This window comes from Streptomyces sp. NBC_00878 (genome assembly GCF_026341515.1).
In the GTDB taxonomy this organism is placed as follows: Bacteria; Actinomycetota; Actinomycetes; order Streptomycetales; family Streptomycetaceae; genus Streptomyces.
Window position 1 is genome coordinate 3,851,835 of record NZ_JAPEOK010000001.1, and the last position, 55,624, is coordinate 3,907,458.

Below are 55,624 nucleotides of genomic sequence, written 5' to 3' on the forward strand. Positions count from 1 at the left end.
GACCGCGCCCTGGACGTCCTGGAGCATGGGCTCACGCCCTGACCACAGCCCTGCGCGCCTAAGAGACGGCGGTTGCCCCGCGCCCCCTTTCCGGGACACGGGGCAACTCAGCTCAAGAACCCGGGCTCAGCGCCTCACATCACCCTTTCCACACGCCAGGCCGTCGCCGTTGCGGTCCAGACGCAGCGGGTCGTCCTTGCCGTTCACCTTCAGGCGGCCGTACTCGTTCTCCTTCAGCCAGGCGCAGCGGGCCGCCGTCGTCTTCTTGACCTCGTCCGGGAAGACCGTCGGTACGCAGACGTTGACCGAGCCGTAGTGGCGGTCGCAGCCCGCGACGGTCGTGCTGACCTTGGCCGAGGCGCGCTTCTTGCCGGGCTTGTTGACCTTGCCTTCGAGGGAGTCCGCGAAGGAGTGCTCGTGCGCCGAGGCCGTGTCGGAGGCTGCCGCCGCCATGGCCGACGGGCCCTGGAGGTGGACCCACTTCGCCACCGACGGCACGCCGTTCGCGTCGACCGCGAAGAGCATGTACCAGCCGGGCGGGGCCAGGTTGGGGTTGCTCGTCACGTTCAGGTCGACGTTGTTGCCGTCGACGGAGAGCGGCAGGTCCACGAAGCGCTGGTTCGGGTCGGACGAGTGCGTCACCGCGGCCGGTCGGATCAACTCCGCCTTGGCGATGGGCCGGTCGACCGTGATGCGCTGCGTGTCGCCGTACGTCCACTCGTTGTCGATCATCGAAGTGATCGTCGGGCGGGCGCCCTTGAGGAGGTACGGCGGGGTGTAGATGGACACGTTGTGGTTCCAGGAGCCGTTGCCCGGGTTGTCGCCGGTCGCCATCACGCGGCCGTCCGGGAGCAGGAACGCGGAGGAGTGGTAGCCGCGGGCCTCGGGGTCGGCGGCCACCGGGTCGAAGGTCTCCGTCGTCGGGTCGAAGATCGACGACTCGTAGACCGGGTTGGCGCGGTTGTGCAGAGCGCCGCCGGTCTCCAGGACCTTCCCGTCGGGCAGCAGCACGGCGGAGACGTACATCTTGCCCTGGCCGCCGGTCTGCGGGATCTTGCCGTTGCCCAGGTCGACCGTGCCCTGCGGGATCGGCGGTCCGGCGACGTACGCCGGGTTGGCGGACTTCAGGTCGATGATGTCGGTGAGCCGGTTCGCGTCGGGGTTCGAGTCGATGTTGCCGCCGCCGAGGGTGAGGACCTTCTGGTCCTGGGCCGGGGGCAGCAGCACGCTCGCCGACTGGTCGCGTTCGTCCTTGTTCCGCAGCCCCGGCACCTCGGTGCTGGTGTTGGCGTCGTAGTCGTAGATCACCGAACCCGTGCCGGGGATGTTGTTGCCGAAGGTGTGGCTGCCCGTGTAGAAGAGGCGGCCGTCCTGCATCAGGACCATCGACGGGTACAGACCCCAGTACGACCAGGTCTGGTTGACCTGCCACAGCGGCAGCCACTTGTTCTCGGCGGCCGACCAGCGCTCGGCCGTCACGGACCCGGTCGAGTCCTCCTTCAGCCCGCCGAACGAGATGACGTCACCGTTGCCGAGGATCGTCGCCGACGGGTACCAGTGGCCGTCGTTCATGTCGTTCGTCTTGCTGTACGTCTCGGTCACCGGGTCGAAGGTGTACGAGTCCTTGTAGCCCTGGTAGCCGATCGTGCCGTCGGCGGACGGAAAGCCCTTGTTGCCGCTCATCACGAGGACCCGGCCGTCCTGCAACTGCACATGCCCGGCGCAGAACATGTCCTTGGGCGTGGGGATCTGCTTGTACGTGCCGTTCACCGGGTCGTAGACCGCACTGGTGAACGTACCCGCGTTGAACATCTCCTCGCTGTTGCCGGAACCCGCGATCAGCAGCACCTTGCCGTTGTTGAGGACGACGGAGTGCATGGAGCGGACCGGGTTCTGCGTGGGCATGACGTCCCACCTGCCGTTGGCGCACTCCTCGGCCGTGCCGGTGCACACGGGGTCCGGGATCGGGTCGGCGACCTGGTCCATCGTGTAGTCGTCGGTGGTCACGGCGCCGGTGCCGTAGACGGAGACGCCCCAGGTGATGCGGTCGGTGCCCGCGGGGACCTCGGGCGTACGGACCGTCGCCTCGGCCCAACTGCCGCTGATGGGCAGGGTCTTGAGGTCGGTCCAGTACTGCCAGCCGGCGGTCGTGTCGTGCCGGAAGAGGGTGAGCGAGGTGTCCGGGGTCGTCGACTTGTACCAGAGCCCGAGGTCGTACTGCTTGCCGACGCTGACGCCCGGCGCGCACTCGGCGGACTCGGTGATCAGCGCCTTGCGGTCGCCCTCGGTACGGCGGGTCAGCTCGACCTTCATGGCCTTGGAGCCCGAGTGGGCGTCGGCCACGGTGGAGAAGGTGAAGTCGTTGTCTCCCCAGCCGGACTTCTCCCAGCAGTACGGCATGTCGTCCGTACCGGCGGTCTCGAAGCCGGGGTTCTTCACGAGGTTGGCGGCCGAGGCGGGCTGGGGAGCGATGAGGAGCAGCCCCGAGGTGAGGGCGCCCACGGCCAGCAGGGCGGTACGGCGGCGAGGGCGGGCGGGTCGTCTGGAGCGGGCAGGTCTTCTGAACTTCGGAGCGGGTCTACTGGTCTTCGGAGCGGGTCTACTGAACATCAGCTGGTTCTCCTTGCTGTGCGGCTCCCTGCGTGACGGCCGGTCTCGACGGCCGTCGTGTGTCCTGCGCGCCCTCCTTTCCGCGGCAGATAGACGAGGGCCTCCGTGCCCGCGAACCGCAGCACGAAGGTGGTCACCAGGGCGAGTGCGGTGGCGCCGAGGACGGACAGCCCGAACTGCCCGACGAGCAGAGCGATGAGCGGGATGCGCAGCACCAGGTCGGCGTTGGCCAGCAGCGCGAACCTGCTCACGCGGTCCCACCAGCGCCGGTGCTGGCGTCGGTCCCGGAAGCAGAGGTGCTCGATGAGCAGGAAGTTCCAGGCGACGCCGAACTGGTTGGCGACGATCTCGGCGGGCAGGTAGTGCATCCCGGCGGCCGTCAGGGCCCACAGCGCGGCGAGGTTCGGCAGGAACCCGGTCGCGCCGATCAGCCCGAACACCACCATCCGCGCGATGGGCGAGGCGGTGCGCAGCCCGGCGAGGTGCCGCAGGAAGCGGACGCCCTCCTTGGCGGTCGACTTGGACTCGCCCGCGAACCGGTCCTGGAAGACGAACGGCACCTCGGTGACCTGGCGCGGACGGGCGCGTACGGCCATTTCGAGCAGGATCTTGTAGCCGAGCGGCTTGAGGACGTCCGCGGTGACCGCGCTGCGGCGGATCGCGAAGAAGCCGCTCATCGGGTCGCTGATGCCGCGCAGCCGCCGCGGGAACAGCGTCTTCGTCAGCCAGGTCGCGCCGCGTGAGACGGCGATGCGGTAGCCGCCCGCGAGGCCGGCTCGGCTGCCGCCCTTGATGTAGCGGGAGGCGACGACGAGTCCGGCGGTGGCGCGCTCGCCCGCGGCCACCAACTCCGGTACCAGGGACGGCGGATGCTGAAGGTCGCCGTCCATGACGACGATCCACTCGGAGGTCGCGGCCCGGATGCCCTCGACGACCGCGCCGCCGAGCCCGCCGACCGGCGTTTCGCGGTGCAGCACGGTCACCGGGTACGGGCAGTCCCGCGCGGCCTCGTGGATCACCTCGGGGGTGTCGTCGGTGGAGTCGTCCACGAACACGACCTCGCAGGGCAGCCGCGAGGGGACCGACTCGGTGATCCGGTGCAGCAACTCCCGTATGTTCGCGGACTCGTTGAAGGTCGGCACGACGATCGTGACGGCCCCGGGTTCGGGGACCGTGGAGGCCTCGCGCAGGGCCGGGTCGTGCAACTCCCCCGGGACGGTGGACTCGTACGTCATCGGTCGCCTCCGGTGGTCGCCGCGTCGGCTGTGTCGGCTGTGTCGGCTGTGCCCGTCGTACTTGCCGTGCCCGTCGTACTTGCCGTGCCCGTCGCACTTGCCGTACTGGCCGGACTTGCCGTGCCGCTGCCCTTGATCTGGCGGATCTCGATCCGGTCCGGGCCCTTGCCGAAGGTGGCGACCGGCGTCGAATGCCGCATCGCCTGCTTGACGTTGGGCAGGTCGGCCGCGTCGCGCCGTACGGTCGGGGAGGCGACGACGTAGTCGAGGTCGCGCCAGCCGCGCGGCATCGTCTTGGTCACCGCGGGGTCGAGGTCGGCCTTGTAGAACCAGATGACGCCGAGGCCGGGTTCGTATCCGGCGTGTACGAGGTCGAGCCAGAGCGCGTCGTCGACGAGCACGCGGGTGTCCTCGGGGCGCTCGACCTCGGTGGCCAGCCACTTGGCGGCGGCCTGGTAGGGGGCGTTGGCGTGGGCGGTGACGGCGGTGTGGTCGCCGTCGTACCAACGCGGTACGACGTATGCCGCCGAGGCCGCGACGAGCAGCGCCGCGACCGCGTACCGGGCCCGGGAGACGTACTCCTTCTCGTCGGCGCTCCGCCATCTGCGCAGCACCCCGTGCGCGACGCTCGCGGCGCCTCCGGCGAGGACCAGTGCGAGGAAGGGCAGGGCCTGGATGACGTACATCGCGGGCAGGTAGCCGTTGGGGCGCAGGGCGACCAGCGCGAGGATGGCGACGGTGAACGCCGGTCCGGCGAGCGCCCGCGCGGTCACCGACCAGCGCCAGGTGACCAGGAGCAGCACCGCGCCCGCGAGGCCGCCCAGCGGCAGGACGCGGTCGTAGTAGAGCCAGGACTGCAGGACTCCGTACGAGCCGGAGCCCTGGTCGAGGATGAATCCCGAACCGGGCCTGGTCAGTTGGTATTCGAGGCCGTCCCACAGCGACACATGTCCGCCGCCGGGGAGGAGCTCGCCCTTGAGGAGGGCGAAGAGCGGGTAGGACAGGCCGATCAGCGCGCAGGCCGTGATGGCTCCGGTGAGCGCGAACTTACGGGTGTCCCGGTGGCTGTGGCGCCACATGGTGACCATCACCGCGGGCAGGACGAAGATCATCGTCTCTTTGGTGAGGACGGCCGCCGCGGCCGCGATGCCCGCGCCGAAATGGTGCCAGAGGTGGCGGCTCGGGGAGGCGGCCAGGCAGAACGCCAGCAGCGTCCACATCACCGCGATGTTGTCGAGGAAGATCTCCCGCTGGAGGACCACGGACAGCGGCGAGAGCCCGAAGAGCAGCATCGCGAGCCCGGCCGCCCAGCGGGGCAGCCACAGGCGGCGGGCCAGCACGTAGACGAGGACCGCGCTGACGGCGCTGACCAGCAGCATCACGATCCGCATCGAGCCGACCGTCATCGACTCGGGGCTGATCAGGGCCGGTATCCAGGTGAGCAACGCTATTTGTATCCAGCCCAGCGGCGGGTGGTCGTACCAGTACGTGTAGTGGGCGAGCCCCTCGCCCTGCTGCACGGCCCAGGCCTGGGCGAGGTAGGTGCCCTCGTCGTCGCTGAGCGTCGGATAGTCGGCGATGTTCCACCCTTGCACGGTCATGACAACCACAAGGAGTACGCCGCACAGGACCAGGTCGGCACGCGAAGTGCGCAGGCGGGACGGGGGCGTTCGAGGAGTCGAACCGGTTTTGGGGACAGGTGTCCGCTGCGCGGGGACCTTGGAAGTGGTCACCGCGGGAAGGGTGGAGGTCACGCAGGAACGTCCTCTCGAGACCCGCGGGTCGCTGCGGCCGCGGCTTCGGTGGCTTCAGTGGCTTCGAGGGAGTCAAGAACTTGGGCGGCTTCGGCGGCTTCGGCGGAGCCGAGAGATTTGGTGAGATGCGCGCCGACGTGGCTGGTCAACTCCCAGTCGTTCTGGCCCCGTTGTTCACGCCACACGGCTCGGACGGCCGCTCCGGCGAGGAGCACCTGGTAGAAGGGGCCGCCGACGATGAGCTTGAGGTAGTGCACGAACCGGACGCGCAGCCCGTACTGCTTGCCGAAGTCGTGCAGCCCGACCAGCTCGAAGACGAAGGTGACGAAGGCGGTGACGGCCGGCAGGAAGGTGATGAAGGCGATGCCGACCGGTACGTCGAGGAAGAGCGCGACGGCCACGTTGAGCGGGATGATCACGCCGGAGATCGCCTGGAGGTACGGGGTCATCAGTGTGTAGCGGGCGAGCAGCCGCTGGCCGAAGCCGGGCAGCTGCTTCCAGTCCCGCTTCCGGTAGACCTGGAGGAAGCCCTGGTTCCACCGGGTGCGCTGCTTGAGCAGCGACATCAGGCTGCCGGGGGTCTCCTCCTTGGTCACCATGTCGGAGTCGTACGCGACGACGACCTTTTTGCCGATGCTGGAGAGCCGCACGCCCAGGTCGCAGTCCTCGGCGAGGCAGTCCGGGTCCCAGCCGTCGGCGGCCCGCAGGACGTCCGTGCGGACGAAGACGGTGTTGCCGCCGAGGGGAATGAAACCTTTCTGCGCGTGCAGGTGAAGCCGGGAGCGGAACCAGAAGAAGTACTCCAGGCAGTTGCGCAGGCTGTACCAGCTGGAGTGGAAGTTGATGAGCTGGACGCCGCCCTGGACGACGTCGGCGCCGGTCGACCGGAAGGCGTGGTCGACGTGCGCGAGCAGCTCCGGGTGGACCTGGTCCTCGGCGTCGAAGACTCCGACGATGTCACCGCGGCAGTGCGGCAACGCCGTGTTCATCGCCCTCGGCTTGTTCTTCTTCTCGTGCGTGTCGACGACGACGCGTACGCGCGGGTCACGCTCCGAGGCCTCGCAGGCCACCTCGGTGGTGTCCGGGTCGTCGTGGCCGACGATCACGATGATCTCGAAGTCGGTGTGGCTGGATTCCAGCAGTCGCTGGATCGTGTGGTCGAGCACCGCCTGCTCGTGTCTCGCCGGCAGCAGCAGCGAGAAGGAGAGGTGCTCGCCTCCGTCTGGTCTGCTGAACCGCGTGGAGGCAAGTACTTCGGGCGTCCGCCACGCGTGCATCTGCCACCACAAAGTGAAGGCAGCCATCCCAAAAAGGGCAAGCGAAACGGCAGCAATGAGCACAGACGTAAGCAACAGATCCCCCCAGATCCCAAAACCCCCTGTCGCGACAGCGAGTCACTCCTGTCGCGTCCCGGTGGAGAGACTAAGGGGGTTCTGTGAAGTCCGGGAACTGTTCTGATAAATAACGTGTTTCGGAATGGTAGGTCGACTTGTGGGGCGCACCCGAACAGATGCCCACAATCCCCCCAGTGAGCAGGGGGTTTCGCCCCTCAGCGCCCCAACGCCGCCCGCAGACGGTCGACTTCGGTCGTCGGAGCATCACAAGTGAAGTTACGGCAGACGTAAGCCGTCGGTTCACCGTTCACGAGCGATCGGTCTGCGAGCAAAGGGAGTTCACCACTGTCCGGGGTGCCCACGGCGACGACCACGCCGGGCGCCGTGGCGAGGAGGGCCGCACGGTGGAGCGCCTTGGTCGCCGGGTCGTCGGCCGGACCCACGACGGCCACCTCGCGCGGCCCGTCGAGCAGGGCCTCCGCCGTGGCCAGACCCCAGCCGATGAAGCGCGGCGCGCGCGGGCCGAGTGCCTTGACGACGCCCAACGCCCGTTCGGCGGCGGCCCGGTGGGGTTCGGCGCCGGTCTGGGCGGCGTAGCTCAGCAGGGCTCCGGCGGCCGCGCTCCAGCCGGAGGGCGTGGCGTTGTCGGTCGGGTCCTGCGGGCGGCGGATGAGCTTCTCGGCGTCAGCGGCCGTGTCGTACAGGGTTCCTGACTCCTCGTCGGTGAACCGCACGAGGACGTGGTCGAGCAGGAATCCGGCGAATTCCAGCCATACGCCCTCGCCGGTGACCGAGGCGAGCGCGAGGAAGCCCTCCGCGACGTCGGCGTAGTCCTCCAGGACACCCGCGTTGGCGCCGGCCCGTCCGTCCTTGCTGGTCCGGGCGAGCCGGGCGTGCTCGTCCAGGTGGATCCGGACGAGGAGGTCGGCGGCGGCGAGCGCCGCCTCCACGAGGTCGGGGCGGTCGAAGTACGCGCCGGTCTCGGCGAGGGCGGCGACGGCGAGACCGTTCCAGGCGGCGACGATCTTGTCGTCCCGGCCGGGGGCGGGCCGCAGGTCGCGCGCCGCCAGGAGCCGCCCGCGAATGGAGGCGATCTGCTCCGCGTCGAACACGCCCTCGTGCTGCGGGAGTTGGAGGACGGAGGCGCCCTCCTCGAAGGTGCCGTCCTCGGTCACGCCAAAGTAGTGGGCAGCGATTGCGGCATCCTGCTCACCGAGGACCTCGCGAAGCTGCCCGGGCGTCCATACGTAGTAGGCGCCCTCGACGTGCCTGCCGTGCCCGTCGTCGCTGTCGGCGTCGAGTGCGGAGGCGAACCCGCCCTCGTTCGTATGGAGTTCGCGGACCATGAAGTCGGCGGTCTCCAGGGCGACACGGCGGGCGAGGTCGGACCCGGTGGCCCGCCACAGGTGCGCGTACACGCGGCACAAAAGTGCATTATCATACAGCATCTTCTCAAAATGGGGCACAATCCATTCGCGATCGACGGAGTATCGCGCGAACCCGCCCCCGAGTTGGTCGTAAATCCCCCCGCGGGCCATCCGCTCGCAGGTGTCGGCGGCCATCTGCAGCGCGCCCTCGGCGCCGGTTCGGGCATGGTGCCGCAGCAGGAATTCGACGACCATGGACGGCGGGAACTTGGGCGCGCGGCCGAAGCCGCCGTGGGTGGAGTCGTACTCCCGGGTGAGGCCCAGCAGTGCCCGCGCGAGCTCCTCCTCGCCGGGCACCTGGGTGTCGCCGAACGCGATCTCCCGGCCCGCCAGGTCCCGCACGATCTTCTCGGCGACCTCCGCGACCTCGTCCCGCCGGTCGGTCCACGCGCTGTGCACGCCCTCGATGACCTGCCGGAAGGACGGCATGCCCTGCCGGGGCGCGGGCGGGAAGTAGGTGCCGAAGTAGAACGGTTCGGCCTCGGGCGTGAGGAAGACCGTCATGGGCCAGCCGCCCTGCCCGGTCGCCGCCTGCACGGCCTCCATGTAGACGGCGTCGACATCGGGGCGCTCCTCGCGGTCGACCTTGATATTGACGAAGTACTCGTTCATATAAGCGGCGACTGCTTCGTCCTCGAAGCTTTCGCGAGCTAGAACATGACACCAATGGCAGCTGGAATAGCCGACGCTCAGGTGTACGGGAACACCTCGCCGTCCTGCCTCCGTGAAGGCCTCTTCCGACCAGGGCCACCAGTCGACGGGGTTGTCGGCGTGCTGGAGGAGGTACGGGGATGTCTCATGGGCCAGTCGGTTCGGCATGTACCCATCCTGCCTGAGAGGTCCGCCGGACTGGGGGATGGACCGACCCTCAACGCCACACGGGCTCCACTCGTGAATAGTCCCAGGTGAGTTGCAACTCACCGGCACGCCAGCGATGGTGCACGCTCTCCGATGGCCGCGCCTGTCCTGAAGCCCCGGAGAACACAAGCCTCTCAAGGACTTCATCGACCAGCGGCCCGCTGATGCTGCACCGCCCGCAGTCACGACAGGTGTAGACGTAAGGGCTCTTCCTGCTTTTCACCTTCTGGCCGCACAACGGGCCGTGGCACACCGTGCCCTCGTGGCGCTTCGCTCCGCACCGGAGGATGCCACTGGCAAGGTAGCGGGGAGCGGCTCTCTTCCCCTTGAGTCTCGGTGCCCCACTGCCTCTGTGCATATACAGGCTGCCTGCGGAAAACGTCGAGCACACCGCCTGCCACCGGTCCGGCGTCACGATGGGTTGCCACTGCCCCAGCACTGGCTGCCCTGTCTCCGGCACCAGCAGCAGTTCCCCCTTGTTGGCTCGATAACCGCAGACTCTGGGCATCGTCATGATCTACGTGACCGTCGCGGGGTTGGGCCTGCCGCCTCGGGTTCCGGTCACACCGAGGTCGCACCATTCGTGTGCGATGGCACGGACCGTTTTCCCACCCACCCGGTCGACGATGGCCTTCTCGACCAGTGTCGCCTCAACGGGATGCAGCGTGATCCGGTCCTCCTGCCACCCGAACGGCCGCGGCCCGCTGTGCGGCACACCTTCGACAGCACGAGCCCAGTGCCAGTCCGACAGACGTCGGCCCCTTACCCGCGTTTCCGCGACCGCCGCTTCCAGTGATCGCACCGCCTGCAGCAGCCCCTCCTGCGAGTAGGGATCTCGGACTCCCTGCGGGTCGACGTAGATCCGTCCCGGCCGACTGGTCAGTGCGGCGAAAAAGTGAGCCAGGTCCTCTGCACGGCGGTACAACCGGTCGTCGGCGACACAGACGACCCCTGCGATCCGCTGTCCGTTGCCCGTGTGCCCACGTGCAAGGTCCACGAGCAAGCGGTCGAATTCGGGTCTTGTCGCTCCCGCCTTGGACGCGCTACGGCCGTTGTCGCTGTATGCGGCAACCACCGTGCAACCGTATTGATGCGCAGCCCGTTCATTGATCCGCAGCTGGTAGCGCACACCGTGACCATCACGCTGCCGAAAGTCCTCCGACGTACGCGCGTAGGACGCAACCGGAATCAATCCGGTCGACTCATCCACCCCAAGGTTGCTCACACTGCCCCCGTTCGACAATCCACCCGACAGTCATAAAAACGATCGAGTGATTCAAAGGTCACCGATCCGCCGCCGTTGATCGCCGCCCCCTCGCGCTCAAGCCCCTCACGAAGGACACTTGATGGCCAAGGAGTTGCTGCTGGAGGGGGACGCGATATGCGGGACAGCCATCGGGCGGAGGCCGAACGGCTGTTGGTCCGGGCCGTGGAGGAGGAGGTCCGGCGCTCGGGCGGGCGGGCCGACGGAGGCGTCCTGCTGTCGCGGGCGCGGGCCGCTCTGGACACCATGGCCCAGACGGCCGCGGAGGAGTACGAGGCGTTCACCTCGGCGCTGGACGAGGCGGAAGCGGGCCGGCTGACCTTCGGGCAGCGGTACGCCCGCGAGGGCGCCGGAACTCCCCTGCTGGTGGCGGCCGTTGCCGCGCTCGCGGCCGTCGTCACGGACCTGGCGCTCGGTACCGGCACGGGCATCGCGGTGGGCGCCGGCGCGGTCGTCGGCGTCGCGGGCGCCGCGGCCACGGTGGCGAAGGTGACGGCCTCCCATCTGCCGGCCGCGGGCCGCCGGGCGGGGGCCCTCGGCCAGCCCGGCGGCCCGCAGCAGCTGCGCCTCGCGTGGCTGACCGCCCTGGAGGTACGCGGCGTCCGCCCGTTCTTCGACCAGCAGCGCGTCCTCACCGCGTCCACCGGCGCGAAGAAGGGGGCGCCCCAGCTGCGGCGTACGGACAAGAGCGCGGCGGCCCGCAGGCGGAGCGTCCTGGAGCAGTCGTTCGGCCAACTTCCCGAGCCGGTCGGGCCGTTCGCGGGCCGTCGGCAGGAGCTGCTGCGGGTCGCGCACTGGGTGCACGCGGCCCGCGCGAGCACGGAGACCAAGCCGACGGTGGTCGTGCTGTACGGCGCGCCCGGATCCGGCCGCAGCACCCTCGCCGTCCGGGCGGCGCACGAGCTGAAGGACCAGTTCCGCGGCGCGTGCGTGGTGGACCTGCGGGCCGACAGCCCGGAGGAGTCGCCGCTGACGACCCGCGACGCGCTGCTGCATCTGCTCAACCGGCTGGGCGCACCCCGCGAGCAGCTGCTGTTCCGTGAGCGTTCCTCGCAGGATCAGCAGGTCAGGCGGCTCTCCGAGCTCTACCACAAGCATCTGACCGGCCTCCCGGTGACGATCGTGCTCAACGACGCGAGCGATGTGGAGCAGGTGCGCACGCTCGTGCCCGAGCGCTCCGACAGCCTCGTCGTGGTCACCGCCCGCAAACCTCTCGACCTGCCCGCCGACCTCCCCGCCTGGGTGCACCAGCTCGCGGTGGAGCCGCTGACCGCGCCCGGCGCCGAGGAGCTCCTGAAAGCTGCGGCGCAGGACAGTTCGGCTCCGTACGACGCCGAATCCACCGAACGGGTAAGGGAGTTGTGCGGCGGCCTCCCGCTGGCGCTGCGCATCGCGGGCTCGTCCCTCGGCCCGCGTACGCCGAGCGGGCTCGCCGCCGACCTGGCGGCGTACGGACCGGTCGAGCCGGTCGAACGGGTGCTGTGGCTGCGCTACACCGACCAGTCGGACACGGGCCGGCGGCTGCTGCGCCGGCTCGCGCTGGCGGGCCGCGCCTCGCTGGGCGCGGCCGCGGCGGCGGCTCTGCTCGCGACGGACGAGCCGGAGGCGACCCGCCACCTGGAGGCCCTGTCCCGCGCGGGCCTCATCGACCACGTCCGCGGCAGCCGCTACCGCCTGCACGACCTCGTACGCGCCTTCGCGCAGGCCCGCCTCCTCGACGAGGAGGAGCCGGCCGAGCGCACGGCCGCGCAGGAGCGTCTCATCGCGAACTACGCCGAGCTCGCCGACTCGGTGATCCGGATGGTCGACGGCAAGACGTCCACCCGCGCCGACCAGTTCGGCCCGCACGGCTTCACCTCGCTGGACGCGGCCCTGCGCTGGCTGGACGACGAGTCGAGCTTCATCACGGCGGCCCTGCGGCACGCGGAGGGCGTCAACCAGGAGGCGGTGCTCAACCTGCTGGGCGCGCTGTGCGACTACTGCCTGCTGCGCGGCGACCTCTACCGCCTGGGCGAGATCAGCGAGTTGACGCAGGCCGTCGACCAGGGGCTGCTGGTGCGCTCGGTCCAGTGGCGTACGGGTATCGCGGCCCGCCAGCTCGGCGAGTTGGACAAGGCGCGGACGCAACTGGCGACGGTGGTGGACCTCTACTTCGAGGCCCACCACGACGCGGGCGCGGCACGGGCGCTCTGCTCCCTCGGGATCACCCTCCACCACCAGGGCAACCTCACGGAGGCGGCGGCCAAGCTCCAGGAGGCCATGGACCTCCAGGCCTCCCCCGAGCTCGCGGCGGACCGCGCCTGGACGATGCACGCGCTGGCGGCCGTGGAACGGGACCGCGCAAGGCTGCGCGAGGCGCTCAGCCTCCTCACCCAGGCCCTGGTCCTGCACCGTGAGGGCGAGTCCGTGCACGGCGAGGCGTGGGCCCACTTCCAGCTCGGCCAGCTGGGTCTGCGCATGGGCGACGTACCGCGCGCGGAGTCCGAGCTCCGCGAGGCCCTCGACCTGTACGGCCGCACGCGCGACGCCCGCGGCGAGGCCTGGGCCCTCACCCAGCTCGCCCGGGCCCGGCTGGTCGACGGCGACCCGTCCTCGGCCGTGGACGGCCTGCGCCAGGCGGTCTCCCGCCACCGCGACAACGAGGACACGCGGGGCGAGGCCTGGACGGTGTACTACCTCGGCCAGGCCCTGGAGGAGACGGGCAACCTCGACCAGGCGGTCCGCGAACTGGAACGCTCGCGCACGATGTTCTCCCGCATCCGCGACGTGTACGGCCTGGCGTGCGCCCGGCACCACTCGGCCCGGGTGACCCGCGACCAGCGTGCCGCCCAGACCGGTTCACTGCGGAACTCGGGCTTCGCCCGCCAGCTCCTGGTGGACGCGCGGGCCGACTTCCAGCGGATCGGCGTCGCCCACGGCGAGGCCTGGACCTGCCTGGAACTGGCGGTGGTGGACGCCGGCAACGCCCGCACCCAGCCGGCCCTCGCCCTCTGCGACGAGGCCGCGTCCCTCTTCGCCTCGTACGGCGACCGCCGCGGCGAGGACTGGGCCCGCTTCCTGCGCTGCACGCTCCTCCCCTACGCCTCCCCGGGCGGCGTGGAGGTCGGCACGGCGGTGGCCCAGGAGGAACTGGCCCAGCTCTCCCGCACCGCCCACCCGACCCGCGACGGAAAACTGGACGACTACATCGAGGCGTACCAACTGCTCCTCGAACGTGGCGCCGACCTGGACGCCGGCTGGCGAGCCTGGCGCCTGGGCATGGTGCCGAACCGGCATGCGCGGGAGGTGATGGGGGTGGCGGTGTCGGCTCGGCGGGGGTGAGGCACGCGGGTCCCGGGGCCTGACGCGGTGACGCCACCGACTGGCAGATCACCGCATCAGGCCTCGTCCCGACCGAGCCTCTCGGGGCCCGGGCTCAGCCCTTCGCGCCTCCGCGGGCGTGCCCCCGGATCAGGCCGACCCGGCCGCCTTCCCGGAAGGCGTTGCCTTCGGGTCGGCCTCCTCCGTGAAGTCGACCCTCCCCAGCTGCCGGTTCATGGACTTCATCAGCCCCCACACGGCCACGGCCATCACCGCGAAAACGATGAAGCCGAGGACGCCGGGGGTGACCTTGTTCTCGTCGACCTCCTTGGCGAGGGGGACGAGGTGTGTCAGTGCCAGGCTTGCGCTCATGTCAGGCATTGTCGCGGATGCCCGCGAAGAGGTCGTCCTCGGGTAGGGAGGTATCGACGAGAGACTTCGCGAGCTCGTACTCCTCCGTCGGCCAGACCTTCCGCTGGAGCTCCATCGGGACCCGGAACCAGCCGCCGTCGGGGTCGATCTGCGTGGCGTGGGCGATGAGGGCCTTGTCGCGGATCTCGTAGAAGTCGGCGCACGGAACGTGCGTGGTCAGCGTGCGCTCGGTGCGCTCGAACTCGTCCCAGCGCTTCAGCCAGTCCCCGTACGGCGACTCCAGGCCGCGCTCCAGCATGGCGTGGTGCAGCGCCTCGGTGCGCGGGCGGTTGAAGCCCTGGTTGTAGTAGAGCTTCCGCGGCTGGAAGGCCGGGCCGAACTCCGACTCCGGGTACTTCTCGGTGTCCGCCGCGCCCTCGAATGCCACCATCGAGATCTTGTGGGTCATGATGTGGTCGGGGTGCGGATAGCCGCCGTTCTCGTCGTAGGTGGTGATCACCTGCGGGCGGAAGGCGCGGATCCTGCGGACCAGCTCGCCGGACGCCTTGTCCACATCCTCCAGGGCGAAGCAGCCCTCGGGCAGCGGCGGCAGCGGGTCGCCCTCGGGCAGCCCCGAGTCCACGAAACCGAGCCACTCCTGCTTGACGCCGAGGATCGCGCGGGCCTCGTCCATCTCCTTCTTGCGTACCTCGTGGATGTTCTCCTCGACGTACTTGTTCCCCTGAAGCTTCGGATTGAGGATGGAGCCGCGCTCCCCGCCCGTGCAGGTCACGACCAGCACGTCCACCCCCTCGGACACGTACTTCGCCATGGTGGCCGCGCCCTTCGACGACTCGTCGTCGGGGTGGGCGTGGACGGCCATCAGTCGCAGCTGGTCAGTCAAGACTCAATCCTCGTAAGTCGGCGCCTGTGTCGAACGGCGCGATCGGCGCTTCTATAGTGACCGAATCGGCGGGCGAATAATTCCGGGCCCCGAACCCGCCCACTCGCCCACTCGCCCCGGAGAGGACGATCATGAGTACGGTGCAGCTGCCCGAGGGCCGGTACGGCCGGTCGGCGGACGAGCGCGCCGACCGCAAGCTCAGGATCATCGGTGCGGTACTGGGGGCGGCTCTGCTCGCTCTCGTCGGCTATTTCGCCTACTACTACGTCGGCGGCAACAAGATCAGCGCCGAGATCATCACCTACGACCTCTCGGACGCCTCGGTGAAGGTACACCTGGAAGTCCGCAAGGACGCGGGCGCGACCGGCTACTGCACGATCCGCTCGCAGGCCGAGGACGGCACCGAGGTGGGCCGCGCGGACTTCCGCTTCGACCAGGACGCCACGCGCATCGACAAGGTCGTCACCCTCCGTACGACGGCCCCCGGCACGACCGCCGAGCTCCTCGGCTGCCACGCGAGCTGAGTCAACGGTCCCGCCGACCCCGGGTCCCGGTCCCGTCGGCCGAGTCCTGGTCCCGCCGCTGACGGATGTCACCCTGGGCAACTGGTCACTGACCTGCGTCTACGTATTTCTGATGGCTTATGTCCTCCCCCTTCGGGCCGTGAATTGTTAGGCTCGTGGTTTCGCCCACCCGAGAAGGAACATTCTTCTGGGTAGGGCGATGCTTTGTATTCCCAGTACCTACGAGGAGCACCTGTGACCCAGACCAGCGAGAACGTCACCTGGCTGACCCAGGAGGCGTACAACCAGCTCAAGGCCGAGCTGGATCACCTGTCTGGTCCTGCGCGCACGGAAATCGCCGCCAAGATCGCGGCTGCGCGCGAGGAGGGCGATCTGCGTGAGAACGGCGGGTACCACGCGGCCAAGGAGGAGCAGGGCAAGCAAGAGCTCCGGGTCCGCCAGCTGACCCAGCTCCTGGAGAACGCCAAGGTGGGCGAGGCCCCGGCGGCCGACGGCGCGGTCGCGCCCGGCATGGTCGTGACCATCGCCTTCGACGGCGACGAGGACGACACGCTCACGTTCCTGCTCGCCTCGCGCGAGTACGCGAGCTCGGACGTCGAGACGTATTCGCCGCAGTCCCCGCTGGGCTCCGGCGTGAACGGCAAGAAGATCGGCCAGGACGCCGAGTACGAGCTGCCGAACGGCAAGCTCGCCACGGTGAAGATCCTGGAGGCCAAGCCGTACGCCGCGTAGTTCCCGCGTCGCGTCGCGCAGCCCCTGCGCCTCGCGACCCGTCCAGCGCGTCGCCCCTGGTGAGCCCCCGGTGCCCGGCGAATTCCAGGCCCCGGGGGCTTCACCATGTCCCGTCCCGGCCGGCCGCCGCGTCTCAGGCCGCCGTCCCACCTGCGGCCGCAGCGCGGCCCGCGCGGTCGGGTCCGGTCTCAGTCGATGACCGTGTAACCCGCCTTCCGCAGCGCCGAGTTCACCTCGGCACAGTGCTCCGGCCCCTTCGTCTCCAGGTGCAGCTCGACCTCCACCTCCGTGAGCCCGAGCCGTGGGTCGGTCCGTACGTGGCTCACGTCGAGGACGTTGGCGTCCACCTCCGACAACACCCCGAGAAGTGTGGCCAGAGCACCGGGGCGGTCGGTCAGCCGCAGCGTGACCGCGAGGTAGCGGCCGCCCGCGGCCATGCCGTGGCGCAGGATGCGCTGTATCAGCAGCGGGTCCACGTTCCCGCCGGACAGCACGGCCACGACCGGCCCCTCGAAGGAGTCCGGCCGGCTCAGCAGCGCGGCGACGGGACTGGCGCCGGCCGGTTCGACGACCAGCTTGGCCCGCTCCAGGCAGAGCAGCAGCGCGCTGGACAGAGCGTTCTCCGAGACCGTACGGACCTCGTCCACCAGGTCGCCGATGATCCCGAACGGCACGTCGCCGGGCCGCCCGACCTTGATGCCGTCGGCCATCGTCGCGGGGTTCTCGATGGACACCGGGTGCCCGGCCGCCAGCGAGGGCGGGTACGCGGCGGCGCCCGCCGCCTGCACCCCCACGATCCGTACGTCCGGCCGCAGCGCCTTCACGGCGACCGCGATACCCGCGGCGAGCCCGCCGCCGCCGATCCCGACGACGATCGTGCGCACCTCCGGGCACTGCTCCAGGATCTCCAGGCCGACCGTGCCCTGCCCGGCGATGATGTCGGGATGGTCGAAGGGGTGGATGAGGACGGCACCCGTCTCGGCCGCGTACTCCTGCGCGGCGGCCAGCGTCTCGTCCACCACCGTGCCGTGCGCGCGCACCTCGGCGCCGTAGTGCCGGGTCGCCGCGACCTTCGGCAGCGGGGCACCCTTGGGCATGAACACCGTGGAACGCACGCCCAGCAGCGAGGAGGCCAGGGCGACGCCCTGCGCGTGGTTGCCCGCGCTCGCCGCGACCACGCCCGCGGCCCGCTCCTCGGGGCTCAGCCCGGCGATCCGCACGTACGCGCCGCGCAGCTTGAACGAACCCGTCCGCTGGAGGTTCTCGCATTTGAGGTGGACCGGCGCGCCCACCAGCCGGGACAGGTGCCTGCTGCCCTCCATGGCGGTCATCCGCGCCACGCCCGTGAGCATCTTCTGGGCGCCGCGTACGTCGTCGAGGGTCACCAGCGGCAAGGAGTCAGCCGTGCGGTAGCTCATGACCACCAGTCTCGCAGTTCACGCGGCGCCACACCGGCTGTGACCAACGTCCGAGACCGGTTTCCTCAGCGCAGGTACGGCCCGCCCCCCGTCCGCGTACTCTGTCCCCCAACCCAGCCCCGTCGCATGAATAGAGCCCCCGGCCATGCCCACAACACCTGAAATGTCGATGGACATGACGACCGTCGGTGACAGCGGTCTTCTCGAATCGCTGCAGCACGAGGTAGCGGTGTTCGCCCGCCGTGCCGAACAGACCCGGCTCGGCGGAGTCGGTCAGGTGCGCAACTCGATGGACCGCGCCGCATACCTGCTGCTCAACCGCCTCGACAAGGAGGGGCCCATGGGCGTCAAGGCACTCGCCGCGAGCATGGGCATCGACTCGTCGACGGTCACCCGGCAGGTCGCCCCGCTCGTCGACACCGGGCTCGTCAAGCGCACCTCCCACCCGGAGGACGGACGGGCCGTGGTGCTCCAGCTGTCGCCGCGCGGGCTCTCCCGCCTGGAGGAAGTACGGTCCTCCAGGCGTCAGTTGATGGCCGAGCTGACCCAGGAGTGGGCCCCCGAGGAGCGCGCGGCCTTCTGCACGCTGCTCACCCGCTTCAACCTCGCCCTCTCCGCCCGCATGGCCGCGTCGCCCTCCGCGGAGGCACCGGAGTCCACCTGACCGCCCGGGCACACCGCATCGGCGACGCCCTCTTGACCGGGGACCCGCGCCTGGCCTCATATGAGACCGGGTCCTGTCGTACGCGGCTGTCCTCCGCGTGCGCCTCCAGGGCCCGGTTTCCCTCAGCCGGGAGGCGCGGTGCGAGAGCGGCAGGCGTCCCAGAACGCCCGCCGGGCCCGGGAGTTCGAGGCTTTCGTCGCGGGCGCGGCAGGGCGGCTGCTGCATGCCGCCACCCTGCTCACGGCAGAGCCTCCCGACGACAACCCGCGCGCGCGGCACCTGCTCACGGCGGCCCTGGCCCATACGTACGCCTCCTGGGACCGGCTGCGTGGCGAGGACCCGTACGACCGGACCCGGCAGCAGCTGGCCGTGCGCTTCGCGCGCGGGGCATGGCATCAGTACGGCAGCCTCGGCTGGGCACACCCCCGGAGCCACCCGAAAACCGGCAGCGTCCTGTGGTGCCTCAGTCCCCAGGAACGGCTGATCCTCGTGCTGCGCCTGTACGAGGGCGTCGCCGAGGAGCAGGCCGCGGCACTTCTTGGGCTGCCCACGGAGCGCGTACGGGCGATCTGCGCGCGTGCCATGGCCACGCTGCTGCATCCGCCGCGGGAGGCCGCTCCGGTGATCGCGAAGGTGGCACCGTCATGAGCTCGATGAGCCGCAGGGAGGCGGACGTCCGCCGGATCCTGGAGGAGCCGCAGCCGTCCGTGCCGCCCGATCTGTACGGGGAGGCGCTGCGCCGGGGCGGGCGGATGCTGCGCCGCAGGAGGGCGGCGAGGCGGCTGGTGTGGCTGCTGCTGTTCGCGGCGGCCGTGGCCTTCGTGGTGTGGGCGTCGCTGACCCAGCCGTGGGTGGAGCCGCCGTCGGAGACGACTCCACCGCTGACCAACTGGTGAGCCCGTCGATGAGCCCGCTGGTGAGCCCACTGGTGAGCCTGTCGGTGACTAGCCCAGGGCCTGCTTGAGGTCCTGGAGGAGGTCGTCGATGTTTTCGATGCCTACAGAGAGGCGTACGAGATCGGCGGGGACCTCCAGGAGGGACCCGGCCACGGACGCGTGTGTCATGCGCCCCGGGTGCTCGATCAGGGACTCGACACCGCCCAGGGACTCGCCCAGCGTGAACACCTTGGCGCGGTTGCAGACCTCGACGGCCGCCTCCTCGCCGCCCTCGACCTGGAAGGAGACCATGCCGCCGAACGCCTTCATCTGCTTGGCGGCGATCTCGTGACCGGGGTGCTCCGCAAGGCCCGGGTACAGAACGCGCGTCACGCGCGCGTGCCGGGTCAGCATCTCCGCGACCTGGGTGGCGTTCTCGCTGTGCCGGTCCATGCGGACGGCGAGCGTCTTGATGCCGCGCAGCACCAGCCAGGCGTCCATGGGCCCGGCGACCGCGCCCATCGCGTTCTGGTGGTAGGCGAGCTCCTCGCCGAGCTCCTGATCGGCGACCACGAGGGCGCCGCCGACGACGTCCGAGTGGCCGCCCATGTACTTGGTCAGCGAGTGCACGACGATGTCCGCGCCGAGCGCGAGCGGCTGCTGGAGGTAGGGGCTGGCGAAGGTGTTGTCGACGACCAGCTTCGCGCCGGCCTCGCGCGCGATCTGCGAGAGCGCGGCGATGTCGGTGATCCCGAGGAGGGGGTTGGAGGGGGTCTCCACCCAGACGGCCTTCGTCTTCGGGGTGATGGCGGCCCGTACGGCCGCGGGGTCGCTGGTGTCGGCGACCGACCACTCCACGCCCCACCGGGAGACGACCTTCGCGAAGAGGCGGAACGTACCGCCGTACGCGTCATTGGGGATGACCACGTGGTCGCCCGGGCTGAGCAGCGTACGCAACAGGCAGTCCTCGGCCGCCAGTCCGGACGCGAACGCGAGCCCGCGGCGGCCGCCCTCCAGGGCGGCGAGGTTCTCCTCCAGGGCGGTCCTGGTGGGGTTGGCGCTGCGGCTGTACTCGTAGCCGCCGCGCAGACCGCCGACGCCGTCCTGCTTGTAGGTCGAAACCTGGTAGATCGGCGGGACGACCGCGCCGGTTAGGGGATCGGCGGTGTTGCCCGCGTGGATCGCCACGGTTTCGAAGTGCTGACTGATGTGCCTGTCGCTCATGGGCACCGAGGGTAGTGCGCTCGCGGAGAAAGTGACGGCGGGCGCGGTGCGGGAGCCTGTGCCGCGGGAGTCGCCGGTGGTTTTCCACAGGACCGGCCGACCAGTTTCCACAGGAGCGCCGACCGGGTTCGCCAATTGTCGGACGAGTCTGGTTCGCTTGAGGCATGGAGATTCTCTGGGTCCTGATGGCGATGCTCATGGTGAGCCTCATCCTCTGGCCGTTCCTTCTGCGCAGGCGTGCCGGTGGTATCCAACAGGTCGCTCCGGGCGACCCGGACGCGGCCGACCCTGCGAACTACGGCTTCCTTCGCCAGGAGGAGCTGGACATCCGCATGCCCGGCCCCGACCAGGACCTGGTGGAGGTCCTGGACCTGGTGCAGCGCACCCAGGACTACCGGGCGGCGTCACAGCTTTTGGCCGGCACCGAGATCGAGGGCGAGCGGCGCTGGCAGCGCGTGCAGGCCTTCGCGGGCGCCGCGTCGCTGGAGCTGCAGCAGCGCCCCGGCGGGGTGAGCGACTCCCCCGGCGGGCAGTGGCTGCGGGTGTGGCGGGCCGAGCAGCCCAAGGACGCGGGCGGCGCCGCCGTGCACGCGGAGTTCCTGGTTCAGCAGGCGTGGCGTACGTCGACGCCGGGGACGGACGAGTTCCGGATCATCATGGAGGAGGCGAGGGCGGCCTGCGGCGAGGCCGCGCTGCTGTCTCCGGGCGACCCGATCCCGTACATCATCGAGCTGTCCGTGGGCCGCGGGCTCGCCTACTCCCAGGCGGAGTTCGAGAAGCTCTGGCTGAAGATCCTGGACCGCGCACCCGCGCACATGGGGGCCCATCTGGCGGCGCTGCACTACTGGTGCGAGAAGTGGCACGGCTCGCGCGAGACGGCGTACTCCTTCGCGGAGGCGGCGGCGGCCCGGGCTCCCCGGGGCTCCCTCCTGGCCGCGATGCCGCTGTTCGCGGTCTTCGAGCACCTCCCCGAGGTCAACCTGGTCAGCGGCTTCTACCAGAGCGAGGTCGTGACCAAGGCGGTCCACGGCGCCCTCTTCGCAGTGCACTCGGCCCGCGCCGACGACCCGATGCTCGCCCACGTCCGCCACCTGCTGGTCTTCTTCCTGGTCCGCGGCGAACGCTGGTCGGAGGCGATGAACCAGCTGGTGCACATAGACGGCCACGTGGGCGCCCTGCCCTGGACACTGACGGCCGACCCGGCCGCGGACTACGCGGTGTACCGGGCCCTGGCGGTGGCTGGCTACGAGGCGAACGGGGGGAGCCCGGCGACGCTGCCGCACTGAGCGACGGCTGCGGGTCGGGAAGGGCCACTGGCCGGCTGGAGGCCGCCCGCAGCGCTGAAGCGGTGCGCGTCAGGCGTCAGTCCGCGTGAGGCGTCGGTCGTGGCCACGCCTGTCCAGCCGGTGGCCGGTGGCCTGTGGCCGGTGGCCGGTGGCCGGTGGGACAAGAGGCGCCCGAGTCGGTCCGGAAGGGGTTACTCGGTTTGCCCCGGTCCCGCCAAGCCGTCGGCACCCCGCATCCGCAGCGGGACACCGCCTGCCCCGCAGGGGTGAGCGCAGGCACGGCCCGGCTGCGGAGCCTCGGCCGGTCAGCCTCCGCCTTGCCTTTCGCCGGGCCGCCTCGCGGTCAGCCCTCCGCGCGGGCGGGCAGCCGCCATCCCGGGCGCGGGAAGTGGCAGGTGTAGCCGTCCGGGTAACGCTGCAGGTAGTCCTGGTGCTCGGGCTCGGCCTCCCAGAAGGGGCCGACCGGCTCCACCTCGGTGACGACCTTGCCCGGCCAGAGTCCGGAAGCGTCCACGTCCGCGATCGTGTCCTCGGCGATTCGCTTCTGCTCGTCGTCCACGTAGTAGATCGCCGAGCGGTAGCTGAGGCCGATGTCGTTGCCCTGGCGGTTCTTGGTGCTCGGGTCGTGGATCTGGAAGAAGAACTCCAGGATCGCGCGGAAATCCGTCCTCGCGGGGTCGAAAAGGATCTCAATGGCCTCCGCGTGCGTGCCATGGTTCCGGTACGTCGCGTTCGGCACGTCACCCCCGGTGTATCCGACCCGGGTCGCCGTCACGCCCGGGAGTCGGCGGATCAGGTCCTCCATGCCCCAGAAGCATCCCCCCGCCAGCACGGCCCTCTGCGTCTGCACAGCCATTGCGGCCCCTCCAATATCTGTATCTGTCAGCTCGGTCACTCGGGGTCATCGGCTCGCACACCACCGGCATGCCACGCCCACTCCGCTCAACGCGCGAGGGTGCCTCGCGATTCCGTGACCGCCCAACGGACATCGCGGTCACCGGCCACCGCGAGGAGCGCAGCGACCTGTTGCCGAAGCAGACACCGGAGTTGCTGGGCCACCGACGCGGCCGCTCTCCGCCCCAGTGAACGGCAGTCGAAAGTCGGTGGCCGCCTGAACCTGCCGACCCCACGCTGTACGCCATGCAAGAACCACACCGACATGGGCCATCAAGCCGCGTTCACAGCCCGAATCCGCCGGCGGAGGCCGGACAGCAGGCCAGGCGTCGCGGAGTTCGGCACCGGCCTGGAGGACTTCGAAAGGGACCTGTGGGCGGTCTTGCGGGAAGCATCACCAGACAACCGGTTCGCGGAGCGTCTTACCGCAACCGAAATCAAGACCCGGCGCAAGCCACATCGTGAGCGGTGACCACGACTTTGCGATGCCGTAGCCCGTCCAGCTCCGCTTCATGCTGCAGACGCAGGGGCGTCAGAGCGGCGCGCCCAGGCCGTTGCGGGCCACCGAGACGATGACTTCCCGCATCTGCTCGACGTACAGTCGCATGTTCTTGCGTGCGATGTCGGTGTCGGGGTAGCGGCAGGCAAAGTACACGCCCTCATGCAGCCTGTTGAACCATGCGCACACCTTGTCGCCGTAGGACACCCTGACCAGGCCGTACGCCTTCAACTCGGCCCACCGCTCGGATCCGGGGATGCCCCGGGCGTCGACGAACGAGACGAACGAGTACATGTCCGGCGAGGTCTTGTGGAAGTCCGAGCCGAGCAGACGCAGTACCCGGGCGTTGGGTATACGGGCCAGCGGTCTGTTGGCGCGTAGTTCGGTGCGCACGATCTCCAGGACGCTCTGGAAGTCGGGTGCCTGCGCAGTGGGAATCTCGATCGGCACGCCGCCGACGTACCAGCCCACGGAGCCCCGCCATTCGGGCTTCGCCCTCGTATGGAACGGCACAACCGTCCGGTAGACGGGCTCCCCGCCGATCTTGTGGACAACGAGGCTCGTGGCGGCCAGGACGCCGACCATACTCCCGCCGAAGGGCCGGCAGGACATCTCGAACGCGGCGGCGTCGTCGGCACCCACGATCATTTCGTGCAGGAGCTTCTGTGTGGGCAGTTCGCCGCTGGGACCCAGGCCGAGATCGACAGGAAAGTTCGGCAGCTTCCCGTCGCACCGCCCTATGAACCCCCGCCAGCGTGCGACGACCTCGTGTGTGACGTCGATCTGGTCCGCGTCCGTGCGTTCGATCTCGCAGAAGTCGACGTAGCTGCCGATTGGCGTCTCCTCCACGGCGCGGCCCTCGGCGCCCACCATGCACAGCTCGTGGATCTCGGCGGGGATGCGCTGAATGGAGTACGAGTCGACGTTGCCGTGGTCGAAGGCCATGTACACGGTTGTGCAGTCGTCCCGGACGACCGCCGCGTAGATGAAGTTCGGCCAGCTGAGTGCGTGGGCCGCTACGTCGAATCGGTGCTGGAGATGCTCGGCTAGTCCCTCCGCGTCGGGGAAGTCGCCGACCACCTCGCGGCGCAGTGACACTGCCTCGGCGTCGAACGTGAACCGGCGCAGTTCGTCGCCGACCCAGCCGAAACCGCTGCGCAAGGTCTCGTGCCGGAGAGTCCAGCTCCGCAGTGCGTCCTGCAGCACGAGGAGATCGACCCCGCCCGGCATGTCGAATGCCGTACCGAGCCAGGTCGGCATGAACAGACCGTCTTCGCGCACCGATCGAACCGTTCGGATGTGCGTCTCCTGGGCATACGACGGCGGCCGGGAGTCCTCGGGCAGGCCCGTCGCCGTCTCGACGGCCGCCGCCGGATCGAGCGTCCACTCGACCAGGAGCCCGGGGCGGACCTCGGAGCGCTGAATGTCGGTCATTCGCACGGTAAGCCTCTCCGTTGGTGGGCACGGTTGGTCCAGGACCGCCCGACGGGCCCGCCCGGGAGCCAGTCGGCCTCATGCCTGGTCGCCCCTGCCGCAGTGCGTGCCGTACAGGCCGACGGCCCTTCGGACCACGGTTGGAGGCGGTGCCGTTCGCCGTATCTCGCCGCTCGGTGGCCGAGGGCCCGACCAGCCGGCGTCGCGGAGCCGTGCCGGACGCCGACATAGCGCCGTCACTGCCACGAGCTGCTCCCTGAGTGATGAGTCGGCGAGCACCGCCGGGCACGGGAACGGCTGCCCGCGGGCGGTCACGGAGCCGGGCAACCGGCACCATCCTGCGAGAACCGGCCCAAGATCGCTCGGCGAGCCGACCGGACGGACCAGAGCTTCACCCCTGGCCGAGGCCGCGATCAGGCGGGCGGAACCCCCGTACGCGCAACCCTCAGGGACCGGGGATGGACCTGGTCCTGGACACCGCCGGTCATCAGGCGTACTGCCCAGCCTCCTGCGGATCGCGAAGGGCCACCCTCTCCGTGTGTCCACAGTCAGCGACTTCGCCGGCGCCGCTGAACTCGGAGTGCGCCACTGCTTCGATGACGGCCCGACCCTGCGTTACGACGTGCTCGCACAGCAGGAAAAGGGTCGTGAACGCGGCTTGACATGGGTCACCAAGCCGCGTTCACAGACCACATGCATGCTGTTGGTGGCGCGGCAGGGAGGGCTCGCCGGGTTACGGGTTGACCGCTGAGCGGACCAGTTGGACGCTTGGAGGACAGCGGGTGGCTCGCGAGCGGGGTCCGACAGCGTTCCCCTGCGTTTGCGAAGGGCGGGCTCCGCGTAGTCAGTCGAAGGCCACGACCAGGCGAACGCCTTCGTCTCCGAAGCGGCCGGCCAGGGCCTTCATCACAGCGAAGACGTGCGGCCAGTGAGTCTCATTCCCCAGGACCGCGCCGACCGTCAACGGCTCGTATGTACAGGTCAGTTCGTCGGTAGCCCACTCCACGCGTCCCTTCGCGTCGTGCAGGTTGGCCGGCGGCACGCCTACTGCGGACAGAGCTTCCGGCGGCCACGAGTCGGAAACAAGCTGTTGCTGCAGGGTTGACGGCAGCGACTTCGTGCTCCACGTCAGTCGTCCGATGAAGTGATCAGGTGTTACCGCGGGGTCGATCGAGGCCAGCTCTGCCCAGCTGACCCAGCTCGCGCTGCGCAGGTCATCTGATGCGGCCCATGGACTCAACTGCGAGCGCATCCCGCTCGACAGATCGACGGGAAGGCCACGGTCTGGTGCAAGCGGTTGAAAGCCCGCGTAGTTGCGCACTCCGAAGAGACAACCGAAGGCTGCGTAGCCAGTCTCGTCATACAGCGGCCAGAGGTCCATGGCGGCCACCCATGGCTCGCCGTCGTAGTAGTCGGTACCGACGCCGGGATGGCGAAACTCGATGCCGCCATGGATATCTGTACTCACGGCGCCGAACCTTAACAGCGCTCGCCCGGACGGACGCGAACAGCGCCGGTCAGTAGCGGAGGCGGGCCATGTCCCCATCGATGCGCAGGATGCAGTCTCTGAAGCAACCCAGGGGCGCGCCCCCGTCCGAGGGGTGCAGGGTCAGTCCCAGATCCATCAGGGGGCGGAGAGCCTCCGCATGCCGACTCCCGTCCGGGTCAGGGCCCTGCACGGCCGCCCACGCCTCGAACAGCGCGCTGACACTCTCCCAGCCCGGTCCGGGCACGAAATGGCACAAGAACGTCGGCTGGTCGATCCCGTACTCGCGGAGCTCACCAACCCGAACGTCTCCGTGCATGAGCCACCACGCCTTGGCCACTCTGCGCCCCTCCCGGTGTCCGGCTCCGGAAGCACGCTACCGCCGTTCACATGCACTCGAACTGTGAGAACCAGCCGCTCCACGTCGGCGCGGGACGGTTGGGCCGGTTCAAAAAGGACTATGTGCGGGGCTTGACATGGATCATCCAGCTGCGTTGACAAGCTCTTGTGCGTTGCCGACGCCGAAGGCTGAGGAGTGGTGGCGCGCGGGCGGAGCCTGCCTTGATCACGGCGCCGATCTTGCCCTGGTGATCGTGGAACTCTCGAGGAGCTGGGACCACCCCGAGGTCGACAGCGCCCCTTGGACCGTCAGCCATCTCGGTAGCCGTCTCAGAGCAGGCACTAGCCTCTCGGGCCATGTCCGACCTACCCGATCTTCATAGTGCGACCATCGACGCGATAGTCGATCACGTCGGCCGATCGACGCTTCCCTTCCAGCGAGCCCACCGGGAGGAACAACACGCCACGGCCTTCTGGTTCAACGAACTCGTGGAGTCGACCGCCGAAGACGAGGTCATCCGCCAGTACCTCGTGACTGCCAGCGAGCCGGCGAGAATCGAGTTGGCCGAGTTCACCCTGCGTCCGGGCTTGTGCACACCCGCGATGAGCGCAGAGAAGCTGATGATGATCGACTTCGCGGAGGGGTGGACTCATCTCGGCGACCTGGGAGTGGCGGTCATGCCCACCACCGGATTGCACGCGCACGGCGCTCGCAAGGGGTGGAGTTGGACGACTGACGAGATCACCGAAGGCCTCGCCGCCGCGGAAGAGGACATCGCCGGCCTCGGTGAGCACCCGATCGCGGCCTACGTGCTGGGTCACATCATCGAGGACGGTGCCCGAGAGCAGGCTGTGGTGGTCGGCCAGGTGACGCGCACCAGCGGCGACAGCATCCGTTGGAACGGAGACCTGCCGCTGGGGTGCGTAGGGGCACCGGTGTTCATCAGCACTCGCCTCAGCGGGGACAGTTTCAAATTGGTCTGCCTGGGGGTGACACTGCCCGCCGACGGTCACCACGCGATTGCTTCCTTCGACCGCATCCGCGCCGCCCTGAACTCCCTCCCCTCGGATACCCCGCCAGCCTTTGGTGAGACCGCAGACCATCCTCGGCAGGTCGAGCCGAAGCGGCGCTGGTGGCAGCAACGCGGCTGATGCTGCCCAGCACCGTCAGAGGTACGACCATGGACGACCAGCCCGAACACCTCTTGACGGAAAGGGCTGTGAACGAGGCTTGACGTGGATCAAGCCGTCCTTCCTGTGGATGATGTACCGCTGCGGCTGGGCGACGAAGGCCGGGCAGGAGACTGTCCTGGCCATCGAGATCACCCGCGACGGCTTCGAATGGGCATTGCGCCACGCCTGCCTGTCGAGCTACGCGCGCGGGCTGCACCCCGACCGCGGCACCTGGCAACGTCAGCTCAAGCGCGCTCCGGCCCGTGTCCAGTGGGATCCCGAGCGTGACCTGCACCTGAGGCCCCTGTCGTACCGCTCACTCCAACTCGGGCTTTCCGGCGAGGCCGTAGGGCGTTACGCGGACGAGTGGACGGTGGCCATCAACGACGTGACTCCGCTCGTCCAAAAGGTCCACGGGCTCGTAGGCCGCGGCGAGCTGGACGCCGCGGCCACGCTGCTGCCCAAGGAACGCCCCTACCCCGCCGGGGACGAACTGCTGGCCGTCCTGCGCCCATGACAGACAAGTCGCACCGAACGGCGGCTGCCGCTTACGGGGCACATGGCAGCACAGGCCCGCCGGGACCGGTGTGTCCTGCCCGACGGTGTGGCGGAGGCCGACGGCTGACGTCACCGGGTTGGCTTCGGAATGTACGTACGCGGCGTGCGTGATGAGCGGTTGACGCTCGCTCGACGGCGCACGGCACACGGCGCACGGCACACGGCACTGAGGTGTGCCGACGGGGCTGCTGCCCGATCGGATTCAACGCGCCCTGGGCGGACCCGGCGGCGACGGCATGCCCCGCTTCCGATCCGCGCCGAGATCCCGCAGCCCTGCTGCGCGCGTTCCTCCGCAGTGCACCTGAACGTCTCGGCCGGGCTGCCGTGCCTGGCACGCCAACGCCTCCTCCCCGAAGGGCCGCTGAGCAACCGTCAGGGCCTGTGGACGGGAGCCGTACCGACCCAGCGGTGATAGGCCTCTACGTCGACGTTGCTGCCGCACACGATGGTGACCACGTGTCGGCCGGCGAAGCGGTCACGGTCTTCGAGGATCGCCGCGATGCCGAGCGCGGCCGACGGTTCGACGACGAGGCCGGCGTGGTCGAGGAGCATCCGCATACCGGCGATGATCGACGCCTCCTGGACCAGGACGGCATCGTCAGCGACCAGGAGGAGGTCGTCCAGGACGGCCGGGATGGGACACCGGCCGGCGACGCCGTCGGCGATGGTGTCGGTCGAGTCGGTGGTGACGACGCGCCGCGTGCGCCACGAGTGTGTCAGCGCCGGTGCGCCCAGCGGCTGGACGCAGATCACCTCGACCTCGGGAGCCAAGGCCTTCACCACATGACCCACGCCGGTGGCCAGCGCCCCGCCGCCGAGAGCGATCAGGACGGTGTCGAACGACGGCGTGGTGTCCGCCAGTTCAAACAGTTCCAGGCCGATGGTCGCCGCGCCCTCGCAGGTCTCGAGGTCCAGGCTGTCCTCGACCAGCCGGATGCCGTCGTACCGCGCGACGGCCGCCGCCCGCTCGCGAGCCATCTCGTGGTCGCCGTCCACCAGCTCCAACCTGGCGCCCAACGCACGGATGCGATCAAGCTTGGCCACGGTCGCAAAGCGGGATGCCACGACGGTCACGTCGAGCCCTCGTCCGCGACCGGACCAAGCGAGGGCTTGGCCGAGATTGCCCGCGCTGGCGCACACCACGGCTTGCGAGCCTTGGTCGGCGAGCAGGCTCGCCACTACCTCGGTGCCGCGGGCCTTGAAGCTGCGGACCGGATTCGCCGTTTCGAGCTTGACGCTCACCGTGCACCCGAGTTCGGGCTCCAGCGCCTCGCAGCGGTACAGCGGAGTGTCGAGAAAAACCGGGTCGATCACGCGGCGAGCCGCCCGGATCCGAGCATTGTCGAGGCGTGTCCCCTGCATGACACAGCAGCGTAGCGCCGCCGGCGCTGTGCCCTTTGGCTTCGGGCGGATGCCCGGCGATTGGCTTCGAGCGGATGCCCGACGATTGGCTTCGGGCGGATGCCCGACGATTGGCTTTGGGCGGATGCCCGGCGATCGGCGCCCGGTGCCCGGTGCCCGTATCTCACCGAGCCTGGGGGACGTTCGAGGGGATGTGCGGGACGGCGGAGCCCGGGTCGAAGCCTGTGAAGGTCAGGCCAATGACGAAACCCGCCGCCTCCTCCAGCTGGCGGGCGCGATCCAGGGGCCCCAAAGTCGCCGGGACTCCGCCGACGTCACGGACCAGTTCGCCGACGACGTGCAGTGCCCTCGCGTCGTCGCCGCACATCGCCACCGTCACCGTCACCGCCACCGTCACAGGGGACTGACCATCATCGGGTGGGCTCGTCCACTGGTCGGCGGGAAAGAGGTGGAATGCCTTCACGACCCGGGCTCCCGGAGCAAGTCCTGCGATCCGGCCCGCCATCGACTCGCCCTGTTCGGTCAGCAGAGTGCCGATGCCATGCGTGACGGCGTTCGTGGGATCGATCAACGGCATCCCTTCGAGCACGCCATCGGACGCGCCCACCGATCCCAGCATGTCCTCAACGCCGTCCCAGGACACGGCGAGGAGCACCGCATCGCACCCGGTGACCGCCTCACGCGGTGCGACAGCGAGCGCTCTGCGGCCCAGCCGCTCAGCGAGCTTCTCCGCCTTGGCCCGCGACCGTCCGCCGATCGCCACCTCATGTCCCGCGCGCGCCCAGCCCTCACCCAGTGCCGCCGCCAGTGTCCCTGTCCCCAGGATGCCGATGCGCATGTGTCCCTGCCTCTCCAACGGTGATGGGTCGGGTGGCAACGGTAGGGAGGGCGTTGCACACCGGTCGGTGCATGTCCGACGCGCGATGATGGGCGGCGAGATGACTGAACACGACGCCCACTGCCATGAGTTGGTCGCCGATTGCCGTCTGCGCGCGGCCACCGATCTCTTCGCCCATACCTGGGATCCCGTTGTACTGGCGGCACTTCGTACGGGACCTCGCCGGCGCCGCGAGCTACGCGCCGCGATCGGTGGCATCAGCGACAAGGTTCTGGCGGACTCCTTGCACCGTCTGCTCGCGGGCGGACTGATCGAGCGCCACGCATACGCCGAGGCGCCGCCGCGCGTCGACTACGCTCTGACCGGCTTGGGGCAGAGCCTGGTCGAGGGTCCGATGACGGCGCTTGGACGCTGGGCGGTCGAGCATGGTGACGAACTTCTCGAAGCCCAGGAGAGCGGACGACCGCCGTAGCGACGAGCTGCGATATCTCACTCACCCGGAACGAGTCGTGTCCGCTCCCACCGAGAAAGCATGGCGATGGACGAGGACGAGAGCCTGAGCCGTTACGGCCTGCACCCCGCCGGGGCGGACCTCGACGACGTACGAGATCTGCTCGCCGCCCAAACCCGGCTGGAGAAGGGTGCGCAGGGCGACGGTGACACCGAGTTGATGAAGTTGTGCTGCGTCCAACTGTTCAACGCCGGGGTTCTCGAAGACGTGCCGCTCATCTGGCAGGCCAAGTCCGCGAGCATGGACGCGGCCTGCTCGATCGACATTCAGCTGCTGTGCGGAAGCGGACTGGCCAGGACCAAGGCGTACTTGTCGAGCCTGCGCCCACCCGAAGCCGGAACTGAAGGCGGAACCGGAACCGGAGCCGGAGCCGGAGCCGCAGCCGCAGCCGCAGCCGCAGCCGCAGCCGCACTGCAACGACTGCTCCGCTGTGAAGCGGCAGGCGACTTCGAGGGTTTCTCCGCCGCAGGCCACTCGGCCTGGTACGCGGCCTACTACACGCCCTGATGTTGCTGTGACCTCTGTGCCTCCTGCTGACTGCCATCCGTGTACAGCCGGGTTCCGCTGAGGTCGGGGCTCTCCAAGACCGGCGGTCGCGGCCGGTGCCGCGCCATCGCGGTGTGGGCGGTCGCGGTGAGGCGGGACACGGCCGAGCGCGCGGCCGGGAGCCAGGCCAGCACCAGCTGGGTGGCCGGGTATCCGTGGACGGGCACTACCCGTACGGATCCGCCGAGGCGATCGCGGACGCTTTCGCCGACGACGACCACGAGCCGGCCGAGCGCGACGCGGTCGACCATGGCGTCCAGCGCCTCGTTCGGCAGTTGCGCCTCGTAGCCCGGCAGCGCCTCCACCTCGGCGAGGGTCAGGAACGGGCGGTCGGCCAGGGGGTGGCCGACCGGGAGCAGGACGACCGGCCGCTCCAGCCCGAGTTCCATCAGTTCGAGACCGGGCGTGGCAACCGACTGACACATGAGGGCGACGTCCGCGGTGCCGTCCCGAAGAGCACCGATCTCGTCGTAGGTGAAAACGACGTCGGTGAGCACGCCGTCCTGCCCGCCCTGTGCGCCCTGTGCGCCGGCGGCGAGCAGGGCGGGCAGGACACCGGGGCCGGCGGCGGGCCGTACCGCGATGGTGACCCGTTGCGGCTCGGCAGCCTTGCGCGCCTTGTGTACGGCGGTGTCCATCGCCGCCAGGATCGTGCGGCACTCGGCCAGGAAGGCCTCGCCCGCGGCGGTCAGCCTCACCTGCCGCGTGGTGCGTTCCAACAGGGGGACGCCCACGCGCCTCTCCAGATGGGCGACGGCCCGGGAGAGGGGCGGCTGGGTGATGCCGAGGTGCTCCGCGGCCCGGCCGAAGTGCAGCGTCTCCGCCACGGCCACGAAGTAGGCGAGTTCCCGGGTCTCCAGCTGATTCATGCATCCAAGGTATTACCTGTTGCCCAGACAGTCATTGCTCCGCCGTTGAGTCCCTGGTCAGCTTGACCGTGCACCTCCCAGGCGCCGGCGCCATGAGGTGTTTACGCCGAACCACACGGAAAACGGAAAGTTGGAGCCATGAAGGCCGTTCAATACCAGAACTACGGCGGACCCGAGGTCCTTGAAGTCATCGACATTCCGGATCCGAAGATGTTCTCCGATCTCATTCTGGTGAGAATCGAGGCAGCGGCGCTCAACCCCGCGGATCTGGCATTCCAGAGCGGAGCCGCGGATCCTCTCGTGGACTCTCTCTTTCCGGTGACCCCCGGATGGGATCTCGCCGGGGTCGTCGAGCAGACCGGAGCCGCGACGACGGGATTCCGACCGGGCGACGAGGTGATCGGGTTCGTCCGCGGCCAGGCCATGCACTACGGCACCTACGCGGAGAAGATCTCGGCCGAACCGCGCCAGCTCGTCCGCAAGCCGAAGAACCTGAGCTGGGCCCAGGCCGCCGGGCTGCCGGTCGCCGGGCTCACCGCCTACCAGGCGATCGTGCACAGCCTCAAGGTGAGCGCCGACGACACCGTGCTGGTGCACGGGGCGGCGGGCGGTGTCGGACATCTCGCCGTCCAGATCGCGCTGGCCCGGGGCGCACGGGTGCTCGGGACGGGCTCCGAGGCCAGCCAGGCGTTCATCGGTTCCCTGGGAGCGACGCCGGTGCGGTACGGCGATGAGCTCGTCGAGCAGGTGCTGAAGATCGCTCCGGACGGGGTGGACGCGGTGCTCGACACCGCGGGGCGTGGCTCCCTGTCCACGACGCGGGCACTCGCCGCCCCTGGGGCGCGGGTCGCTTCCATCACGCGGTCCAGCCCCGAGTACGAAGGGGTCATCGACGTCTTCCTCTACGTTGACGGGGATGACCTGACCCGGCTGGTGGAGCTCGTTGAGGAGGGCAAACTCACGGTCCACGTCGACCGGGCATTCCCGCTCGACCAGGCTGCGGAGGCCCAGCGGCTACTGGCCGGCGGACACGCCCGGGGCAAGATCGTCCTGGAGAACCGCAGGGAGGCATGAGCAACGTGCGGCACAGTCCTGTCGTCACCGCGGTAACCGACATCGCGTCTCCCCCGGAAGACGTGTGGAGGGAATTGACCGACTTCGCGGGATACGCACAGTGGCACCCCCCGCTGCGTTTCGTCGGTGTCCCCACGGTGATCCTCCCCGGAACCCGACTGCGGGCCCAGGTGTCACTGGGAACCGGGAACGACGAGGAATACGGTTTCACGGTCCTCCATTACGAGGCACCGCGACGGCTCACCTGGGAAGGCGGAATTCCAGATGTCCTCATAGGGCGACATTCCTTCGTCCTGGAGCCGCGTGACGGCGGAACGCGATTCACGGAGTCCGAGGAGTTCACCGGCACGGCCGCCGTGGAGACCGTGGAAACCGCCCGGTCCCGAATGGAGGAGGACTACGCGAGCTATGGCAGGGCCCTGAAAAGACGACTCGAATCCGGCCTCTGACGCCCCCTCGCAGCTCTCTCACACACACCGAACACCCCTTGGGGGCGAGGCGATTGCCGTCGGCGAGGGTGTCGTCCAGGGCGGCGTTGCGGCAGGCCAGGGGCTGGCAGCCGGCTATGACCGGCGTCTCGCCGGGCAGGCGGGACTTTGCGGACACGACCTAGGGCTTGTCCTCGCCTCGGGCGCGCCCCACTCATGCCTGGTGCTCCGGGCGCACGAAGCACCGGGCCCTGCCTGTCAGTCAGCCGAAGGCGGAAGTACCTGCACCGTGTCCCCGACCGCCCGTTCGCCCGTCGCGTCCGAGGGGTTGTTGGCCAGTGTTCCGCGTACGGCCATCGCCGTTGAGCCGCCGCCGTCGAGGTTCAGGGCCTGTACGGCGCCGAGCGACCGCATGAACTGTGCCGCCTCGTAGAGGGTGAAGCCTTCGCTGCCGCCGCTCTGCCGACCGTCGACCGTCGACCGTGGCCAGGATCAGCCGGCCCTTCCCGTCGACACCCGCCATGGTGCGCGGCTGGCGGGCGTTGGCCCAGGCGTATCCGAAGGACAGGTCCTGAGGGTCGACCACGCCCTCGGTGGCCGCGTCGATGTCGATGCGGCCGTCCTTCACCAGGGTCGGGGCGGCGCTCACGATGGAGTCGTCATCGTCGAGTTGGACGCGCCGGCCCCGGGTGTCGCGGATCACCTCGTCGACGCGGATGCGGCTGCCGGGCTCGGCGTTCGCTGTCAGCCAGTCGGCAGCGCCGCCGATGCCCTGGAGGACGCTCCCGCCCGCCGGTACCCGCCCGCCGCCGCACGCACCGGCCGAGACCACGCGGCCCGACGCGTCCAGCACCGCCTGGACACCGGGTCCGGTGGGCAGGTCGGCGCCGAACTCGGGCGTGAACCGGACCAGGTCGTCACTCAGTCGGCAGGTGACGTCCTGCCAGGGCAGCTCGCTGGGTGTGGCACCGGGACGGCCGCAGTCGCGCACCAGCCCCGGCACCCGGTTGATGCCCTGGATCCCGTACGAGGCGTACGAGCCGTACGAGGAGCCGTACGAGCCGTCTCCGGCCCGGGCGGTGACCGTAGTGGTCAGATCGGCCACGCGGATGTGTCGGCCGCCGTCGCCGAGGATGAGCGCGGCCCGCGAGCCGACCGCCATCGAACCCAGCCGGCCGTCATACGCGCCCAGGCCGGACATGGTGCCCTGGACTCCGTCGGCGTCCGAGGTCACGAAGAAGCCGCCGTTGACGGCGACCAGCGAGTCGAGCCGGGCGGCGACCTCGGTGGCGCGATGCCTGCTCCCCTGGGAACACCACCTGCACTGATCCGACGTCACGTCAGAACACCACAGGTCATTGATGCTTGTGTCGCCACCGATGCTGGTGTTCGCCAGACAGGGGCCCTCTCGCGATCGTCGCGCGCAGGGCCCCTGCCGCTGTGCTCAACGCCCAATTACGCGGCGGGCTTGTAGATGGTGTAGGTCGCGGCGTACGGGACGCTTATCTGGTCGGTGCCGGTGCAGGCGGTCGTGGGGGCGACGCCGCCGCTGGTGTTCAGGCGCTGGAGGTAGGAGACATCCGCGAAGACCCCGGTGCCGCGCGTGGCGGTGGACTTCAGGAGAAGCTCGGGGATGGTGCCCTCCTTGGGGGAGGTGGCAGCGGCGGCGGCGTTCACGGCACTGCCGTCCACCGTGGACACCCAGACGGGGCCGCGGGAGTGGAGGGCGACGGCGCGGCGGGACTTGTCCTTCTTGGCCCAGAGGGTGGCCGCGGGCTCCAGCAGCTTCCAGGCGCCGTCGGTGCAGGTGTACGTCTGGACGCCTTCGGCGGAGAAAACGCCGGTGAGCTTGTTGCCCTCGGGCACCTTCAGCACGGCGGGTACGTCGACGCCGATGCGGTCGGGCTGCGGCGTCGGCGCGGCCTGGCCGGCCGTCGCACCCACGAACGTGCCGACGGCGGCGGTGACGAGAGCCGTGGTGGTGAGGATAAGACGCTTGGCGAGCTTCATCAGGTGTGTCTCCAGAATGATTTCTGAAACAGTTCGCGGATGCCTTGCGTATCCCTGACCAGGACCGGATGTCCTTGAGCCGGGACCGCGCGGTCCGCCGAGCTTCCGGGAGGGGAAAAGACCTTGTTCCCTCAGCCCCGCAACGTACCGCAAAAAGAGGATCACGAAAGAAAACGAATGGTGAACAGTGCGGCGCCTCTGCCGTATCGCACTCCCTGTAACTCGCTCTGTGCAGTGAGGAGTTGGGACACCGCGTGGACGAGTGGATCTTCACATCCCGGTGAACTCCGGATACGACTTGGGGTAACGGAGAGGGAGTTGGCGCTGGTGGGAGATTTCCAGGGCGGTTTCCAGGGCGGTTTCCAGGGCAGTTCCAGGGCAGTTCCAGGGCGGTTTCCAGGGCAGTTCCAGGGCAGTTCCAGGGCAGTTCCAGGGCGATTTCTATACTGACCGGATGATCACTGTTCCGCTCAGCGCGCTCGAAGTGGCCATGGTCCAGACGGGAACCGCGGCCGCGGACACCTTGCGAGACACGACCGAGGTCGCCCGACGCCTCGACGACCTCGGTTACCTGCGGCTCTGGTACGCGGAGCATCACCATTCCCCGGCCATCGGAGCGTTCCCGCCCGTCGTCCTGACCGCCCACGCGGCGGCGTTGACGACGTCCGTCCGTCTCGGCTCCGGGGGCGTTCTCGCTCCGAACCACGCCCCGATCATGCTGGCGGAGCAGTTCGGCACGCTGGCCGCGCTGCACCCGGACCGGATCGACCTGGGCATCGGCCGCGGCCCGGGTACCTTCGACGATGCCACCGCGCGGGCCCTGCGCCGCGGGGCCGGTCCGACAACGGACGACGAGTACCGCGACGATGTGTCGTCGACGCTCCGTTTCCTGGTGGACGAGGTCGCGCTCGGCCCGCTCCCCGAGCCGTGGCTGCTGTCCTCCAGCCCGGCCGGCGCCGCGCTCGCCGCGGAACTCGGGCTGCCGATCGCCTTCGCCCATCACATTCGTCCGGACAACACCCTGGCCTCGCTCAGCCACTACCGCGAGCATTTCTCCCCCTCCCCCTGGTGCGCGAGCCCGCGCGTGCTGATCTGCGTGGAAACGGTGTGCGCGGAGACGGACGAGGAGGCGGCCCGCCTCGGCGGCCCGATGGACATCGTCAAGGTCGGACTCCTCAAGGGACAGGGCGGCATCCCCTTCCCCACGCCCGAGGAGGCGGCGGCCCATTCCTTCACCGCGGACGAGGCACGTACGCTGACACGCTTCCGCGCCCAGCAGGCCCAGGGCTCCCCCGAGACCGTCGCGAAGCGGCTGACGGACCTGGTGGACCTGACCGGCGCGGACGAACTCATGCTGGTGACGCCCGTCTACGCACTGGCCGACCGACTGAGGTCGTACGAACTCGTCAAGCGGCACGTCATGACGCCGACGCCGACGCCGACGCCGACGGCACGATAGCGACGATCACCAGGCAGGCGTTCGGCAACCGCTCACGAAGGCGCCTGCTCATCAACGGCGCCGCCCGCCAAGGCTGTTGCCCGTCAAGGCTGTACTCATGAAGGCCGTTACTCATCAAGGCCGTTACTCAACAAGGCCATTGCTCATCAAGCACGTCAACCCCCCACGCTGTAGCTTGCGGCAGGAAGCGGTGCTCGGCCGCGTAAGCCGCCATGCGGGCGTTCCGTGCCCGGGCCTCGGGGCCGTCCGGCAGGTGGAAGTCCCCGCCCGCCCGCGCGGAATCGGCCTGCGTGGCCGTGGCGACGGCCAGCCGTCTGCGTACGTACCGGTCGAGCGCGTCGGGCACCCCCGCCGGTGTCGCACCCGCGAGGGCGTCGCCGAGTACGGCCGCGTCCATGATCGCCTGAGCCGCGCCCTGGGCCTGGAACGGCACCATCGCGTGGGCGCTGTCGCCCAGCAGGGCCACCCGGCCGATGTTCCACCGCGCGAGCGGCACGCGCGTATGGATGCCGTAGCGGAACATCTGCCCCGCGCGTTCGAGGACGTCGAGGACCCGGGAGTCCCACCCGTCGAACTCCCGCAGCTGCTCCCCCGGTTCGGCCCGCGCGGTCCACGACTCAGTCGCCGCCTCGGCCTCGGCCTCCGCCTCCGGCGTGAACACGGCCACGACGTTGAGCAGTTCACCGCGTCGCACCCAGTAGTGGACGAAGTGCCGGTCCGGTCCGAGCCAGACGCCGAGTTCCGGCAGGTCCAGATCGGCCACCTGGTCGGCCGGGAGCAGCGCCCGGTAGGCGGCGGTCTTCGAGAAGACCGCCTCGTCCGCGCCGAAGAGCCACTGGCGGGCCGCCGACCGTATCCCGTCGGCGGCCACGACCAGGTCCGCACGCAGGCGTTCGCCGCTCGCCGTCGTCACGCGGGCGGACTCGTCGTCCTGGTCGATTCCCACGGCAACGGTGTTCAGGCGCACCCACCCAGGCGGCACCGCGGCGGCCAGGGCCTGGTGCAGATCGGCCCGGTGGAGCAGCAGATAGGGCGCCCCGAACGCGTCCTCGGCCTCGCGCCCCAGCACGTAGCGGCAGATCTCGGCCCCGTCGGACCAAGTGCGAAAGCTCACATGGGAAGGGCGGGCGGCCTGTGCGGCGACCGCGTCGAGCAGGTCCAACCGGCGCAGTACGCGCGTGGCGTTGGGCGCGAGCTGGATACCGGCGCCGACCTCGCCGAACCGCGGCGCCTGCTCGACCAGCGTGACCTCGTGCCCGGCGCGGCGCAGACTCAGCGTCGCCGCCAGTCCCCCGATGCCCGCCCCCACCACGATCGCTCTCATGCCACGACCTCGACCCCGCTTCGGCACCCGCCCGCGCACACGCACGCGCTCGCATCCGGACCGGCGACCTGGCGGGACACGCGGGCATCAGTCCGTATTCAACCGTCGGCTCAGGCAGACTATCGAACAGAACTCCCCTGCCGTACGGGGCATTTGAGCCCATCGGACGTCGCCGAGAAAGCGTGGAACCCTGCCCAAGACGCGCACTGTGGCACGTGCGCACGCCCCGCCAACTACGCTGCTCAACGAGTTCGATTACCAGACCGCGGCGCGTTGTTGGAGCGGCGAGGCCACTACCCGGAGTGCAGTCTTCATGATGAACCTTCAGCCTTCGGATCCGCCGTCCATAGGCGGCTATCCGCTCCTGAGCCGGCTCGGGGCGGGCGGCATGGGACAGGTGTACCTGTCCCGTACGCCGTCCGGGCGCCTGCTGGCACTGAAGACGATCCGTGAGGATCTCAGCAGTGATCCGGGGTTCGAGGAGCGGTTCGCGGGCGAGATACGCAACAGCGACCGGGTCCGTTCGCCGTGGACCGTGACCGTCGTGGACTACAGCCCGCCGGGCCAGCGCCCGCAGTGGCTGGCCACCGAGTACGTACCGGCGCCGTCCCTCGACGAATGGGTCACGCGCCACGGTCCGCTGCCGGAGGCCGCGCTCCTCTCGCTCGCCGCCGAACTGTGCGGCGCGTTGCAGGCGGTGCACCAGGCCGACCTCACGCACCGGGACGTGAAGCCCGGCAACGTCCTGCTGGCGCGCGACCGCCCGCGACTGATCGACTTCGGCATCGCACGGGCCGCCGACGACCCCCGGCACACCCAGGTCGGCGGTGTGCTCGGTTCGCCCGGCTTTCTCGCACCGGACCAGGCGGTCGGCGGCGTGCCGGCCGAGCCCGCCGACGTGTTCTCGCTGGCCGCGGTACTGGTGTACGCGGCCACCGGCCACAGCCCGTTCGCGGGTCCGCGGGAGAACGCGCACATGGCCGCCCTCGTCTACCGGGCCGTCCACGAGGCACCCGACCTCCAAGGCGTTCCGCCGGCCCTGCTCTCGTTGCTCGCCGCAGGTCTGGCGAAGACCCCGGCCGAGCGCCCGACCGCGGCCGAGCTGGGCAGGCAGCTGGAGAGGATCGGCGGCCGGACCGGCCACTGGCCGGACGCCTGTCCTCCGTCCCTCGCCACGGAACTGACGGCGCACGAGCACCCGACGGACACCGTCGTCGACCCGCAGTCCGGCCCACGACCCGACCCACGACTCGACCCGCGAGTCCACCCACGCCGTGAGTCAGAGCCCCACCCGCAGCCCCATCCCTCCACGGCCCCCGGCGCCCCCCAGGACCCGGCCGCCGGGGAGACGCGGGTCAATACCGTCCTGGCCACCACGGCCACCACGGCCACCGCGGCCACCACGTCCACCCCGGTCACGCCCGAACGACGCGAACGCCGACGCCCCGCCTGGCTGACCGTCGCCGTCACCGCGGTGGCCGTCGTCGCCGTGGCCGCCGTCTCGGTCGCCTCGTACGCCGGTATACGCGGTTCCCGTTCCGCGGACTACTCCTCCGATGCCCCGAAGCCAAAGCCCTCGCCATCGGCCGAAGCCACGAAACCGGCGACCCCGAAGCCGAACCCGATCCCGATACGCAAAACCCTCCGCGCCCCTTACGACCTGGGCGTCGGGCAGTCCGTACGGACCACCAAGACGAAGCTGGTCATGCAGCGGGACGGCAACCTGGTGATCACCGACAAGAAAGACCGTCCCCTCTGGGCCGCCAGGACATTCGGCACCGGCAACACCGCCCGCTTCCAGCGCGACGGCAACCTGGTCGTCCACAACAGCGCCGGGAAACCCCTGTGGGCCACGCAGACGTCCGGCAACCCGGGAGCGGTCCTCGTCCTCCAGGCCGACGGCAATGTCGTGATCAAGTCCGGTGACACGGTGTTGTGGAACGCGGGGACGGTCCACTGACTCGGGAGCTCATAGGCCGAGCTCGCACGCCGAGCCCGTATGCCAAGTGCCCGCGCGGCGGGTCCGGGGCCCCCGGAGCCCCCACAGACACGGAGGGTAAGGTAAGGCTCCCCTTAGGGATGGCCCTGGGGGCGTCGGCCTTCGGGACAGCGCCTGGGTGAAGTCTGAGTTCTGAGTATCGGAGCAAGTTGTGCGCACGTTGGGGTTGAAGGCCGTTCTGGCCGTGTCCGTGGTCGGCGGGCTGCTGGCCGGATGCTCGTCGTCGGGGGATTCCGGAAGCTCCGGCGGGTCCGGGTCCGGGTCCGGGAGCGACGCGGGTGGCAAGAGCGCCCGCAACCCCGTCGCCGGTGCCTCCGAGGGCCCCTCCGCCGCGCCCAGCGCCCTCGCCGACGGCATGGGTACGGAGGCGGCCGACGGCGAGTTCCCCCGTACCGTCAGTCACTTCAAGGGCAAGACGGAGATCGCGGCGGCGCCGAAGCGGATCGCCGTGCTCAGCACCGGGCAGCTCGACGACCTGCTCACCCTGGGAGTCGTACCGGCCGCGACCACCCGCGCCGACAACGCCGGACTCGTACCCGGCTACCTCGCCGACGCCTTCCCCCAGGACAAGAAGCAGCTCGCGAAGATGACCGACGCGGGGACCCGGGCCGCACCCAACCTCGAAACGCTGGCCACCGCCAAGCCCGACCTCATCCTCGCCAACGACTCGCTCGGCGACCTCTACCCCAAGCTGTCGAAGATCGCCCCGACCGTGATCACCGCGGGTAACGGCATCAACTGGAAGCGGGACCTGCTGCTCGTCGGCGACGCCGTCGGCAAGGGCGAGCAGGCGCAGAAGCTCCTCGACGAGCACGCCGAGGAGGCCACCGCGGCGGGCACGAAGGCCGACGGGAAGAACACCGCCGTCTCCATGCTGCGGTTCACACCCGACCGGACCCGGATGTTCGGCGTCTCCTCCTTCACCGGGTCGATCGCCGTCGACATGGGGCTCGGACGGCCCAAGTCCCAGCAGTTCAAGGCCATTTCGGAGGACATCGGGGCCGAGAGCATCGATGTCGCGGACGGGGACTGGATCTTCTACTCCGTACAGGGAGACGAAGGCAAGACCGACGCGGGCAGCGTCCTCGCCGGTCCGCTGTGGAAGTCGATGAAGGCCGTCGAGGCCGGGCACGCCATCAAGGTCGACGACGACCCCTGGTACCTCAACGCGGGCCCCACCGCCGCCGACCTGGTCGTGAAGCAGCTCACCGAGTCGCTCGGCGGTTAAGTCCGTGAGCAAGTGACCGCGCGCACCGCGACCGTACGCAACGTACGCACCACGACCGTACGTACCGCGACCGTACGTACCACCTGGCTGGCCGTCGCTCTCCTCCTCACCCTCGCCGCGGTGGCGCTCAGCCTCGCCGTCGGCACCCGCCCGGTGCCGCTGTCCGCCGTGCTCGACGCACTGCTGCACGGCGGCGGCTCACGGGACGCGCTGGTCGTACGGTCGCTGCGGCTGCCCCGTACCGCCATCGGGCTCACGGCGGGGGCCGCGCTCGGGCTCGCGGGCGCGGCGTTGCAGGCCGTCACCCGCAATCCGCTGGCCGATCCGGGGATCCTCGGGCTGAGCCAGGGGGCCGCGGCCGGCGTCGTGTTCGCGATCGCGGGCGGACTGGCGAACGGCTTCGGCGGCTACGTCTGGTACGCCTTCGTGGGCGCCGTCGTCGCCGCCTGCCTGGTGTACGCCATCGCCGCGCGCGGCCGGGGCGGCGCCTCGCCGGTCAAACTCGCGCTCGCCGGAACCGCGCTGTCCGCGATGGTCGCCGGGGCCACCACCGTGGTCCTGACGTCGAGTTCGGCGACGCTCGACCAGTTCCGGTTCTGGCAGGTGGGCGCGCTCAGCGGGCGGGACGCGGGGACGGTCGGTCAGATGCTGCCCTTCCTCGCCGCGGGCGCGCTGCTGGTGCTCGCCTGCGCCCGCGGCCTGGACGCGCTCGCCCTCGGCGACGACACCGCGCGTGCGCTGGGCCACCGGGTCCAGCGCGTACGGGTCTGCGCGGCGCTCGGCGCGACCGTACTGACCGCCGCCGCGGTGGCCGCTGCCGGGCCGATCGCCTTCATCGGCCTGGCCGTACCGCACCTGGCCCGCCGCCTCGTCTCCGGCGGCCACCGCTGGACCCTCCCGCTCTCCGCCCTGCTCGGCGCCGCCCTGCTGCTCGCGGCGGATGTCGCGGGCCGAGTGGTCCGCGCGCCCGCGGAGGTACCGGCCGGGGTGATGACGGCACTGGTGGGCGTGCCGGTACTGGTCGTACTCGTACGCCGAAAGACGGTGAGCACGTGACGCCGACGCCGACCACCCCGCGCCCACCCGAGCAGGCGGCCTCCCCGCACCCGTCCGAACAGGCGGCACCCCCACCGCACCCCGTCTACCCCCACTCGGCGGGCCTCTCCGTACTCCGCCGCCGCTCCTTCTCCCTCCTCCTGCACCGGCGTTCGGCGGCAGTGGTCGCCATGCTCATCCTTCTCCTCGCGGGCGTGATGCTGCTCTCGGCGTGCGTCGGGCAGGCCTACGTGTCACCGGGCGAGGTGTGGCAAGTCCTGCGCGGCCACGGGGGCCCGTACGACCTGATCGTCGGGGAACTGCGGGTCCCGCGGATCGCGCTCGGCGCACTGGCCGGCGCCGCGTACGGGCTCTCCGGTGCGCTGGTGCAGACGGTGACCCGCAACCCGCTGGCCAGCCCGGACGTCATCGGCGTCGGCCACGGGGCCGCCGCCGCCACGGTCCTGGCCCTCGCCACCGGTACGGTCGCCTCCCCCGGCGCGCTCCCGGCGGTCTCCGTCGCGGGCGGTCTCGCGGCCGCCGCGCTCGTGTACGTACTGGCCTGGCGGCACGGCATGCAGCCCAGCCGGTTCGTGCTGACCGGGGTCGGCATCGGGGTGGCCCTCTCCGCGGTCGTCCAGCTGTATCTCACGGAGAGCGAGCTGGCCGCGGCCGAGCAGGTCAAGCTGTGGCTGACCGGCAGCCTCAACGGCCGCGGCTGGGATCAGGCGGGCCCGCTCACCTGGGCACTTCTCCTCTCCCTGCCCGCCCTGGTGTGGGCGAACCGGGCGCTGCGCCCGCTCGGCCTGGACCCCGACACGGCCGCCGCGCTGGGAGTCCGCGTACACCGGTTCCAGCTCGCGTTGACGGTCCTGGGCGTGATCCTCGCGGCAACCGCCACGGGAGCGGCGGGCCCGATCGGTTTCGTCGCCCTGACGGCCCCCCAACTGGCCCGCCGCCTGACCCGCACCCCCCAACTACCACTGGTGACCTCGGCGTTGACGGGTTCGGTGATCCTTGTAACGGCCGATCTGGCGGCCCGCACGCTGATGCCCCCACTGGAAATCCCGGTGGGGGCACTGACGGCGCTGGTGGGCGGGCCGTACCTCCTGTGGCTGCTGGGCCGGGCCGGGCCAGGGGCGCGCCGGGCCGGGTGGTGAGGCCTTGACGCCCTGAGGGGCGCGAACGAGGCGCGGGCGGGGCGCGCGAAAAGGGGTCGCGCTCCCAGGCACACGCCCGATCACAGCACACGGCCTCCCCCACCCCCCGGGGGTGTGCTTCGCTGAACCTCTTAGGGGGAGCGAAAATGGACGATCATCCCATTGAAATCCTCGTGCTGCCCGAGCGGCCCACCGCCCGGAACGACGAGGTGACCGAGTTCGACGTGGCGATCGAGATCAGGTGCCGGACAGCCGAGGGCAGCGACCGTTCGGCCGGAGCCATGAACCTCTGCCTGGTCATCGACCGCAGCGGCAGCATGGCGAGCGCGGACAAGCTTGAGACGGCCAAGCGCAGTTGCGTGGACATCTTCCGGCGGATCACAGGCGACGACCTCTTCACCGTGGTCGTGTTCGACAGCCGCGCCCAGGTGATGATCAGCCCGCAGACGCCCAGGGACCAGGTGGAGGAACGGCTCAAGGCGATCCGGACCGGCGGCACGACCAATCTCTCCTTGGGCTGGTACCAGGGACTGCTGGAATTGCAGAGCCATATGACGGAGGAGCACTACGGCCGCCTGATCCTCCTGTCCGACGGTCTGGCCAACGGGGGCGAGACCAAGAAGGCGGCCTTGGCCGCGGTGGCGTCGAGAGCCCGGGACGAGGGCATCACCACGTCCACGATCGGCATCGGCAGCGACTTTCAGGAAGACCTCCTGGAGGCGATCGCCACCGCTTCGGGAGGGCGGTTCTGGTACATCTCCGAATCCGGCATCGACACCATCCTGGAGGAGGAGTTCCGCAGTGCCCTGACCGTCGTACTCGACCGTCCCAAGGTCGAGTTGGCCCTGCCCGCCGGTGTCACCGTCAGTGAGGAGCTGAACTCCCTGCGGAAAGCCTCCCGCCGCTACGCCCTGCGCCCGCTGAAGGGGCAGGACACCTTCAACTTCGCCGTGCGCCTGGAGATCGACCCGGCACAGGTGGGGGACTCTGCGTTCAGTCTCGGCGCGACGCTGTACGACGGCACCCGCGAGGTGGCCACCACGGGGCGGGACATCGTGCTGGCCCCCCAGACGGAGGTGGTCACCAGCCCCGTGCACGCGCTGGTCAGCAGCGTGGTGGAGCAGTATCGCTCCTCACAGACCGAGGAGCGGATGCTCAAGGACATGGAGGCCGGGGACCTCAACGGCATGAAGGAGATGCTTGAGGCCGAGGTGGCGCGCATGCAGCGGGCCGAGTCCGGGCTGCTACAGCAACGCGCGGAGTTCAGCGAGGACCGATGGGTCATGGAGTTGGGCAACGTCGGCCATCACCGGAGCATGAGCGAGACCTGGCTACTCCTCAACGACCTGATCGAGCGGTACGGCGAGGAGCCCGAGATACAGAACCTGGTTGTTTTGTGGCGCAAGAGCGTCCGGCACGAGCGCCACCGCGGATCGGACCGTCACCACGGGGTGAGCCCGTCGGACGAGGACGTCGAAATCACCCTGCTGGTCAGCGCGATCGCCGCCACCGACTCCCTGATCCAGCGCCGCCCCGACGCCCGAACCGACCTGGAAGAGAAGCGCGAGACCCTCCGTGAGCACCTGGCACGCGTCGAATAGCGCCGAATGGACACCGGTCGGCTCCCGGATGATCACCGGACACGGCGGCGGGATGGGCCCTTACGATGCCTCGTACGTGATCGATCTCTCCTCCGGCCCCCTGCTCAACGGCTCCGTCTCCGCCGCCGTACGCCTGACGGACCGCGGGGCGACCGGTGCCGGGGTGGTCTGCCGAGCCGACCGAGACTGGACCTTCGTGGCCTTCTACACAGCTCCGGACGACCCGTCGGAGGACACCACCGTGGCACGACTGGGCGTGTTCCAGGAAGGGGTGCTCACACCCGTCGCCCAGCTCGCCGAGCCGGTGCGGCTGGCGCCCGGCTACAACCGGTTCACGCTGGAGTTCTTCTCCGGACGGATACGCGGCGAGATCCGTGCCGGTGACCGGACCTACGAGCTGACGGCCCTGTGCCCGCACATCCCGTTCCCCGGACACACGGGGCTGGTCAAGTTCTACGGCGCCGGCGTCCTCGCCAAGTCCTGGTCCGTGGAACAGACCCGGATGCCGTTCGTCGCGGCGGGGTCCAGGCCCGCGAAAGGGAAGGATTACCCGTTCGACGTGTTCCTCTGCTACGCCTCGGACACCGCCGAGGAGGTGCAGGCCATCGCCAAGACGCTGGCAGCGAGAGGGGTCAGCTACTGGCTGGACAGCAACCAGATCAACTACGGGCAGCGCATCTCCGTACAGATCGAGGCCGGGCTGCGGAGCAGCCGGTACCTCCTGCCGTGCATCAGCAAGAACATCGCCGAACGGGAGTGGACTCGGGCCGAGTTCGGCGGCGTCCTCAACGCCGAATTCGGCGGCGGCTGGGCGCCCGTCACGATTCCCGTCCTGCTGGCCGACGCCGAACCGGACGACATCCCGTTCCTTGTCCGGGACACGCGCTGGGTCTCCAGTACCAACAAGGTGGCGTTCGACGAGTTCATCAGCTTCGTCCTGAGCCACTAGAACCTCGGCCTGTCCGGCGGAGAATCACGCCGGACAGGCCGCCCCTGTAAGCGGCGCGGGGCTGTGACATTTGCGGCTCCGCCGCGTGGGCGCGGCCAGCCACAACGCACCCGCAGCCACATACGCGCACCCCAGCGGAGCGCAACCGCGGAGCTAAATCGTCGCGACGTCGATCACGAACCGATACCGCACATCACTGCTGAGCACCCGCTCATACGCCTCGTTGATCTCCGCCGCACCGATCAGCTCGATCTCCGCACCCAACCCGTGCCCGGCACAGAAGTCCAGCATCTCCTGGGTCTCCCGAATGCCACCGATCCCGGACCCGGCAAGGGTCTTACGGCCGCCGATCACCGAGAAGAGGTTCAGGGAGACCGGCTCCTCGGGCGCGCCCACGTTCACCAAGGCGCCGTCCGTCCTGAGGAGGGAGAGGAAGGCGTCCAGGTTCAGCGGGGCGGACACCGTCGACAGGATCAGGTCGAAGGAACCGCGCAGTTCCTCGAAGGTCTTCGGGTCGCTGGTGGCGTAGTAGTGGTCGGCGCCCAGCTTCAGCCCGTCGTCCTTCTTTCGCAGGGACTGCGAAAGGACGGTCACCTCGGCACCGAGCGCGTGCGCGATCTTGACGCCCATGTGACCGAGGCCGCCCATGCCGAGGACGGCGACCTTCTTGCCGGGGCCGGCGTTCCAGTGCTTGAGCGGGGAGTACGTGGTGATGCCGGCGCACAGCAGCGGCGCGGCCTCGTCGAGCGCCAGGCCTTCGGGGATACGGACGGTGAAGGCCTCGTCGACGACGATGTGGGTCGAGTAGCCGCCGTAGGTGGGCTCGCCGTTCCTGTCGAGGGCGTTGTACGTGCCGACGTTGCCCCGGGCGCAGTACTGCTCCAGGCCCGCCCGGCAGTTCTCGCACTCGCGGCAGGAGTCGACCATGCAGCCGACGCCCACGCGGTCGCCGACGGCGAACTTGGTGACGCCGGAGCCGGCCTCGGTGACGATGCCGGCGATCTCGTGGCCGGGGACCATCGGGAAGATGGCCTCGCCCCAGCCCTCACGGACCTGGTGGATGTCGGAGTGGCAGATACCGGCGAACTTGATCTCGATCAGAACATCGTGCTCGCCGACCGGGCGACGCTCGATGGTCGTGCGCTCCAGCGGAGCCTTGGCGGCGGGAGCGGCGTATGCGGCGACAGTGGTCATGCCGGGGGTTCTCCTAGAGAGGGCTTCTACGCCCGGCCTGCCTTCGGGCCGGGTAGGCCGTCCAGCCTGCTCCGTGTCCCTCCCGCCACCCAGACCCCGGCTTTGCGTACGTCCGCCGGTCCTACTACTGACGGGGGCAGGTTCGTATGCGTACGACCGTGAATACTGGGCGTATGGATGAACAGCCCTCTCAGCAGTCCGCGGGGCAGTCGGGACAGGCGGGGCGGTCCGGTCAGGCAGGGCACGAGCCGGGGCAGGCGCTGGACCGGCGTGCCGAGCTCAGCGAGTTCCTGCGCACGCGGCGGGCCCGGCTGAAGCCGGAGGACGTGGGGCTGCCGGACTTCGGGCGGCATCGCCGTGTGCCCGGGCTGCGCCGCGAGGAGCTGGCACAGCTGGCCGGGGTGTCCGTGGCGTACTACACACGGCTTGAGCAGGGCAACGGGCGGAACGTGTCCGCGGAGGTGCTCGACTCGATCGCGCGCGCTCTGCGGCTGACCGGGGCCGAGCACGCGCATCTCACGCATCTCGCGAAGCCGAAGCAGCTCAAGAAGAAGCCGTCGGCCCGGCCGCAGCAGGTGCGGGTCGCGCTGCGCGAGCTGATCGACTCGATCGACGGTGTGCCCGCGTATGTCGTGGGGCGACGCTCGGAGATTCTCGTCTGGAACCGGATGGCCGCGGCCGTGTTCGGGGACTGGTCGCTGGTGCCGCCGCAGGAGCGGAACTGGGCGCGGATGGTGTTTCTCAAGCCCGAGTACCGCGAGCTGTTCGTGGAGTGGGAGCAGAAGGCGTCCGACATGGTGAGCTTTCTACGGATGGACGCGGGGTGCCACCCTGACGACCCGCGCCTCTCCGCCCTGGTGGGCGAACTCTCCGTGAAGAGCGAGGAGTTCCGCCGTCTCTGGGCGACGCATGACGTCAAGGAGAAGAGTCACGGTGTCAAGCGGCTGCACCATCCGCTGGTCGGTGAACTGACCCTCTCCTTCGAGTCGTTCAAGATCGTCGACACCGAGGAGCAGTCGATGGTGACGTACCACGCGGTGCCGGGCTCCCCCTCGGCCGAGGCCCTCCGCCTCCTGGCCAGCTGGGGCACGGACGCGACCCGGGCGGGCACGGCGTCGCCGCAGGCGTAGTTTTCGCCCCCGCCGCCGAATTTAAGCGGTGGACCCGTCGAGCAACTGGAAGATTCGGGACACTCGCGGCCTCCGTAAGGCCTGGTGGCATCCGTCAGAAATGTCCCGAACCTTCCAAACGTCGCCCTGGGCGAAAGGTGCGGACCAGCGGGCTCGGCGCTGCGCACCGCTCAGCCCCCAGAGGCCGGAGCCTCACCCCTGATACGGCGGAGCGGCCCCCCACCTCCACTTCGGTACCGGCTGCTCCGCCGGAGGCACCGCGTCCGGACCCGAGAAGTAGACGGCCAGCCGAGTCCCCCACTCCGCGTACGCCACGAACGCGGAGCGGAACTCCGCATCCACCGGAAGCCCCGCATCGTCCGCCGCGTCCTGAAGCAGGTTCACCCACCTCCGCCGCTGCACCTCCGTGATCCCCTTCCCGAGATGCTTCGCGACCATGTGCCCATGCCCGCCCTGCGTCTCGGAGTACCCGGCCGGCCCCCCGAACACCTCCCCGAGCCACAGCGCGACGTGCGACGCGTGCTCGGGAGCGAGCCCCTCGAAGACGGGCGCCAGGACGTCGTCCTTGAGGACCTTGTCGTAGAAGACCTCGGTGAGCCGCTCGAAGGCCTCGGCACCCCCCGCCCAGGCGTACAACGTCGGCACGGCCGCCCCCGTACCCCGTACCGTCGTCGGTTTGTAGTGCCGCATCTCCTCGATGGAGCTGATATACGGCCGGATCTCGGCGAGGAAGTCCTCGAAGAGCTCGGACGTGCGGAAGCCCTCGACGTGGTCCTCGGTGGAGGTCCAGGTGATGCGGAGCACGAAGTGCTCGAAGTCCTCCTCGCAGCGCGCCAGTTCGTAGTCGACACACTGTGGGGCCGCGGCGAGCTGGGCGGCGGCCCGGGTGTAGGCGGCGAGGAACTCCGCCGACTGCTGCTCGGGAATGCGGTACCGGACGTACTCAACGGTGTGCGCGGTCATGCCCCCACACAAACACGGACGGCCCACGGAAGCTGTACTTCCGACGGGCCGTTCGCCCTGGGCTCACCTCTTCGAGGTATGCCCTGAACAGTCCACGACATGGACCATTAATGAACGGCCCCCTCGCCGGTGCCTTCTTGTTCAGGCGGTCGAGTCGTCGGCCTTGAGGGCCGCGACGAAGGGGGCCCAGGCGTGCGCGGTGAGGAGGAGAGCGGCGCCGTCGGGGGACTTGGAGTCGCGTACGGGGACGAGGCCGGGGATGTTGCCGGCGACCTCGACGCAGTTCCCGCCGTCGCCGTTGCTGTAGCTCGACTTGCGCCAGAGGGCGGCGCCGGGGAAGTCGCTCGCGATCTCCACGCATTCCCCGCCGTCACCGTTGCTGTAGCTGCTCTTGGTCCAGAGCGCGTCACTCAAGTCGATCCGGTTGCTTGCCATTTCGGTATTCCTCTGCCGCTGCCTTGATCATGGCCAGGGACGTCTCCGGTGACAGCGCTACGGCCCTGAGCCGATCGTATGCCTTGCGGTACTGCTTCACGAGGGCCGGATCGTCGATGGTGTCACCGCTGTACGACGCCTCGGTGTAGATCAGCGGCGGCGCGTCCGGGAAGGTCATGACCATGATGGATGCGGCCATCAGAGGAAACGCGCCGCACGTCCGCGGAACGATCTGCGGAGTGATCCGACGCCGCTCGGCCAACTCCACGACCCGGTCGAGCTGTTCGGCCATCTCGTGTGGCGGGAGGATCGGGTCGGTGAGCAGCGACTCGTGCAGGACCGCCCAGTACTCCGGGGTGGAGTGGTCGTCCTCGAAGAGCCGGGCGCGGGCGAGCCGGGCCATCACCTTCTCCTCGACCCACTCGTCGGAGGCCGCCGGGTGGGCCGACCGGACCATCGCCCGTGCGTACGCGGCAGTTTGGAGCAGCCCAGGGAAGATGATGGGGGACCACAACTCGATGGCCTCCGCGTGCTTCTCCGCCTCCAGGGCCTTCTCGAAGTACGCGGCGTGCGGCCCCCTCCGCGCCTTCCGCACATCTTCGCAATTCCGCTCGAAGAACCCGTCCGTCTCAAGGACCCGATCCGCGTGCCGAGCCAGGTCGAGCGGCATCCGCCGCTGCCCGTGCTCGATGTCGCTCAGATACGTCTTGCCGTAGAAGATGCCCTCAAGGAAGCCCTCCAACGACATCCCCGCCGCCTCCCTCTTCCACCGCAACTCCTTACCGTAGAAGGTCGGGACGCTCATCGAGCCGTCAATGTTCTTGCCCCGTGCCATCGTTCACTTCCTCCGCTGTCCCGGTCGCGAATGCGAAACCCCTTTCACGGTAGCCACCAGGACGCCACTCTGTGAGCAATTCGTCACAGAGCGCACCGGGAGACGCCCCCCTCATGCAAGAACACCGGCCCACCGCCTACGACATGACCCTCACCGTGGAAGAACTCCGCGCCGCCCTCACCCTCCACGGCATCACACTCCCCTCACTCCGCGTGGACCTGCCGACCTTCGCGGCCGAGTACGCCCCGCCCGCAGGTCTCATCACACTCGGAAACTGCAACACCGCAACGGCCCACGCCCTCGCCGCCGTACTCCGCAAGGCGGCCGAGCGGTGACCTTCGAGATCAGCCTGCTCGCCACCCCGAAGGCCGTACCCGAACTGCGCCACCACCTCCGCCACCACGACTTCGAGGTCCGCCTCTGCGCGACCGAGCTGGTGACCAACGTCATCGACCACCTCGGCGAAGGCACCCCGGTGACCATCCGAGTCAACCGCACGGCCCACGGCCACACCCGCGTCGAGGTCACCGACCCCGACCCGCGAGCCCTGCCCGCCCTACTACGGGCCACAAGCACAGACGAGTCCGGCCGCGGCCTCGCCCTCCTCGACGCGCTCACCCTGCGATGGGGTGTGGATCAAGGGGCGGACCACAAGACCGTCTGGTGTGAGGTTTGGAGGGAGCCCAGGGAACCCATCTCGCCCAACGAGTCGGACACAGCAGGCGGTTTCGGTTCTCTCGCCGGGGCAACAGGCCCCGCGGGGTGCGTCTGAGACCGGAAACGCCTGCCGGAAGCAGCGCTTCCGGCAGGCCCTTCACTCAGCGCTCAACGAACCAACGGCCTACTTCCCGTAGTACGCGTTGTAGATCGAGATCGTCGACTTGTTGTTCTTCCTGTCGGTGATCTTCGCGTGGAACGAGATGCCCTTCCCCTTGGCCGGGTTCGTCACGCCGATCCTGCCGTTCTTGACGGTGAGCTTCTTCCAGGTCTTGCCGTAGTCGTACGACACGTACACCGACAGCGACTTGAGGTTCTTGCCCGCGGCCGAGCCCTGGACGGTCACCGGGACGGAGACCTTCCTGCCGGCCGGTGCCCTGCTGTCCAGTCCGACGGCCGCGTCGAAGCGGACCGAGGAGGCCGGCAGCGCGGCGCTGGTGACCTTCTTGGAGCGGAACGTCCAGCTGGCGTCGATGCGGGTGGAGGCCGCCGCGACCCTGACGCTGCGCTTGACCGAGGTGGTCAGCTTGTACGAGGCGTCGCCGGCCGGGACCTTGAAGACCCCCTCGCCGAACAGCGGGTCGCTGTTCGAGCCGACCTTGGAGCCGTTGCGGTAGAGCGTCGTGGTGACCGACGAGAAGAGCGAGGAGCCGGCGTGGGTCTTGCCGTCGGCGAACAGCGGGACGTAGCCGTAGATCTCGTTGCCGTCGCGCTGGATGCCGAAGCCGGAGCCGAGGCGCGGGCCGAAGACCGCCGTGTTGAAGGTCTTCTCGTAGGTCTTGCCCGCCTTGAAGGTCTGGGCGTTGCCGAGCGTGTAGTAGGCCTCGGTGATCGGGAAGCCGTCCGCGTCGGTGCCGCCGTGCTGCTCGAAGTCGAGTTCCCACTTCACCCCGCCCGCGGTGGACACGTGCACCTTCCGCGTGCCGGGCAGCGTCTGCGGGACACCGACCGAGGAGGCGGCACTGGAGCTGCCGGGCAGCCAGCCGATGGTGTTGACCGCGCCCTTCTTGCCGCTCGTCGAGGCGCCCAGGCCGACCTTCAGGGTGGCCAGCTCGCTCGCCTTGTAGTGCTTGGTGTAGCCGGTGGCGACCTTCTTGACCCTGGCGCCCGCGGTGGTGCTGTACTCCTCACCGTCCTTGGCCCAGTGGCTGCCCCACTGCTGGTACAGCGAGCCGTCGGTGATCTCCGGACCGGCGTGCGCGGTACGGAAGTTGGCGTACGAGTCCAGCCACCAGCCGAACCCGTAGCTGGTCTCGCCCACGTCCACCACGTACTCCGGTGACGCGAACTCCGGTGTGACGGCCGGGTCGGGCACGGCGATGTCCACCGGCTTCGCGGTCCGCGCGTCGACCGTGATCGTGGTGTCCTTGGTGATGCTCAGCTTCGGCCGGGCCACCCAGTCGGCGCCCTTGGTGAAGTCCAGCGGGTCCACGAAGAACGCCGAGTCGAGGAGGTAACCGCCCCTGGGGGCACGGACCTTGACGGTGCCGGACTCGTCGAACGGGGCGAACCACTTGTCCGTCGCCAGACCCGAGACTCCGCCCAGGTTGGCGCTGTACTGCTTCGCCGGGTTGCCGTCACGGTCGATGAACCTGAGGGTGACGTCGTACGACTCGACCTCGCGCTGCACCCCCGCCGCCGTGCGCACGCTCTGGCCGCCGCCGCTCGCGGTCACGTACGCGGAGTAGCCGCCGTCGAGCGTGCCGCCCAGCTTGGTGTTGACCGTGAGGTCGACGGAGGCCGTGCCGCCGCCCGCCGGAACGGTCAGCGTCCTGGCGCCGAGCGTGAAGAAGCCGGCCGGGGCGGCCCGGCCCTTCGGGTCGGTGGCCGTCGCGGAAAGGCTCAGCGTGACGTCGGCCGTGCCGAGGTTCTTGTACGTGATCTTCTTGGTGACCGGGGTGTCGTCGGTGTGCGGCCACTGCTGGATGCCGAAGCTCACGGACGACGGGTCGGCGAGCACGGTCTGCTTGATGGCCCTGTCGACCTGGATGCGGCCCGCACCCTGCTGGAACGCGGTGTACTTGCCGCCCTTGGCGGAGCCGGTCAGCGCGGCCTTGAGCTCGGTGTACGTCCAGTCCGGGTGCTGCTGCTTCAGGAGCGCGGCGGCGCCCGCGACATGCGGGGTCGCCATCGACGTACCCGAGAGGGTGACGTAGCCGGCGGGCTTCTCGCCGACCGCCTCGGCGATGAGGCTGCCCTTGGCCGAGGCGGCGGTGGTGTCCACGCCGGGGGCGGTCACGTCGGGCTTGACGGCGCCGTCGAGGCCGGGGCCCGTGCTGGAGAACGGGGCCAGTCTGTCGCTGTCGTCGACGACGCCGACCGCCAGCGCGGCGGCCGCGCTGGCCGGGGAGCCGACCGACTGCTCGCCGTCCTCGCCGGAGTTGCCGGCGGCTATCGCGAAGAGGATGCCCTTCTCGGTGGACAGTTTGTTGACCTGGGCTTCCACCGGGTCCACCTCGGGGGTGTCGCCGCCGCCCAGGCTGAGGTTGATGATGTCGGCGCCCTGCTCGGCCGCCCAGTCCATGCCCGCGATGATGCCCGAGTCGTCGCCGACGCCGTCGTCGTCGAGCACCTTGGCGCTGAGCAGCTTGGCGCCCGGTGCGACGCCCTTGTACTTGCCGCCGGACTTGGCGCCCGTACCGGCCGCGATGGACGCGACGTGGGTGCCGTGGCCGTTCTTGTCGGTCGCGTCGGGGGCGGTGGAGAAGTTCTTCGCGGCGACGACCTGGTCCTTGAGGTCCGGGTGGGTCGTGTCGACACCCGAGTCGAGGACGGCGATCCTGACGCCCTTGCCGTCGTATCCGGCGGCCCAGGCCTTGTCGGCGCCGATCTGCTTGACGGACCTGTCGAGGCTGGCCTGGCGGACGCCGTCGAGCCATACGTGGGCGATGCCGGACGCGGTCCGCGCGGTGCCGCCCCGCGAGTCGGTGAGCGCGGACCAGAGGTCGGGCGCGTCGGCCTTCGGTGTCAGCACCGCGTCCGCGTTCAGCGACTTGAGGGCCCGGCGGACCAAGGTGTCTCCGGCGTCGCGGACGTCCGCCTTCGCCGCCGAGGCCGCACCGCGGTAGCCGACGATCAGCTTGAGGCCCTGCTTCTGGGCTCTGCGGTTGGCCGACTCGCTGAGCTCGGTGACGTCGAAGAGCCGCTGGTCGAGCGTGCCGGTGGCGATCAGCCGCGCGGCGTCGGCCGGCACGACGAGCGTGTGTCCGTCGACGGTGCGGACCTGGACGGGTATCCGCTCACGGCCCTTGGCCCGCTCCAGGCCGACGACACGGCCCTTGGCGTCGACGACCACGCGGTCGCCGGTGATCAGGGTGACCCGATGCTTGGGCGTGGTCGGTACGGCCGGGTCAGCAGCTGAGTGGACGGCCGATTCGACACCCGAGTCGAGGGCCGAGCCGACACCCGAGTCGACGGCCGAGCCGACAGCTGAGTCGACGGTCGAATCGGCAGCCGCGCCGACCCCCGCGCCGACGCCCGCGCGCTTCGCCCTCGCCTCCGCCGACGCCGGGCCGGTCGTTCCCGCCGCCAGGGCCACGGCCGCCGCGGTGGCGATCGTGGCCGAGCAGGCTCTCTTCACTTGTCTGCGCAAGTCTCCCCCTGGAGCTGCAAGTTCCAGGACGAGCCCCCGCTCATCCGGCCAGGGAGCGTCCCGTACGCATGCTCACGCGCGACCCCCCGGAATACGCAGTATGCCGGGGGGCCAACAGGTGCTCAATGGTGAGGCATCTGTCAGGAGTTCGCGTTTTCCTTCACGGTGATCTTCCCCTTGCGGATCGTGGCGACCCGGGGGGCCTTTTTCGCGATCGCCGAG

The 55,624-nt window shown here is 69.7% G+C and carries 52 protein-coding genes and 1 pseudogene (2 of these 53 only partly in view); 26 read left to right on the forward strand and 27 right to left on the reverse strand.

Going from position 1 to position 55,624, the window contains the following annotated elements; translation table 11 throughout:
* Positions 1 to 42 carry the 3' end of a TetR/AcrR family transcriptional regulator gene (locus OHA11_RS16020; RefSeq protein ID WP_266496777.1) on the forward strand. Its footprint begins 579 nt before the window's first position, so 42 of the gene's 621 nt are visible here — the last part of the coding sequence; its start codon lies beyond the left edge, outside the window; it ends in the stop codon at positions 40 to 42.
* Between the two features lie 84 nt (positions 43 to 126).
* On the opposite strand, the gene OHA11_RS16025 is transcribed toward OHA11_RS16020, so the two are convergent.
* From OHA11_RS16025 to OHA11_RS16050, 6 genes are all read right to left on the reverse strand, one after another.
* Entirely contained in the window at positions 127 to 2,502 is a 2,376-nt protein-coding gene (locus OHA11_RS16025) for a galactose oxidase-like domain-containing protein (protein ID WP_266507206.1), read from the reverse strand.
* A 107-nt stretch (positions 2,503 to 2,609) separates the two neighbouring features.
* A complete protein-coding gene (locus OHA11_RS16030; protein WP_266496779.1) occupies positions 2,610 to 3,845 on the reverse strand; it encodes a glycosyltransferase family 2 protein in 1,236 nt (411 codons plus the stop codon).
* Positions 3,842 to 5,599, reverse strand: coding sequence for a glycosyltransferase family 39 protein (locus tag OHA11_RS16035; protein WP_266496780.1), 1,758 nt, complete (start codon positions 5,597 to 5,599; stop codon positions 3,842 to 3,844). The genes OHA11_RS16030 and OHA11_RS16035 overlap by 4 nt, the downstream gene beginning before the upstream one ends.
* Positions 5,596 to 6,951, reverse strand: a complete 1,356-nt coding sequence (locus OHA11_RS16040; protein WP_266496782.1) for a glycosyltransferase — start codon at positions 6,949 to 6,951, stop codon at positions 5,596 to 5,598. Before OHA11_RS16040 ends, OHA11_RS16035 begins: the two co-directional genes overlap by 4 nt.
* 197 nt (positions 6,952 to 7,148) lie before the next feature.
* Positions 7,149 to 9,179: a thioredoxin domain-containing protein gene (locus tag OHA11_RS16045; RefSeq protein ID WP_266496784.1), complete on the reverse strand. Its 2,031-nt coding sequence runs from the start codon at positions 9,177 to 9,179 to the stop codon at positions 7,149 to 7,151.
* Between the two features lie 556 nt (positions 9,180 to 9,735).
* On the reverse strand, positions 9,736 to 10,428 hold the full coding sequence (locus tag OHA11_RS16050) for a recombinase family protein (protein ID WP_266496786.1): 693 nt from the start codon (positions 10,426 to 10,428) through the stop codon (positions 9,736 to 9,738).
* Between the two features lie 171 nt (positions 10,429 to 10,599).
* Between OHA11_RS16050 and OHA11_RS16055 the strand changes: the two genes are divergently transcribed.
* Complete coding sequence (locus OHA11_RS16055; RefSeq protein WP_266496788.1) at positions 10,600 to 13,803, forward strand: tetratricopeptide repeat protein; 3,204 nt, start codon at positions 10,600 to 10,602, stop codon at positions 13,801 to 13,803.
* A gap of 129 nt (positions 13,804 to 13,932) precedes the next feature.
* On the opposite strand, the gene OHA11_RS16060 is transcribed toward OHA11_RS16055, so the two are convergent.
* Positions 13,933 to 14,163, reverse strand: coding sequence for a hypothetical protein (locus tag OHA11_RS16060; protein ID WP_266496790.1), 231 nt, complete (start codon positions 14,161 to 14,163; stop codon positions 13,933 to 13,935).
* The gene (mca, locus tag OHA11_RS16065) at positions 14,156 to 15,016 is read right to left on the reverse strand and encodes a mycothiol conjugate amidase Mca (RefSeq protein ID WP_266507207.1); all 861 of its coding nucleotides are present in this window, start codon (positions 15,014 to 15,016) and stop codon (positions 14,156 to 14,158) included. The genes OHA11_RS16060 and mca overlap by 8 nt, the downstream gene beginning before the upstream one ends.
* Positions 15,017 to 15,168: 152 nt before the next feature.
* On the opposite strand from mca, the gene OHA11_RS16070 reads away from it, so the two are divergent.
* Both OHA11_RS16070 and greA read left to right on the forward strand, forming a co-directional pair.
* Positions 15,169 to 15,561 carry a DUF4307 domain-containing protein gene (locus OHA11_RS16070; RefSeq protein WP_266496792.1) on the forward strand — a complete coding sequence of 131 codons (393 nt, stop codon included), beginning with the start codon at positions 15,169 to 15,171 and terminating at the stop codon, positions 15,559 to 15,561.
* A 234-nt stretch (positions 15,562 to 15,795) separates the two neighbouring features.
* Positions 15,796 to 16,293 carry a transcription elongation factor GreA gene (gene greA, locus OHA11_RS16075; protein WP_266496794.1) on the forward strand — a complete coding sequence of 166 codons (498 nt, stop codon included), beginning with the start codon at positions 15,796 to 15,798 and terminating at the stop codon, positions 16,291 to 16,293.
* Between the two features lie 188 nt (positions 16,294 to 16,481).
* On the opposite strand, the gene ilvA is transcribed toward greA, so the two are convergent.
* The gene (gene ilvA / locus OHA11_RS16080; protein ID WP_266496796.1) at positions 16,482 to 17,711 is read right to left on the reverse strand and encodes a threonine ammonia-lyase; all 1,230 of its coding nucleotides are present in this window, start codon (positions 17,709 to 17,711) and stop codon (positions 16,482 to 16,484) included.
* 163 nt (positions 17,712 to 17,874) lie between these two features.
* Here ilvA and OHA11_RS16085 point away from each other — a divergent pair, with 163 nt between their 5' ends.
* The 3 genes from OHA11_RS16085 (at position 17,875) to OHA11_RS16095 (ending at position 19,271) form a co-directional block, all read left to right on the forward strand.
* Entirely contained in the window at positions 17,875 to 18,375 is a 501-nt protein-coding gene (locus OHA11_RS16085; protein ID WP_266496797.1) for a MarR family winged helix-turn-helix transcriptional regulator, read from the forward strand.
* Positions 18,376 to 18,513: 138 nt separating this feature from the next.
* Complete coding sequence (locus OHA11_RS16090) at positions 18,514 to 19,023, forward strand: sigma factor-like helix-turn-helix DNA-binding protein (protein WP_266496799.1); 510 nt, start codon at positions 18,514 to 18,516, stop codon at positions 19,021 to 19,023.
* 5 nt (positions 19,024 to 19,028) lie between these two features.
* Positions 19,029 to 19,271 (forward strand): hypothetical protein, encoded by a 243-nt coding sequence (locus OHA11_RS16095; RefSeq protein WP_266507209.1) that lies wholly within the window; start codon positions 19,029 to 19,031, stop codon positions 19,269 to 19,271.
* A gap of 48 nt (positions 19,272 to 19,319) precedes the next feature.
* Here OHA11_RS16095 and OHA11_RS16100 read toward each other — a convergent pair whose 3' ends face one another.
* Positions 19,320 to 20,474, reverse strand: a complete 1,155-nt coding sequence (locus OHA11_RS16100) for a cystathionine gamma-synthase (RefSeq protein WP_266496800.1) — start codon at positions 20,472 to 20,474, stop codon at positions 19,320 to 19,322.
* Positions 20,475 to 20,638: 164 nt separating this feature from the next.
* Between OHA11_RS16100 and OHA11_RS16105 the strand changes: the two genes are divergently transcribed.
* Positions 20,639 to 21,760 (forward strand): hypothetical protein, encoded by a 1,122-nt coding sequence (locus OHA11_RS16105; protein ID WP_266496801.1) that lies wholly within the window; start codon positions 20,639 to 20,641, stop codon positions 21,758 to 21,760.
* Between the two features lie 343 nt (positions 21,761 to 22,103).
* Here OHA11_RS16105 and msrA read toward each other — a convergent pair whose 3' ends face one another.
* Positions 22,104 to 22,616: a peptide-methionine (S)-S-oxide reductase MsrA gene (msrA, locus tag OHA11_RS16110; protein WP_266496803.1), complete on the reverse strand. Its 513-nt coding sequence runs from the start codon at positions 22,614 to 22,616 to the stop codon at positions 22,104 to 22,106.
* A gap of 68 nt (positions 22,617 to 22,684) precedes the next feature.
* Here msrA and OHA11_RS16115 point away from each other — a divergent pair, with 68 nt between their 5' ends.
* Positions 22,685 to 22,846: a hypothetical protein gene (locus tag OHA11_RS16115; RefSeq protein WP_266496805.1), complete on the forward strand. Its 162-nt coding sequence runs from the start codon at positions 22,685 to 22,687 to the stop codon at positions 22,844 to 22,846.
* A gap of 340 nt (positions 22,847 to 23,186) precedes the next feature.
* On the opposite strand, the gene OHA11_RS16120 is transcribed toward OHA11_RS16115, so the two are convergent.
* Positions 23,187 to 24,587 carry a condensation domain-containing protein gene (locus OHA11_RS16120; RefSeq protein ID WP_266496807.1) on the reverse strand — a complete coding sequence of 467 codons (1,401 nt, stop codon included), beginning with the start codon at positions 24,585 to 24,587 and terminating at the stop codon, positions 23,187 to 23,189.
* 538 nt (positions 24,588 to 25,125) lie between these two features.
* Here OHA11_RS16120 and OHA11_RS16125 point away from each other — a divergent pair.
* Positions 25,126 to 25,338, forward strand: a complete 213-nt coding sequence (locus OHA11_RS16125) for a hypothetical protein (RefSeq protein ID WP_266496808.1) — start codon at positions 25,126 to 25,128, stop codon at positions 25,336 to 25,338.
* A gap of 93 nt (positions 25,339 to 25,431) precedes the next feature.
* On the opposite strand, the gene OHA11_RS16130 is transcribed toward OHA11_RS16125, so the two are convergent.
* Positions 25,432 to 26,055 (reverse strand): hypothetical protein, encoded by a 624-nt coding sequence (locus tag OHA11_RS16130; RefSeq protein WP_266496809.1) that lies wholly within the window; start codon positions 26,053 to 26,055, stop codon positions 25,432 to 25,434.
* Positions 26,056 to 26,104: 49 nt separating this feature from the next.
* Positions 26,105 to 26,392: a hypothetical protein gene (locus tag OHA11_RS16135; RefSeq protein ID WP_266496810.1), complete on the reverse strand. Its 288-nt coding sequence runs from the start codon at positions 26,390 to 26,392 to the stop codon at positions 26,105 to 26,107.
* Positions 26,393 to 26,769: 377 nt separating this feature from the next.
* On the opposite strand from OHA11_RS16135, the gene OHA11_RS16140 reads away from it, so the two are divergent.
* Positions 26,770 to 27,564, forward strand: a complete 795-nt coding sequence (locus OHA11_RS16140) for a hypothetical protein (protein WP_266496812.1) — start codon at positions 26,770 to 26,772, stop codon at positions 27,562 to 27,564.
* Positions 27,565 to 27,673: 109 nt separating this feature from the next.
* Positions 27,674 to 28,102: a DUF4291 domain-containing protein gene (locus tag OHA11_RS16145; RefSeq protein WP_266507211.1), complete on the forward strand. Its 429-nt coding sequence runs from the start codon at positions 27,674 to 27,676 to the stop codon at positions 28,100 to 28,102.
* A 413-nt stretch (positions 28,103 to 28,515) separates the two neighbouring features.
* Here OHA11_RS16145 and OHA11_RS16150 read toward each other — a convergent pair whose 3' ends face one another.
* Together OHA11_RS16150 and OHA11_RS16155 are read right to left on the reverse strand one after the other, a co-directional pair.
* Positions 28,516 to 29,505, reverse strand: coding sequence for a threonine/serine dehydratase (locus OHA11_RS16150; protein WP_266496813.1), 990 nt, complete (start codon positions 29,503 to 29,505; stop codon positions 28,516 to 28,518).
* Positions 29,506 to 29,668: 163 nt separating this feature from the next.
* Positions 29,669 to 30,505 carry an NADPH-dependent F420 reductase gene (locus OHA11_RS16155; protein WP_266496814.1) on the reverse strand — a complete coding sequence of 279 codons (837 nt, stop codon included), beginning with the start codon at positions 30,503 to 30,505 and terminating at the stop codon, positions 29,669 to 29,671.
* Here OHA11_RS16155 and OHA11_RS16160 point away from each other — a divergent pair.
* On the forward strand, positions 30,444 to 30,815 hold the full coding sequence (locus tag OHA11_RS16160) for a helix-turn-helix domain-containing protein (protein ID WP_266496816.1): 372 nt from the start codon (positions 30,444 to 30,446) through the stop codon (positions 30,813 to 30,815). The genes OHA11_RS16155 and OHA11_RS16160 overlap by 62 nt on opposite strands.
* 60 nt (positions 30,816 to 30,875) lie before the next feature.
* Complete coding sequence (locus tag OHA11_RS16165) at positions 30,876 to 31,361, forward strand: hypothetical protein (RefSeq protein ID WP_266496817.1); 486 nt, start codon at positions 30,876 to 30,878, stop codon at positions 31,359 to 31,361.
* Here the strand turns inward: OHA11_RS16165 and OHA11_RS16170 are convergent.
* Positions 31,349 to 32,269, reverse strand: coding sequence for a LysR family transcriptional regulator (locus OHA11_RS16170; protein WP_266496818.1), 921 nt, complete (start codon positions 32,267 to 32,269; stop codon positions 31,349 to 31,351). The two genes, OHA11_RS16165 and OHA11_RS16170, sit on opposite strands and share 13 nt — an antisense overlap.
* Before the next feature lie 138 nt (positions 32,270 to 32,407).
* Here OHA11_RS16170 and OHA11_RS16175 point away from each other — a divergent pair, with 138 nt between their 5' ends.
* Together OHA11_RS16175 and OHA11_RS16180 are read left to right on the forward strand one after the other, a co-directional pair.
* The gene (locus OHA11_RS16175) at positions 32,408 to 33,343 is read left to right on the forward strand and encodes an NADP-dependent oxidoreductase (RefSeq protein WP_266496819.1); all 936 of its coding nucleotides are present in this window, start codon (positions 32,408 to 32,410) and stop codon (positions 33,341 to 33,343) included.
* The gene (locus OHA11_RS16180; protein WP_266496820.1) at positions 33,340 to 33,792 is read left to right on the forward strand and encodes an SRPBCC domain-containing protein; all 453 of its coding nucleotides are present in this window, start codon (positions 33,340 to 33,342) and stop codon (positions 33,790 to 33,792) included. Before OHA11_RS16175 ends, OHA11_RS16180 begins: the two co-directional genes overlap by 4 nt.
* Positions 33,793 to 34,029: 237 nt before the next feature.
* Here the strand turns inward: OHA11_RS16180 and OHA11_RS16185 are convergent, their stop codons facing one another.
* The 3 genes and pseudogenes from OHA11_RS16185 to OHA11_RS16195 form a co-directional block, all read right to left on the reverse strand.
* A complete protein-coding gene (locus tag OHA11_RS16185) occupies positions 34,030 to 34,185 on the reverse strand; it encodes a phosphodiester glycosidase family protein (RefSeq protein ID WP_353962953.1) in 156 nt (51 codons plus the stop codon).
* A gap of 109 nt (positions 34,186 to 34,294) precedes the next feature.
* Positions 34,295 to 34,972 (reverse strand): annotated as a pseudogene (locus OHA11_RS16190) (sporulation protein); the annotation flags it as partial.
* 254 nt (positions 34,973 to 35,226) lie between these two features.
* Positions 35,227 to 35,781 (reverse strand): DUF3455 domain-containing protein, encoded by a 555-nt coding sequence (locus tag OHA11_RS16195; protein ID WP_266496822.1) that lies wholly within the window; start codon positions 35,779 to 35,781, stop codon positions 35,227 to 35,229.
* Positions 35,782 to 36,235: 454 nt separating this feature from the next.
* Between OHA11_RS16195 and OHA11_RS16200 the strand changes: the two genes are divergently transcribed.
* Positions 36,236 to 37,240: an LLM class flavin-dependent oxidoreductase gene (locus OHA11_RS16200; RefSeq protein ID WP_266496823.1), complete on the forward strand. Its 1,005-nt coding sequence runs from the start codon at positions 36,236 to 36,238 to the stop codon at positions 37,238 to 37,240.
* 127 nt (positions 37,241 to 37,367) lie between these two features.
* On the opposite strand, the gene OHA11_RS16205 is transcribed toward OHA11_RS16200, so the two are convergent.
* The gene (locus OHA11_RS16205; RefSeq protein ID WP_266496825.1) at positions 37,368 to 38,564 is read right to left on the reverse strand and encodes an FAD-dependent monooxygenase; all 1,197 of its coding nucleotides are present in this window, start codon (positions 38,562 to 38,564) and stop codon (positions 37,368 to 37,370) included.
* A gap of 313 nt (positions 38,565 to 38,877) precedes the next feature.
* Here OHA11_RS16205 and OHA11_RS16210 point away from each other — a divergent pair, with 313 nt between their 5' ends.
* The 6 genes from OHA11_RS16210 to OHA11_RS16235 all read left to right on the forward strand — a co-directional run bounded on the left by OHA11_RS16210 (position 38,878) and on the right by OHA11_RS16235 (position 46,536).
* Entirely contained in the window at positions 38,878 to 40,524 is a 1,647-nt protein-coding gene (locus OHA11_RS16210) for a protein kinase (protein ID WP_266496827.1), read from the forward strand.
* A gap of 190 nt (positions 40,525 to 40,714) precedes the next feature.
* The gene (locus OHA11_RS16215; protein WP_266496829.1) at positions 40,715 to 41,791 is read left to right on the forward strand and encodes an iron-siderophore ABC transporter substrate-binding protein; all 1,077 of its coding nucleotides are present in this window, start codon (positions 40,715 to 40,717) and stop codon (positions 41,789 to 41,791) included.
* Positions 41,792 to 41,878: 87 nt separating this feature from the next.
* Entirely contained in the window at positions 41,879 to 42,847 is a 969-nt protein-coding gene (locus OHA11_RS16220) for an iron ABC transporter permease (protein WP_266507213.1), read from the forward strand.
* A 140-nt stretch (positions 42,848 to 42,987) separates the two neighbouring features.
* Positions 42,988 to 43,986 (forward strand): iron chelate uptake ABC transporter family permease subunit, encoded by a 999-nt coding sequence (locus tag OHA11_RS16225; RefSeq protein WP_266507215.1) that lies wholly within the window; start codon positions 42,988 to 42,990, stop codon positions 43,984 to 43,986.
* Positions 43,987 to 44,132: 146 nt separating this feature from the next.
* The gene (locus tag OHA11_RS16230) at positions 44,133 to 45,587 is read left to right on the forward strand and encodes a VWA domain-containing protein (protein ID WP_266496831.1); all 1,455 of its coding nucleotides are present in this window, start codon (positions 44,133 to 44,135) and stop codon (positions 45,585 to 45,587) included.
* Positions 45,562 to 46,536 (forward strand): toll/interleukin-1 receptor domain-containing protein, encoded by a 975-nt coding sequence (locus OHA11_RS16235; protein ID WP_266496832.1) that lies wholly within the window; start codon positions 45,562 to 45,564, stop codon positions 46,534 to 46,536. The genes OHA11_RS16230 and OHA11_RS16235 overlap by 26 nt, the downstream gene beginning before the upstream one ends.
* A gap of 153 nt (positions 46,537 to 46,689) precedes the next feature.
* Here the strand turns inward: OHA11_RS16235 and OHA11_RS16240 are convergent, their stop codons facing one another.
* Positions 46,690 to 47,730: an NAD(P)-dependent alcohol dehydrogenase gene (locus OHA11_RS16240; RefSeq protein WP_266496834.1), complete on the reverse strand. Its 1,041-nt coding sequence runs from the start codon at positions 47,728 to 47,730 to the stop codon at positions 46,690 to 46,692.
* Between the two features lie 173 nt (positions 47,731 to 47,903).
* On the opposite strand from OHA11_RS16240, the gene OHA11_RS16245 reads away from it, so the two are divergent.
* On the forward strand, positions 47,904 to 48,860 hold the full coding sequence (locus OHA11_RS16245) for a helix-turn-helix transcriptional regulator (RefSeq protein ID WP_266496836.1): 957 nt from the start codon (positions 47,904 to 47,906) through the stop codon (positions 48,858 to 48,860).
* Positions 48,861 to 49,052: 192 nt separating this feature from the next.
* Here OHA11_RS16245 and OHA11_RS16250 read toward each other — a convergent pair whose 3' ends face one another.
* The 3 genes from OHA11_RS16250 to OHA11_RS16260 all read right to left on the reverse strand — a co-directional run bounded on the left by OHA11_RS16250 (position 49,053) and on the right by OHA11_RS16260 (position 51,093).
* A complete protein-coding gene (locus tag OHA11_RS16250) occupies positions 49,053 to 49,823 on the reverse strand; it encodes a group II truncated hemoglobin (protein WP_266496837.1) in 771 nt (256 codons plus the stop codon).
* 141 nt (positions 49,824 to 49,964) lie between these two features.
* Positions 49,965 to 50,258: a DUF397 domain-containing protein gene (locus OHA11_RS16255; RefSeq protein ID WP_266496838.1), complete on the reverse strand. Its 294-nt coding sequence runs from the start codon at positions 50,256 to 50,258 to the stop codon at positions 49,965 to 49,967.
* Positions 50,230 to 51,093 (reverse strand): helix-turn-helix transcriptional regulator, encoded by an 864-nt coding sequence (locus OHA11_RS16260; protein WP_266496839.1) that lies wholly within the window; start codon positions 51,091 to 51,093, stop codon positions 50,230 to 50,232. The genes OHA11_RS16255 and OHA11_RS16260 overlap by 29 nt, the downstream gene beginning before the upstream one ends.
* A 113-nt stretch (positions 51,094 to 51,206) precedes the next feature.
* Between OHA11_RS16260 and OHA11_RS16265 the strand changes: the two genes are divergently transcribed.
* Together OHA11_RS16265 and OHA11_RS16270 are read left to right on the forward strand one after the other, a co-directional pair.
* On the forward strand, positions 51,207 to 51,428 hold the full coding sequence (locus OHA11_RS16265; RefSeq protein ID WP_266496840.1) for a hypothetical protein: 222 nt from the start codon (positions 51,207 to 51,209) through the stop codon (positions 51,426 to 51,428).
* Positions 51,425 to 51,865, forward strand: coding sequence for an ATP-binding protein (locus OHA11_RS16270; RefSeq protein ID WP_266496841.1), 441 nt, complete (start codon positions 51,425 to 51,427; stop codon positions 51,863 to 51,865). The genes OHA11_RS16265 and OHA11_RS16270 overlap by 4 nt, the downstream gene beginning before the upstream one ends.
* Before the next feature lie 69 nt (positions 51,866 to 51,934).
* On the opposite strand, the gene OHA11_RS16275 is transcribed toward OHA11_RS16270, so the two are convergent.
* Positions 51,935 to 55,390 (reverse strand): S8 family serine peptidase, encoded by a 3,456-nt coding sequence (locus OHA11_RS16275; protein WP_266496842.1) that lies wholly within the window; start codon positions 55,388 to 55,390, stop codon positions 51,935 to 51,937.
* A 152-nt stretch (positions 55,391 to 55,542) separates the two neighbouring features.
* A protein-coding gene (locus tag OHA11_RS16280) for an ABC transporter ATP-binding protein (RefSeq protein ID WP_266496844.1) crosses the window boundary here: on the reverse strand, positions 55,543 to 55,624 show its end. The gene runs 602 nt beyond the window's last position; the window shows 82 of its 684 coding nt (coding positions 603-684); its start codon lies off the right edge, out of view; it ends in the stop codon at positions 55,543 to 55,545.

Excerpts from the sequence above, each read along its gene's own strand:
- OHA11_RS16030 (WP_266496779.1), bottom strand. The coding sequence starts at position 3,845 with ATGACGTACGAGTCCACCGTCCCGGGGGAGTTGCACGACCCGGCCCTG.
- OHA11_RS16045 (WP_266496784.1), bottom strand. The coding sequence starts at position 9,179 with ATGCCGAACCGACTGGCCCATGAGACATCCCCGTACCTCCTCCAGCAC.
- OHA11_RS16055 (WP_266496788.1), top strand. The coding sequence starts at position 10,600 with ATGCGGGACAGCCATCGGGCGGAGGCCGAACGGCTGTTGGTCCGGGCC.
- OHA11_RS16060 (WP_266496790.1), bottom strand. The coding sequence starts at position 14,163 with ATGCCTGACATGAGCGCAAGCCTGGCACTGACACACCTCGTCCCCCTC.
- mca (WP_266507207.1), bottom strand. The coding sequence starts at position 15,016 with ATGGCCGTCCACGCCCACCCCGACGACGAGTCGTCGAAGGGCGCGGCC.
- OHA11_RS16070 (WP_266496792.1), top strand. The coding sequence starts at position 15,169 with ATGAGTACGGTGCAGCTGCCCGAGGGCCGGTACGGCCGGTCGGCGGAC.
- ilvA (WP_266496796.1), bottom strand. The coding sequence starts at position 17,711 with ATGAGCTACCGCACGGCTGACTCCTTGCCGCTGGTGACCCTCGACGAC.
- OHA11_RS16085 (WP_266496797.1), top strand. The coding sequence starts at position 17,875 with ATGTCGATGGACATGACGACCGTCGGTGACAGCGGTCTTCTCGAATCG.
- OHA11_RS16095 (WP_266507209.1), top strand. The coding sequence starts at position 19,029 with ATGAGCCGCAGGGAGGCGGACGTCCGCCGGATCCTGGAGGAGCCGCAG.
- OHA11_RS16100 (WP_266496800.1), bottom strand. The coding sequence starts at position 20,474 with ATGAGCGACAGGCACATCAGTCAGCACTTCGAAACCGTGGCGATCCAC.
- OHA11_RS16105 (WP_266496801.1), top strand. The coding sequence starts at position 20,639 with ATGGAGATTCTCTGGGTCCTGATGGCGATGCTCATGGTGAGCCTCATC.
- msrA (WP_266496803.1), bottom strand. The coding sequence starts at position 22,616 with ATGGCTGTGCAGACGCAGAGGGCCGTGCTGGCGGGGGGATGCTTCTGG.
- OHA11_RS16115 (WP_266496805.1), top strand. The coding sequence starts at position 22,685 with ATGCCACGCCCACTCCGCTCAACGCGCGAGGGTGCCTCGCGATTCCGT.
- OHA11_RS16120 (WP_266496807.1), bottom strand. The coding sequence starts at position 24,587 with ATGACCGACATTCAGCGCTCCGAGGTCCGCCCCGGGCTCCTGGTCGAG.
- OHA11_RS16135 (WP_266496810.1), bottom strand. The coding sequence starts at position 26,392 with ATGCACGGAGACGTTCGGGTTGGTGAGCTCCGCGAGTACGGGATCGAC.
- OHA11_RS16140 (WP_266496812.1), top strand. The coding sequence starts at position 26,770 with ATGTCCGACCTACCCGATCTTCATAGTGCGACCATCGACGCGATAGTC.
- OHA11_RS16145 (WP_266507211.1), top strand. The coding sequence starts at position 27,674 with ATGATGTACCGCTGCGGCTGGGCGACGAAGGCCGGGCAGGAGACTGTC.
- OHA11_RS16150 (WP_266496813.1), bottom strand. The coding sequence starts at position 29,505 with ATGCAGGGGACACGCCTCGACAATGCTCGGATCCGGGCGGCTCGCCGC.
- OHA11_RS16160 (WP_266496816.1), top strand. The coding sequence starts at position 30,444 with ATGACTGAACACGACGCCCACTGCCATGAGTTGGTCGCCGATTGCCGT.
- OHA11_RS16165 (WP_266496817.1), top strand. The coding sequence starts at position 30,876 with ATGGCGATGGACGAGGACGAGAGCCTGAGCCGTTACGGCCTGCACCCC.
- OHA11_RS16170 (WP_266496818.1), bottom strand. The coding sequence starts at position 32,269 with ATGAATCAGCTGGAGACCCGGGAACTCGCCTACTTCGTGGCCGTGGCG.
- OHA11_RS16175 (WP_266496819.1), top strand. The coding sequence starts at position 32,408 with ATGAAGGCCGTTCAATACCAGAACTACGGCGGACCCGAGGTCCTTGAA.
- OHA11_RS16180 (WP_266496820.1), top strand. The coding sequence starts at position 33,340 with ATGAGCAACGTGCGGCACAGTCCTGTCGTCACCGCGGTAACCGACATC.
- OHA11_RS16185 (WP_353962953.1), bottom strand. The coding sequence starts at position 34,185 with ATGCGGTCGCTCGGCGCCGTACAGGCCCTGAACCTCGACGGCGGCGGC.
- OHA11_RS16195 (WP_266496822.1), bottom strand. The coding sequence starts at position 35,781 with ATGAAGCTCGCCAAGCGTCTTATCCTCACCACCACGGCTCTCGTCACC.
- OHA11_RS16200 (WP_266496823.1), top strand. The coding sequence starts at position 36,236 with ATGATCACTGTTCCGCTCAGCGCGCTCGAAGTGGCCATGGTCCAGACG.
- OHA11_RS16205 (WP_266496825.1), bottom strand. The coding sequence starts at position 38,564 with ATGAGAGCGATCGTGGTGGGGGCGGGCATCGGGGGACTGGCGGCGACG.
- OHA11_RS16210 (WP_266496827.1), top strand. The coding sequence starts at position 38,878 with ATGATGAACCTTCAGCCTTCGGATCCGCCGTCCATAGGCGGCTATCCG.
- OHA11_RS16230 (WP_266496831.1), top strand. The coding sequence starts at position 44,133 with ATGGACGATCATCCCATTGAAATCCTCGTGCTGCCCGAGCGGCCCACC.
- OHA11_RS16240 (WP_266496834.1), bottom strand. The coding sequence starts at position 47,730 with ATGACCACTGTCGCCGCATACGCCGCTCCCGCCGCCAAGGCTCCGCTG.
- OHA11_RS16245 (WP_266496836.1), top strand. The coding sequence starts at position 47,904 with ATGGATGAACAGCCCTCTCAGCAGTCCGCGGGGCAGTCGGGACAGGCG.
- OHA11_RS16250 (WP_266496837.1), bottom strand. The coding sequence starts at position 49,823 with ATGACCGCGCACACCGTTGAGTACGTCCGGTACCGCATTCCCGAGCAG.
- OHA11_RS16255 (WP_266496838.1), bottom strand. The coding sequence starts at position 50,258 with ATGGCAAGCAACCGGATCGACTTGAGTGACGCGCTCTGGACCAAGAGC.
- OHA11_RS16260 (WP_266496839.1), bottom strand. The coding sequence starts at position 51,093 with ATGGCACGGGGCAAGAACATTGACGGCTCGATGAGCGTCCCGACCTTC.
- OHA11_RS16265 (WP_266496840.1), top strand. The coding sequence starts at position 51,207 with ATGCAAGAACACCGGCCCACCGCCTACGACATGACCCTCACCGTGGAA.